This is a genomic window from Chitinimonas sp., from assembly GCF_036568685.1.
Lineage (GTDB): Bacteria > Pseudomonadota > Gammaproteobacteria > Burkholderiales > Chitinimonadaceae > Chitinimonas.
Genome location: NZ_DATCSC010000047.1, coordinates 55,640 through 98,343, shown reverse-complemented (window position 1 = coordinate 98,343; position 42,704 = coordinate 55,640). Strand labels below are relative to the sequence as shown.

General features: G+C 63.3%; 46 protein-coding genes and 1 riboswitch (1 of these 47 cut by a window edge). Of the genes, 25 read left to right on the top strand and 21 right to left on the bottom strand.

Annotation, left to right across the window (positions count from 1 at the left end):
- The 5 genes from VIM95_RS07900 to VIM95_RS07880 form a co-directional block, all read left to right on the top strand.
- The coding region (locus tag VIM95_RS07900; RefSeq protein ID WP_331984491.1) for a PEP-CTERM sorting domain-containing protein at nt 1-831 on the top strand (831 nt) is incomplete at its 5' end.
- Nucleotides 832-1,046: 215 nt separating this feature from the next.
- A complete protein-coding gene (locus tag VIM95_RS07895; RefSeq protein ID WP_331984490.1) occupies nt 1,047-1,358 on the top strand; it encodes a high-potential iron-sulfur protein in 312 nt (103 codons plus the stop codon).
- Between the two features lie 204 nt (nt 1,359-1,562).
- Nucleotides 1,563-3,572 (top strand): M13 family metallopeptidase, encoded by a 2,010-nt coding sequence (locus tag VIM95_RS07890; RefSeq protein WP_331984489.1) that lies wholly within the window; start codon nt 1,563-1,565, stop codon nt 3,570-3,572.
- A 236-nt stretch (nt 3,573-3,808) separates the two neighbouring features.
- Nucleotides 3,809-4,981, top strand: a complete 1,173-nt coding sequence (locus VIM95_RS07885; protein ID WP_331984488.1) for an MFS transporter — start codon at nt 3,809-3,811, stop codon at nt 4,979-4,981.
- A gap of 40 nt (nt 4,982-5,021) precedes the next feature.
- Nucleotides 5,022-5,348, top strand: a complete 327-nt coding sequence (locus VIM95_RS07880) for an antibiotic biosynthesis monooxygenase family protein (protein ID WP_331984487.1) — start codon at nt 5,022-5,024, stop codon at nt 5,346-5,348.
- Between the two features lie 302 nt (nt 5,349-5,650).
- Here the strand turns inward: VIM95_RS07880 and VIM95_RS07875 are convergent, their stop codons facing one another.
- Both VIM95_RS07875 and VIM95_RS07870 read right to left on the bottom strand, forming a co-directional pair.
- Nucleotides 5,651-6,433 (bottom strand): choice-of-anchor N protein, encoded by a 783-nt coding sequence (locus tag VIM95_RS07875; RefSeq protein ID WP_331984486.1) that lies wholly within the window; start codon nt 6,431-6,433, stop codon nt 5,651-5,653.
- A 199-nt stretch (nt 6,434-6,632) separates the two neighbouring features.
- Entirely contained in the window at nt 6,633-8,411 is a 1,779-nt protein-coding gene (locus VIM95_RS07870) for a S8 family serine peptidase (protein WP_331984485.1), read from the bottom strand.
- A 110-nt stretch (nt 8,412-8,521) separates the two neighbouring features.
- Nucleotides 8,522-8,608, bottom strand: a riboswitch (cyclic di-GMP riboswitch).
- 237 nt (nt 8,609-8,845) lie between these two features.
- Between VIM95_RS07870 and VIM95_RS07865 the strand changes: the two genes are divergently transcribed.
- Nucleotides 8,846-9,277 carry a hypothetical protein gene (locus tag VIM95_RS07865; RefSeq protein WP_331984484.1) on the top strand — a complete coding sequence of 144 codons (432 nt, stop codon included), beginning with the start codon at nt 8,846-8,848 and terminating at the stop codon, nt 9,275-9,277.
- Between the two features lie 128 nt (nt 9,278-9,405).
- On the opposite strand, the gene VIM95_RS07860 is transcribed toward VIM95_RS07865, so the two are convergent.
- The 5 genes from VIM95_RS07860 to gcvA (VIM95_RS07840) all read right to left on the bottom strand — a co-directional run bounded on the left by VIM95_RS07860 (nt 9,406) and on the right by gcvA (VIM95_RS07840) (nt 13,424).
- Nucleotides 9,406-9,852 carry a universal stress protein gene (locus tag VIM95_RS07860; RefSeq protein ID WP_331984483.1) on the bottom strand — a complete coding sequence of 149 codons (447 nt, stop codon included), beginning with the start codon at nt 9,850-9,852 and terminating at the stop codon, nt 9,406-9,408.
- Between the two features lie 24 nt (nt 9,853-9,876).
- Nucleotides 9,877-10,323, bottom strand: coding sequence for a universal stress protein (locus tag VIM95_RS07855; protein WP_331984482.1), 447 nt, complete (start codon nt 10,321-10,323; stop codon nt 9,877-9,879).
- A gap of 93 nt (nt 10,324-10,416) precedes the next feature.
- Nucleotides 10,417-11,364 (bottom strand): diguanylate cyclase domain-containing protein, encoded by a 948-nt coding sequence (locus VIM95_RS07850; protein ID WP_331984481.1) that lies wholly within the window; start codon nt 11,362-11,364, stop codon nt 10,417-10,419.
- Nucleotides 11,361-12,404 carry a nitronate monooxygenase gene (locus VIM95_RS07845; RefSeq protein ID WP_331984480.1) on the bottom strand — a complete coding sequence of 348 codons (1,044 nt, stop codon included), beginning with the start codon at nt 12,402-12,404 and terminating at the stop codon, nt 11,361-11,363. Before VIM95_RS07845 ends, VIM95_RS07850 begins: the two co-directional genes overlap by 4 nt.
- A gap of 54 nt (nt 12,405-12,458) precedes the next feature.
- Complete coding sequence (gcvA, locus tag VIM95_RS07840; protein WP_331984479.1) at nt 12,459-13,424, bottom strand: transcriptional regulator GcvA; 966 nt, start codon at nt 13,422-13,424, stop codon at nt 12,459-12,461.
- Between the two features lie 158 nt (nt 13,425-13,582).
- Here gcvA (VIM95_RS07840) and VIM95_RS07835 point away from each other — a divergent pair, with 158 nt between their 5' ends.
- Nucleotides 13,583-13,828, top strand: a complete 246-nt coding sequence (locus tag VIM95_RS07835) for a hypothetical protein (RefSeq protein ID WP_331984478.1) — start codon at nt 13,583-13,585, stop codon at nt 13,826-13,828.
- The gene (locus VIM95_RS07830) at nt 13,821-14,006 is read left to right on the top strand and encodes a DUF3563 family protein (protein ID WP_331984477.1); all 186 of its coding nucleotides are present in this window, start codon (nt 13,821-13,823) and stop codon (nt 14,004-14,006) included. Before VIM95_RS07835 ends, VIM95_RS07830 begins: the two co-directional genes overlap by 8 nt.
- 92 nt (nt 14,007-14,098) lie before the next feature.
- Here VIM95_RS07830 and VIM95_RS07825 read toward each other — a convergent pair whose 3' ends face one another.
- Both VIM95_RS07825 and VIM95_RS07820 read right to left on the bottom strand, forming a co-directional pair.
- Nucleotides 14,099-14,368: a hypothetical protein gene (locus VIM95_RS07825; RefSeq protein WP_331984476.1), complete on the bottom strand. Its 270-nt coding sequence runs from the start codon at nt 14,366-14,368 to the stop codon at nt 14,099-14,101.
- Nucleotides 14,369-14,477: 109 nt separating this feature from the next.
- Nucleotides 14,478-14,930: an excalibur calcium-binding domain-containing protein gene (locus tag VIM95_RS07820; RefSeq protein ID WP_331984475.1), complete on the bottom strand. Its 453-nt coding sequence runs from the start codon at nt 14,928-14,930 to the stop codon at nt 14,478-14,480.
- 304 nt (nt 14,931-15,234) lie between these two features.
- On the opposite strand from VIM95_RS07820, the gene VIM95_RS07815 reads away from it, so the two are divergent.
- Nucleotides 15,235-15,561: an ankyrin repeat domain-containing protein gene (locus VIM95_RS07815; protein WP_331984474.1), complete on the top strand. Its 327-nt coding sequence runs from the start codon at nt 15,235-15,237 to the stop codon at nt 15,559-15,561.
- A 336-nt stretch (nt 15,562-15,897) separates the two neighbouring features.
- Here the strand turns inward: VIM95_RS07815 and VIM95_RS07810 are convergent, their stop codons facing one another.
- Entirely contained in the window at nt 15,898-16,539 is a 642-nt protein-coding gene (locus tag VIM95_RS07810) for a response regulator transcription factor (RefSeq protein ID WP_331984473.1), read from the bottom strand.
- A 185-nt stretch (nt 16,540-16,724) separates the two neighbouring features.
- Nucleotides 16,725-17,174, bottom strand: a complete 450-nt coding sequence (locus tag VIM95_RS07805; RefSeq protein ID WP_331984472.1) for a hypothetical protein — start codon at nt 17,172-17,174, stop codon at nt 16,725-16,727.
- 771 nt (nt 17,175-17,945) lie between these two features.
- Between VIM95_RS07805 and VIM95_RS07800 the strand changes: the two genes are divergently transcribed.
- From VIM95_RS07800 to VIM95_RS07760, 9 genes are all read left to right on the top strand, one after another.
- Complete coding sequence (locus tag VIM95_RS07800) at nt 17,946-18,632, top strand: hydrolase (RefSeq protein ID WP_331984471.1); 687 nt, start codon at nt 17,946-17,948, stop codon at nt 18,630-18,632.
- A gap of 130 nt (nt 18,633-18,762) precedes the next feature.
- On the top strand, nt 18,763-20,736 hold the full coding sequence (locus VIM95_RS07795; RefSeq protein WP_331984470.1) for an amidohydrolase: 1,974 nt from the start codon (nt 18,763-18,765) through the stop codon (nt 20,734-20,736).
- Between the two features lie 11 nt (nt 20,737-20,747).
- Entirely contained in the window at nt 20,748-20,975 is a 228-nt protein-coding gene (locus VIM95_RS07790; protein WP_331984469.1) for a DUF1427 family protein, read from the top strand.
- Nucleotides 20,972-21,130, top strand: coding sequence for a DUF1427 family protein (locus VIM95_RS07785; protein WP_331984468.1), 159 nt, complete (start codon nt 20,972-20,974; stop codon nt 21,128-21,130). Before VIM95_RS07790 ends, VIM95_RS07785 begins: the two co-directional genes overlap by 4 nt.
- A gap of 51 nt (nt 21,131-21,181) precedes the next feature.
- The gene (locus VIM95_RS07780; protein ID WP_331984467.1) at nt 21,182-21,592 is read left to right on the top strand and encodes a DoxX family protein; all 411 of its coding nucleotides are present in this window, start codon (nt 21,182-21,184) and stop codon (nt 21,590-21,592) included.
- Between the two features lie 2 nt (nt 21,593-21,594).
- Nucleotides 21,595-22,266 carry a YoaK family protein gene (locus VIM95_RS07775; protein ID WP_331984466.1) on the top strand — a complete coding sequence of 224 codons (672 nt, stop codon included), beginning with the start codon at nt 21,595-21,597 and terminating at the stop codon, nt 22,264-22,266.
- 2 nt (nt 22,267-22,268) lie between these two features.
- The gene (locus VIM95_RS07770) at nt 22,269-23,363 is read left to right on the top strand and encodes a porin (RefSeq protein WP_331984465.1); all 1,095 of its coding nucleotides are present in this window, start codon (nt 22,269-22,271) and stop codon (nt 23,361-23,363) included.
- A 152-nt stretch (nt 23,364-23,515) separates the two neighbouring features.
- Nucleotides 23,516-24,475, top strand: a complete 960-nt coding sequence (locus VIM95_RS07765; protein ID WP_331984464.1) for an MBL fold metallo-hydrolase — start codon at nt 23,516-23,518, stop codon at nt 24,473-24,475.
- A gap of 593 nt (nt 24,476-25,068) precedes the next feature.
- Entirely contained in the window at nt 25,069-25,479 is a 411-nt protein-coding gene (locus VIM95_RS07760) for a DoxX family protein (protein ID WP_331984463.1), read from the top strand.
- 94 nt (nt 25,480-25,573) lie between these two features.
- On the opposite strand, the gene zigA is transcribed toward VIM95_RS07760, so the two are convergent.
- Nucleotides 25,574-26,797 (bottom strand): zinc metallochaperone GTPase ZigA, encoded by a 1,224-nt coding sequence (gene zigA, locus VIM95_RS07755; protein WP_331984462.1) that lies wholly within the window; start codon nt 26,795-26,797, stop codon nt 25,574-25,576.
- Between the two features lie 306 nt (nt 26,798-27,103).
- On the opposite strand from zigA, the gene VIM95_RS07750 reads away from it, so the two are divergent.
- On the top strand, nt 27,104-27,244 hold the full coding sequence (locus VIM95_RS07750; protein ID WP_331984461.1) for a hypothetical protein: 141 nt from the start codon (nt 27,104-27,106) through the stop codon (nt 27,242-27,244).
- 3 nt (nt 27,245-27,247) lie between these two features.
- Here VIM95_RS07750 and VIM95_RS07745 read toward each other — a convergent pair whose 3' ends face one another.
- The 7 genes from VIM95_RS07745 to VIM95_RS07715 form a co-directional block, all read right to left on the bottom strand.
- Nucleotides 27,248-28,441, bottom strand: a complete 1,194-nt coding sequence (locus VIM95_RS07745; RefSeq protein WP_331984460.1) for an MFS transporter — start codon at nt 28,439-28,441, stop codon at nt 27,248-27,250.
- A 180-nt stretch (nt 28,442-28,621) separates the two neighbouring features.
- Nucleotides 28,622-29,128 carry a hypothetical protein gene (locus tag VIM95_RS07740; protein WP_331984459.1) on the bottom strand — a complete coding sequence of 169 codons (507 nt, stop codon included), beginning with the start codon at nt 29,126-29,128 and terminating at the stop codon, nt 28,622-28,624.
- Between the two features lie 176 nt (nt 29,129-29,304).
- The gene (locus VIM95_RS07735; protein ID WP_331984458.1) at nt 29,305-29,613 is read right to left on the bottom strand and encodes a hypothetical protein; all 309 of its coding nucleotides are present in this window, start codon (nt 29,611-29,613) and stop codon (nt 29,305-29,307) included.
- 37 nt (nt 29,614-29,650) lie between these two features.
- On the bottom strand, nt 29,651-31,123 hold the full coding sequence (locus VIM95_RS07730) for a hypothetical protein (protein WP_331984457.1): 1,473 nt from the start codon (nt 31,121-31,123) through the stop codon (nt 29,651-29,653).
- Nucleotides 31,124-31,221: 98 nt separating this feature from the next.
- Nucleotides 31,222-32,487, bottom strand: a complete 1,266-nt coding sequence (locus VIM95_RS07725; RefSeq protein ID WP_331984456.1) for a glycosyltransferase family 39 protein — start codon at nt 32,485-32,487, stop codon at nt 31,222-31,224.
- A 1-nt stretch (nt 32,488) separates the two neighbouring features.
- Nucleotides 32,489-32,854: a hypothetical protein gene (locus tag VIM95_RS07720; RefSeq protein ID WP_331984455.1), complete on the bottom strand. Its 366-nt coding sequence runs from the start codon at nt 32,852-32,854 to the stop codon at nt 32,489-32,491.
- On the bottom strand, nt 32,851-34,356 hold the full coding sequence (locus VIM95_RS07715) for a UbiA family prenyltransferase (protein WP_331984454.1): 1,506 nt from the start codon (nt 34,354-34,356) through the stop codon (nt 32,851-32,853). The genes VIM95_RS07720 and VIM95_RS07715 overlap by 4 nt, the downstream gene beginning before the upstream one ends.
- Before the next feature lie 845 nt (nt 34,357-35,201).
- On the opposite strand from VIM95_RS07715, the gene VIM95_RS07710 reads away from it, so the two are divergent.
- From VIM95_RS07710 to VIM95_RS07700, 3 genes are all read left to right on the top strand, one after another.
- Nucleotides 35,202-35,753, top strand: coding sequence for an STAS domain-containing protein (locus tag VIM95_RS07710; RefSeq protein WP_331984453.1), 552 nt, complete (start codon nt 35,202-35,204; stop codon nt 35,751-35,753).
- Between the two features lie 97 nt (nt 35,754-35,850).
- The gene (locus VIM95_RS07705) at nt 35,851-37,011 is read left to right on the top strand and encodes an acyltransferase (RefSeq protein ID WP_331984452.1); all 1,161 of its coding nucleotides are present in this window, start codon (nt 35,851-35,853) and stop codon (nt 37,009-37,011) included.
- A 128-nt stretch (nt 37,012-37,139) separates the two neighbouring features.
- Nucleotides 37,140-37,946 carry a substrate-binding periplasmic protein gene (locus tag VIM95_RS07700; RefSeq protein WP_331984451.1) on the top strand — a complete coding sequence of 269 codons (807 nt, stop codon included), beginning with the start codon at nt 37,140-37,142 and terminating at the stop codon, nt 37,944-37,946.
- Nucleotides 37,947-37,952: 6 nt separating this feature from the next.
- On the opposite strand, the gene VIM95_RS07695 is transcribed toward VIM95_RS07700, so the two are convergent.
- Nucleotides 37,953-38,912, bottom strand: a complete 960-nt coding sequence (locus VIM95_RS07695; protein ID WP_331984450.1) for a LysR family transcriptional regulator — start codon at nt 38,910-38,912, stop codon at nt 37,953-37,955.
- Between the two features lie 114 nt (nt 38,913-39,026).
- Between VIM95_RS07695 and VIM95_RS07690 the strand changes: the two genes are divergently transcribed.
- Nucleotides 39,027-39,773: an SDR family oxidoreductase gene (locus VIM95_RS07690; protein ID WP_331984449.1), complete on the top strand. Its 747-nt coding sequence runs from the start codon at nt 39,027-39,029 to the stop codon at nt 39,771-39,773.
- Nucleotides 39,774-39,862: 89 nt separating this feature from the next.
- Here VIM95_RS07690 and VIM95_RS07685 read toward each other — a convergent pair whose 3' ends face one another.
- Entirely contained in the window at nt 39,863-41,149 is a 1,287-nt protein-coding gene (locus tag VIM95_RS07685; RefSeq protein WP_331984448.1) for an adenylosuccinate synthase, read from the bottom strand.
- A gap of 154 nt (nt 41,150-41,303) precedes the next feature.
- Here VIM95_RS07685 and gcvA (VIM95_RS07680) point away from each other — a divergent pair, with 154 nt between their 5' ends.
- Together gcvA (VIM95_RS07680) and VIM95_RS07675 are read left to right on the top strand one after the other, a co-directional pair.
- The gene (gene gcvA / locus VIM95_RS07680; protein WP_331984447.1) at nt 41,304-42,185 is read left to right on the top strand and encodes a transcriptional regulator GcvA; all 882 of its coding nucleotides are present in this window, start codon (nt 41,304-41,306) and stop codon (nt 42,183-42,185) included.
- Between the two features lie 236 nt (nt 42,186-42,421).
- Nucleotides 42,422-42,704, top strand: the beginning of a protein-coding gene (locus VIM95_RS07675; RefSeq protein WP_331984446.1) for a DUF1345 domain-containing protein. It continues 407 nt past the right edge of the window; the window shows 283 of its 690 coding nt (coding positions 1-283); the start codon lies at nt 42,422-42,424; its stop codon lies off the right edge, out of view.

The window sequence follows — 42,704 nt, the reverse complement described above, 5'->3', positions numbered from 1 at the left end:
GGCGTGTCGTACCGCAAGATCAACAACCAGGGACCTACAAATATGAAAAAGCTACTTGCCTCCGCCGCCCTGCTGGCAGCCTGTATTGCGCCGGCTTTCGCTGCACCGACCACCTACAACGATGCGCTGGGCGCTGGGCGTAACGCCTTCGACGCCACTATCATCGGTACCGGCCAGTCGGTTTCGACCGTTCAATTGAATACCGCCAACACCGTCTACAACTACATCGACAAGGATGGCAACCCCGCCACCGTGACGATCACCCGTACCGACGAGAGCGGCATCAGCTGGGATCCTGCCTACCAAAGCAACGGCATTGGCCTGAGTGGCGCCGCCGTGGTGATCAACCCGAACAACAACGGCACGGACGCTGTCCCCGGCTACAGCTCGGGCCTGACCTTCACCTTCAGCTCGCCGGTGAACGCCTTCGGCTTCGAGATTGGTGACTGGGCGACCTGCTGCCAGAACAACACCCGCCCCGCAGGCATCGTCTCCACCTACGGCGTGCCGGCCAACGGTACTGGCCTGTGGATCGGCTTTGACGGTGGTGCACTGCGCCTGATCGCCAATTCGGTCAATAGCGATGGTTCCGACAACCCGGGCGTTGCCAAGACCGGTAGCTTCACCAACTTCATCGGCTCCATCGACGACACTGGCTTCTTCAGCACCGTGACCTTCTTCGGTGATGGCTTCGGTGAATACCTGGTTGCCGGTGGTACCCTGCGCTTCGCTTCCGTGCCGCGCGGTTCGGTCTCGGTGCCGGAACCTGCCTCGGTGGCCCTGATCGGCCTGGGTCTGGTTGCTCTGGTGGCTCGCCGCCGCCGCGCCTGATCACAAAAGTGGGTTCACAATAACGGCGGCCTCAGGGCCGCCGTTTTTTGTTGTGGTGTAGCGACCTGCTTCCGCGCAACCGGGAACACAGCAGCTACAATCAGGGCAGCCCATCGGGTAGGAACCCTTGTCCTGCTTGCCGGTCGCAATCGGGGCTTACCGTGCCATTTTCTACCGTTCAAGCCAGGCCCTCGCTAGCCAGATCGGAACCCGCCATGCCATCCCGCCGTACCTTCATCCTGCGCCAACTCCCCGCCGCGGCCCTGGCTGGTCTTGTGCCGCTGGCCTTTGCCGCCGAGGAGGCTGGCATCAGCGAGCAGGATCCCGCCGCCAAGGCGCTCAACTACCGAGCTGACGCAAGCAAGCTCAAACCGGGTGAGCTACCCGGTTACCAGGAAGGACAGACCTGCGGCAATTGTCTCTATTTCAAGCCTCGCCAGGGTAGCAAGCTCGGGCCCTGTTCGGCCCTGGCCGAAAAGTTGGTGCATGAGGCCGGCTGGTGCTCGGCCTACGCCATGGCGATCTGAGCACCAATCCCGGTCTGTACGCTTACAGCAGCCTTTCTCCCAGTTCCGCCAGGCGGGATAGTGGACGCGGCTTATCGCCATTCAGCCACGCCGGCTGCATTTCGTCGCTTCGGCTTTGCACAGGCCTGCCAGCTCTGGCATAAGGCCTGCTCGTTTTCCTTATTTCGCTGCCGGCGATCCTGGCGGCTTCCCAGAGGACCTTCTATGCAATTCAAGCATCTTGCCCTGGCTGTGGCTCTGGCGCTGCCCTTTCCGGCGCTGGCGCTGACCTCCGGTATCGACAAGCAGCACTTCGATCCTGCCGTCCGTATTCAGGACAACCTCTATCTGGCCGTAAACGGCGGCTGGCAGAAGACGGCCGAGATCCCGGCCGACCGTACCTGGTCTGGCGCCTTTTCCGATCTGCGCGATCTCTCCGAGGCCCGCGTGCGCGAGATCGTCGAGCAGGCCGCCGGCCGTGCCGCCACCGACCCGGAAGCCAAGCGCATTGCCGACTTCTACCAGAGCTTCATGGACGAGGCTGCAGTCGAAAAGACGGGCCTTGCCCCCCTGCAGCCTTTGCTGGCCGAATTGGCAGGCATTAACGACAAGGCTGCCCTGACCAGCCAGTTCGGCAAGCTGCAGCGCCTGGGCGTGAGCCTGCCCTTCAATATCGGCGTGAACGTGGACGCCAAGGATTCCAGCCGCTATCTACTGGACGTTGGCCAGAATGGCCTGGGCCTGCCTGACCGCGACTACTACCTGCAAAAAGATGCCCGCATGGTCAAGGCGCGCGCCGCCTATGTGAGCTATCTGCAAACTCTGTTCACCCTGGCCGGTAACGACGCTGCCACTGCCAAGAAGAAGGCCGCTGCCGTCATGGCGCTGGAAACCAAGCTGGCGAAGGTGCAGTGGAGCACGGTCCAGAACCGTGACCCGGAAAAAACCTATAACAAGCTCGATCTGGCCGGCCTCACCAAGACCGCCCCGCAGTTCGACTGGCAGGCCTTCGTGGCCGCGACCGGCACGGGCGTGACCGAGGTCAATCTCAACCAGCCCAGCTACGCGCAAAACGCCGCCAAGCTGATCGCTGGCGAATCCGTTGCCGTCTGGCGTGACTACCTGGTCGCACGCACCCTTGACCGTTACTCGCCCGTGCTGACCAAGGCCTTCGTGGACGCCAACTTTGCCTTCCACCAGCAAGCCATCGCTGGCGCCAAGGAGATCAAGCCCCGTTGGAAACGTGGCGTGGCGCTGATCGAGAGCAACCTGGGCGAAGATGTGGGCAAGCAGTACGTGGCCCGCTACTTCCCGGCCGAGGCCAAGGCCAAGATGGACACCCTGGTCGGCAACCTGATCAAGGCCTACGCCCAGAGCATCGACAAGCTGGCGTGGATGAGCCCGGCCACCAAGGCCCAGGCGCAGGAAAAGCTGAGCAAGTACGCGGTCAAGATCGGTTATCCCAGCAAGTGGCGCGACTACAGCGGCCTGGAAGTGAAGGCTGGCGACCTGATCGGCAACTTCACCCGTGGCGCCGAGTTCGCCTACCGCTACGACATCGGCCACCTGGGCAAGCCGGTGGACCGCAGCGAGTGGGGCATGACACCGCAGACGGTGAATGCCTACTACAACCCCAACATGAACGAGATCGTATTCCCCGCGGCCATCCTGCAGCCCCCGTTCTTTGATGCCAATGCCGACGACGCGGTCAACTACGGCGGTATCGGCGCCGTGATCGGTCACGAGATCAGCCACGGCTTCGACGACCAGGGCAGCCGCTTTGACGGCAACGGCAATATGCGCGAATGGTGGCAAGACCCGGACCGCAAGGCCTTCAGCGGCCTGACCGCCCGGCTGGTTAGCCAGTACAACGGTTACTCTCCGCTGCAAGGGCGCTTTGTGAACGGCCAGCTCACCCTGGGCGAGAATATTGCCGACCTATCCGGTCTGCAGATCGCCTACAAGGCCTACCACCTCTCGTTGGAAGGCAAGGATGCCCCGGTGATGGATGGCTATAGCGGCGACCAGCGCTTCTTCATCGGCTTCGCCCAGGTCTGGCGCGAGAAGGTGCGCGAGCAGGCCCGCCTGCAGTGGCTGGTGATCGATCCGCACTCGCCTTCCAACTTCCGTGCCGTGGGTGCAGCGGTGAACAGCGATGCCTTCCACGCCGCCTTCGGCACCAAGCCGGGCGATGGCATGTTCAAGCCGGAAGCGGAACGTATCCGCATCTGGTAAGGCACGTAGGCCAGGCGTCACACGCCTGGCCCTATAAGCAAAACGGCGCACTCCCGCAGGGGGAGGGCGCCGTTTTTTTGTCCGTACTTTGGAGCTGTCGGTTCATCTTGCGCCAACATGTTCGACATTGTCGAATGTGTATGACGCTGCCGTGGTACGGCAAGGGCGACGCCACTCCTTAGCATGACCGTACAAGAAGCCCTGCTCATCCGAGCGGGCAGACCAGGAGTACGATCATGCCGCTCGCCCTGCTTGCCCTCGCCGTGGCTACCTTTGCCATCGGCACCACCGAATTCGTCATCGTCGGCCTGATCCCCGAGATCGGCCGCAGCCTCTCGGTCAGCGTACCGACCGCCGGCCTCCTGGTCAGCCTTTATGCGCTGGCTATCACCCTGGGCACCCCCATCTTCAGCGCGCTCACGGCCCGCCTGCCGCGCCGTGGTTTGATCCTCGGCCTGATGGCGGTGTTCACCCTCAGCAACCTGGCCGCCGCGCTCTCGCCCAACTACGGCTCCTTGCTGCTCTCACGTCTGGTCATGGGTGTGGCGCACGGCGTGTTCTTCGGTGCCGCTGCCACCGTCGCCACCCAGCTCGTGCCCAAACACAAGTCCGGTAGTGCGGTGGCTGTGGTCATGGGTGGGCTCACGCTGGCCATGGTGGTAGGCGTGCCCTTCGGTTCCTGGATCGGCCAACTCTACAGCTGGCGCATTCCCTTCCTGGCTGTGACCGCCATGGGCACCGTCGCGCTGCTGGCCCTCTTGTGGCAGCTACCGCGACAGATCGCCCACACTGCACCGGCCGGCTTTCTGGCACAGCTCTCGCTCCTCGGTAACCGTCGCCTGCTGGGTCTGTATGCCGTCACTGCGTTGGGCTTTGGCAGCAGCTTTGTGGTGTTCACCTTCCTCGCCCCCTTGCTCACCGATGTCACCGGCGTAAGTGAAGCCATGGTCAGCACCGCCTTGATGCTGTTCGGCGGCGCCACCGTTGCCGGCAATCTGCTGGGTGGCCGGTTGGCAGACCGCCTGGGTGCCCGTAACGCCATGCTGCTGGTACTGCTGGGCCTGATCGTGGCGCTGGGTGCCATACCCGCCACCGTCCACAGCGCTCATGCCATGTTGGTCAATGTGCTGGTATGGGGCGCGTTTGCCTTCGCCATCCCGCCCATCATGCTCTCCGCCGTGGTTGGCGTGGCTGAGGTCGAAGCGCCCGAAGCTGTCGGCACTGCCTCCGGCTTCGGCATCGCGGCCTTCAACCTCGGCATCTCCGGCGGCGCCTTCCTCGGTGCCCGCCTGTTGGCCGGCCCTGGGCTGCTGGTCACTCCCTATGCCGCGATCGCCCTTGCGCTGGCCGCGTTGCTGCTGGTCGGCACCGTCATGCATACCCGTCCGGCCGTACTGCGTGCGGCCTGAGCCTTTAACACCCAAGCCTCAACCATCCTGGAGCTACATCATGAACGACCTCACCTCCTTTATCGTCCACCTACCCGGCAAGCCGGAGCATCGTGAAGAGCTGGAAAGCCGCCTGCTCGAAGTGCTCGATGCCATGGCCAAGGAACCGGATTTCATCAATACCTATCTGCATCGCTCGGCCGACGATCCGGATACCTTGGTCCTCTACGAGACCTGGGCCTGCAGCAAGGAGTACTTCATGTCCCATCACCTGGCCAAGCCCTACCGCAAAGCCTACGAGGCGGTGCTGCCAAGGCTGCTCAAGGAGCGGCGCACACTATCGTTCCTGACGCCACCGCTGCGCAGCTACCACAAGACCACGGGCTGAGCCGCCAGTCTGCCGCCATGCTGAGCCCCGCCCGAGCCAGATGCCGAGCGGGGCTTCTATTTGGGTAATGACGATGCGCTGTCCAGAGGGAAGGTCTGCGGGCCCCTTCGCCTGTGTCTCCCTGCTTGGTCGTGCGGAGGAGCATGGTCCCGGCGCTGGGCTGGGCGCATACGCTAACGGAATTCGGCGGGCCGGTGGTATGGGCTGTCGTGTACGCTGTCTGTTTGGATATGGGGGAACCAGATTTTCCAAAGGAAAACGGGTGCCAAGGCACCCGTTCCATATTCTATGAGTTGGCAGGTTCAGTACCTGTGCCGCAATGCCCGCACGCTGACCAAACCGAGCAAGGCACTGGCCACCAAGAGGAGAGAGGCTGGCTCCGGCACGTTGCCGCCACCACCTCCGCCACCACCTCCGCCGCCGCCGTTGCTCCAGGTAACGTCATGCGAGCCGGGATTGCCGTCCAGCGTGGTGCGCAGGTTGGGGCCGTTCGAACTTACTTCCAGTGCCATCAGGTCGAAGTGCACCCAGTCCAGCGAGCCAAGGCCACCCAAGGTGACGGACATGATCGAACCATTGCCGGTATCGGAGGGGTTGGCAAAATTCTTGACCCCGCCGCTGATGTTGCTGAAAGCGCCCATGTTGAAATACATGAAGCCGGCGGCGCTGCCGAGCGGTGCATGGTTGTTGGGGAACAGGTTGGTGGTGCCCGAACCGAAGGCATTAAACCCATTGATGGTCAGCCCGGCCGCCTGCGCCAGGTTGGATACCGAGGCCATCAGGATGGTGTTGTAGCCGTCGAAGATCGAATAGCTGGAACCTGCTACCGCCGAATAGTTGGTGGCGGTCCCGAGCGAGACAGTATTGGGGCCGAAGGCACCAGCGAGGCAAAGTACGCTGCCATTGATCAGCGCCGTATCGCTCTCGACCGGATTGGTGGAGCTTGCCGTGTAAGCAACGTAGGGACCTGAGCTACAGTTTCCGCCCGTTGCAGGTGCGCCCACCTGTAGAACCGGGACTGCCCAGGCTGTCGCCGAAAGTCCCAGGGCTGCTGCTAGCAGCCCACCCCTGATGTGCTGTCGCATGATGTACTCCGCCGATCATTGTTCATCTATTTTTCATTAGATAAGCGAGAACCGCGCCAGCGCGCTGCAAGTCAGCCTGCAGGCTGCGCTACGACAAATGACTGCTTAAAAAATAGGCAACTCTGTAAGGTTTTCCGACAACAAGAGCAAAAAAACAGCCGGAGCACGCCCCGGCTGAATACCCGTCGTGGAGACAAATTCAGTGAGTGACGTTCACCGTGCTGGTGCTGGTGTTGCCAGCGGCATCGCGTGCTACGGCCTGGATGCTATGCGCGCCGCTGCTGGCCTTGCGGGCATTCCAGGTGTAGCTGGCGCTGCTGCCTGCGGCCGACGCCTTGAGCGCACCGTCGACATAGATATCTACCTGCACGACGCCGATGTTGTCGCTGCCGTTGGCGGTAATGGTGACGTTGTTGTTGACCAGGCTGCCATTGACCGGGTTGCTGATGGTCACGCTCGGGGCCACGGTGTCGACGGTGTTGCTGACCGTGACGTTCACACTGCTGCTGGCCACATTGCCGGCTGCGTCATAGGCCTTGGCTTGCAGATTGACGGCGCCATCGGGGCTCTTGCTGCTGTCCCAGGCAAAGCTGTAGGGGGTGCTGATATCGCTGGCCAGCAGTGCACCGCCGATATACAGGTCGACACGGCTTACGGCGGTGTTGTCGCTGGCATTGACATTCACCGTCACCATGCCCTTGACCGTGCCACCACCGGGCGAGGTGATGGCGACCGTGGGTGCCTGGGTATCGGTGATCACCGCGTTCTTGGCGGCAGTAACGGCAGCGGCGGCATTGACCCGGCCCCAGCCGAAGTAGACGTCCTTGCCGGCAGTACCCAGGTCCTGGGCGGTGCTGAACAGCAGGTTTTCCAGCTGCGCCGGCGAGATGCCGGGCTTGGCCGACATCATGGCGGCGACTACGCCGGCAGTAATGGGGCTGGCGATCGAAGTCCCCCACCATTGGCCGTAGGTGCCGCCACGCTGCGTGGTCCAGATATTGATACCAGGCGCGGCGATGTCCACGAAGCTGCCGTAGCTGGAAAAGCTGGTCTTGGCATCGTTGGCGTCGGTCGCAGCCACGCTGATCATGGTGTCGCTGGGGGCAATGCCTTCATCGATATTGTTGTTGCCGGCACAGACCACGGTCTCGCCACCCTTGTTGCGCAAATATTGCGCGGCGCTTTGCACCGCTGCACTGCCACTGACACCCACGTAGCTGATATTGGCCACCTTGGCGCCATGGTCGGCCGCCCAGGTCAGGCCATTGGCCACATCGCTCCAGTAGGCATAGGCGTTCGCGTCGGCAATCCGCACCGGCATGATCTTGGCACCATAGGCCACGCCTGCCACGCCGGCAGCATTGTTGGCAGTGGCGGCGGCCGCACCGGCTACGGCGGTGCCATGGCCGTTCACGTCGGCGGTATCGCTGTTGTTGTTGATCATGTTCCAGCCCGGAACCATCTGTGCTGCCAGGTCCGGGTGGGTGCCATCCACGCCGCTGTCGAGAATGGCGATGGTGACGCCATTACCGGTGGCCGTATCCCAGGCGCTTGAGGCACCGATCTTGGCCAAGTGCCAGGAGCTGGCGTAGTAGGTGTCGTTGGTGGCGCCGCCGTGCGGTACGCGAGCGTCGACTTCAGCGAACTTGATGTTGGGATTGTGTTTGAGCAGGGCGGCGGTCGATTTCTCGCTGCCGGTACGACCCAGGTCGATCACGTGCACATTGATGCCGGCAATGCTGCGCAGCTTGCGGCCACCGTTGTTCTTCAGGATCTTGTCCTGCTCGGCGCTGGCGAGGCCAGGCTTGAACTGAACCAGGATGCGTCCGGGTGCGTACTCAGTCGGTTCCCCTGCGAGGGCCTTGGGGGCCAGGACCGCGACCGCAACCAAGGCGCTGGCGGTAAAGCCGCCCTTGAGCAAGGTCTGCAGCTGCAGCTTTTGGCGGGTAACGACGGTATGGCGGACTGGCTGGTTCATTGGGTGCGGCTCCTCTGCTGATGCAGGTCCAGGGAGCGAAAACCCAGATGAAGACGAGACGCGAAAACGCGGTCCGGCCATATGCCGGGTGGTGGTCAACCAGCCGCTGTCTTGGCAGTCCCGCTGTCCTGGAGCACTCGCTCTGTAGACCGGAAACTTTGCGCCCCAGCCTTTCGACTGGTTTGCCCTTTCAAGTTGTCCACAGCTTACCGTTGATCTATTCGAAATTGCTAATGGACTGACGAACGGTAATATATTCGTATGTAATCAAATATTTACTATCAAGTCTTGGCTTGGTTTTGAGGCTTGGTGATGAAATCTTTTGACATTTTCTGTCCTGGATTACTGTTTAAAAAATGACAAATGAATTGTCGTCTAATGAGGTCGAGTAGGCTATAAGGGAAGTATCGGAACCAACCTGAGAAGGAATTGCGATGAAGCACGTCGTTCTGCTTGCCGGCCTGGCTTGCCTGGCGTTGCCGGCTCTGGGGGCTGACGTCGGCGTCTCGATCAGCGTGGGCGATCCCGGCTTCTACGGCCGGATCGATATCGGCCGCCTACCGGCACCCCGGCTGATCTATCCGCAGCCTGTGATCATCGAGCGGGTCTATGTCGACGAACCGCCGCTCTATCTGCATGTGCCACCCGGCCATGCCAAGGATTGGGGCAAGCACTGCCGTCATTACGACGCCTGCGGCCGGCGGGTCTATTTTGTTCGGGATGATTGGTACAACGACGTCTATGTGCCGCATTACCGGGACGAGTACCGCGGTCGCCGTGATGACGACGATGACCATGGCGATCATGGGCATGGCAAAGGCCATGGCAAGGGGCATGGCCATGGTAAGGGGCATGACAAGGACTAAGCACTGCTGACAAAGCCCTTCTGGCGTTGTTGGTGCTTCAGCACCTTGCAGCCATGGCCTCCTTCTTGCGGGGATGCCGGAACCCGTTTCGCCGGGCTTTGTTAGCGACGGCGCACTGTTTCCAGCGCTCAGCCCGGTCGACGTACCAGCAATACCGGCACCGGGCTGGCCCGCAGCACAGTCTCGGCCTCGCTCCCCATGACCAGGTGGCTCAGGCCTTTGCGGCCGTGGGTGCCCATCACGATCAGGTCGGCCGGCCAGTTGCCCACCTCGTGCAGGATGGCGTTGGCCACGGTGATGTTGACCGCTTCGCTCAATCGGCACTCTGCATTCACGCCGCAACGCGCCGCCAGTGCTGCTGCCTCGCTGAGGATGGCATCACCGCCCTCACGTAGGGTTTGCAGCACATCGGCCACGTTGCCAAAGCCCGAGAAGTCGGCCTGGAAGACCTTGTTATCGATCACATAGAGGATGCGGACCTGGGCACCGAGTGCCTGGGCGAGCTTGCAGGCCTCCGCGAGGCCCTGGCCGGCGGTCGAGCTACCATCGGTGGGGACGAGTATGCGTTTGTACATGGATGGCTCCGGGCGGGATGGGGATCAGGCGGGCTGCCTGACCAATAAGACGGGCGTACGGGCTTGCTTGACCACGCTCTGCGCATCGCTACCCATCACCACCTCGGCCATGCCGCGTCGGCCGTGGGTGCCCATCACGATCAGGTCGGCCGGCCAGGCTGCGGCCTCGGACAAGATGATGTCGGCCACCGTACTGGCGGGTGCCTCGACCGTCTTGCCCCAGGCTGTCACGCCCATTGCAGCGGCGGCAGACTTGGCTTCCTCCAGAATGGCGGCGCCGGCTTCATTGAGTGACTGGATCACATCGCTGCAAAATGCCGCACCGTTGAGATCGGCATAGACCAGCCGGGTGTCGACCACATAGATGAACTGGATCTCGGCGCCCAGCGCCTTGGCTAGCTGGCAAGCCTCCTGTACGCCTTTGCGGGCGGTGGCGCTGCCATCCGTGGGAACGAGTAAGCGGGCATACATGGCAAGGCTCCTTGCAAGCGGGCAACGAGCCCGATAGTGAGGAGTGTGCCGCCCATTTCCGCCCTGCATCTTGATCCAGGGCAAACCACGGCGTCAGCTGCTGCCCTGGTAGCGCACCGCGCAGCCTCGCCCGGCAGATTTGGCAGCGTACATGGCGAGATCTGCCCGCTGCAGCAGCAGTGCAACGTCGCTACCATCGTCCGGGTAGTAGGCAATACCAATGCTGGCGCCGACCAGAATCTGGTGGCCGGCCAGCATGAAGGGTTGGCTCAAGGTCTCGATCAACTGCTCTGCCAGTGTCTGCGCCTGTCCCAGTTGCTGCAATTCGCCGGCAATGATCAAGAATTCGTCCCCTCCCTGGCGCATCACGATATCGCTGGCACGTATCGCTGAGGTTAGGCGGTGGGCCACCGCCACCAGCAGCAGATCGCCGATGTGGTGGCCGAAGCTATCGTTCACCGCCTTGAAGCGATCCAGGTCCAGGAACATCAGCGCAAAGCGCAAGCCACTGGCCTCGTGGCGGGCGATGGCGGCGGCCAGCTGCTCGTCCACCTGGTTGCGGTTGGGCAACTGGGTAAGCGCGTCGTTGAAGGCCAGGTAGCGCTGCCGGTTGTGTTCCAATTGGCGTGGTGCCAGGTCTATCTGCAGCGCGACAAAGTACTGCATCCGACCATCTGGCCCTTGGAGCGGGGTGATGATCTCCTCGGCGGTGTAGAGGCTGCCGTCACGGCGGCGGTTGACCACCTCGCCGCGCCATGGGTCCCCAGCCAGGATGGTGGCCCACAGCTTGCTGTAGAAGAGCTTGTCCTGCTCACCCGAGCGCAGCAGGGAAGGAGTCCGACCTATCAGTTCCTCGGTCTCGTAACCCGTCAGGCTGCAGAAGGCGGAGTTCACCCAGAGGATACGGCCACCGCGGTCGACCAGAAAGATCGCGCAGGCAAGCTTGCTCAGCATCTGCGCAAACAGACTGTCGCGGTGCTGGGCCAATGCGTCTGCCAAGGCACTAGCCGACTGTGCCAGCTGCTCGGGTGCCTGACTCATGTCCAGCCTCGAGCCAATTCCACGGTGAGCTCCGCGGCCCGCATCGGCTTGCAGCCGCTGGCATTCTGCCCAGCCCACAGCGGTGAGAATTCGCCGCTGCCCAGGCTCTCGGCCTTGGCACGCAGTGGTGCGATGGCTCCGGTAGCCAGCGGGAAGGCCGGCGCCGCCGGGCTGAGTGGCCCCAATTCACGCATCAGCCGGTTGACCACACCGCGTGCGGGCCGCCCGGTGAAGAGGTTGGTCAGGGCGGTGTGGCGGGCGGCATCGCTTTGCAGAATGGCACGGTGGACCGGGCTGGTGGTGGTCTCGGGGCAGAGCAGGTAGGCGGTGCCGATCTGCACGCCGGCGGCACCCAAGGCCCGCATGGCGGCCACGCCTTGGGCCGTAGCAATGCCACCGGCGGCGATCACCGGGCAACGTACCGCTGCTACCAGCTGCGGCACCAGGGCCAGGGTACCCAGCTGAGCACTCAGGTCATCATTGAGAAAGTGCCCGCGGTGGCCGCCAGCCTCCAGCCCTTGGGCAATGATCGCATCCACCCCGCGCTGTTCCAGCCAGCGTGCCTCGTCCACCGTGGTGGCGGAGGCCAGGATCTTGCCGCCCCAGCTGCGTATCTGCGCCAATGACGCCTCATCGGGCAGGCCGAAGTGAAAGCTCACCACCCGCGGCCTGAACTCGCTGAGCACGGCCGCAGCCTCGGCACTGAAGGGTGCCCGGCCTGGGCCGGCGACGATATTGCGCGGATCCACACCCAGCTCACGGTAGTAGGGCAACAAGGTCTGCCGCCAGAGGGACTCGCGCTCGGCATCGGGCTCGGGTGGGGTATGGCAGAAGAAATTGACGTTGTAGGGACGGAGGGTCTGGCTGGTGATGGCCAGCAGCTCATTGCGCATGCCATCAAGACTCAGCGTGGCACAAGGCAGCGAGCCCAGGCCACCGGCATTGCTGACCGCAATGGCCAGGGCGCTGCCTTGCACGCCGGCCATGGGGGCCTGGATCAGCGGGAAATCGGTGCCCAGCAGTGTGGCGAGCGGGGACATGGCGGCTCCGGGGGCGAGGATGTCCCATTGTAGTGCCAGGGCGCCGTGTCCCGCTCAGTTAAGCGCTGGCACGGTGGTCTGCGCCACCTCGTCCAGCAGCCAGTCATAGAACGCTGCCACCGCCGGGCGTGCGGCGGTCTGCTCCGGGCTCACCAGGTAGTAGGCAAAGTGCAGCGGAATGGCGAGATCGAAGGGTAGGGCCAGCCTGCCGGCCGCCACGTCCTGCATGATCAGGGGTTTGAGGGCGAGCACCACGCCCAGTCCGTCCATGGCGGCCTGCAAGGCCAGCCCGCCATCGGCAAAGCGGGGCCCGCGGTTACCGTCCATACCTTGTACGCCGGCCTTCTCCAGCCAATCTGCCCAACTGGGTCGTTCGGCCGCATCCGGGATCGTGTCGTCATGGATCAGGCTGTAGTGGCGCAGGTCGGACGGGCTGCGCAGCGCCTTGGGGCCCTTGAGCAGGGCCGGCTGACAGGCCGGCAGGTAGGAAGGGGTGAAGACATGTGCCACCCGGCAGCCGGGGTAGCGTCCAAGGCCACAGCGGATCGCCACATCGGCACTGCTGCCGTCGGCATTGTCCAGCCAGTCGCTGCCATAGGCATTGCTCTCGCCGGTATCGATCAGGTTGAGGCCACTGGAGAGGCGCAGCTCGATCTGTGGGTACTGCTGGGTAAAGCGATGCAGCCGTGGCATCAGCCAGCGGGCGGCGAAGGAGGGAGGGGCGCTGACGCTCAACACGTGCGCCTGGGCCTGTGGCTGGGTCAGTGCCACGGCGGCCTCCAGCTGGCTGAAGGCCTCCTGCACCTTGGGCAGCATGGCCCGACCGGCTTCGGTCAGCGCCAGGGAGCGGGTCAGGCGCACGAATAGGGCCACCCCCAGCTGTTCTTCCAGTGCCTTGATCTGGTGGCTGATCGCGGCCGGCGTGACGCTGAGTTCGCTGGCCGCCTTCTTGAAGCTCAGATGGCGGGCCGCAGCCTCGAAGGCGCGGAAGGTTCCCAGGGCTGGCAGTCGGTAGCTCATAACACCACCTATTCTATACGAGTTAATTTAACTAATGCATTGCGCAAATAATCTCGTTTGTTGCACTGCAACATTAACCTTAAAGTGTGAACCGTGAAGTACGCCAGTGGTTTTTCAGGAAGCGGCTTCGCCCATCGTGACTTTTAGGGGGAATCAACATGGACATGATCTCTGCCGCCCTGGCTACTGGGCTGATCCGCGTGCACTACACCGGGGACGCCGTGGCACAACACGAAGCCGTCAAGACCGAATACGAAGTTGCGCTGGAGCAGGCTGCTGCCGCCCGTCCGCAGGAGCCGGTCTTTGGTCCGTTGAGCCGTGCCGCCCGTCGTTGGCTGGGCAAGCTGGAACCCAAGTCCGATAAGCCTTCTGACACCAACAGCTCCGGAGAACGACATGCTTAAACTGATCAACTGGGTACACAGCCTGTTGAGCGATTTCGACAGTTACGACCAGCGCCGCCGCGAGGCTTATCTGGCCGAGGCTACCGACCTTTACGACCTTGAGTTCCGTATGCGCAAGCTGGACGCCGCCCACCGTGGTTCGCCGTTCCAGTCGGGCTACACCGCCTACCAGGACTAAGCCGTCCGCGCTGCAAAAAAGGCCGCTACTTACCGTAGCGGCCTTTTTTATACACTGATTTTGTTGCGGTGCGGCAAATTTGATAGGGCAGGCTAGCCGGAAGCGGGCATGGACCGGCTCACGTGCCACATATAGCCCACTGCGGCGCCGCACAGCAGTATGCCCAACCAGATAAAGGGCCGGGCACGCAGCTGGGTCTTGCCGGTATTGAGCAGGAATAGGTCGATCAGCCCCACGGCCAGGCCAAGTACGGCCCAGAGCCACGGTTGTTCTGCGAAGCTCCGGTGCGGACCGAGCTGGCTACCGTAGACCGAGACCAGGCAGTAGACACCTAGAACAATGGAAACCAGGGCAGACAGCATGCTGCGCTCCCCGCCCGCCGATGAGCGGGCGCTATTGCCAGTGTAGGTCAGTCACGCGCCCAGGCAGCGAATGCGGCCACCGCAGTGCGCCGTTTTCCGCAAAACAGCTTCAATTACATTGGGTACGGGCAGGCACCTTGGTGCCATCGGCCTTGGTGTAGGCCTTGCTCGTGGTGCACTTGCTGGCGGGCTTGCTGGCCGATTCGTCCTCGAGTTCCTTGGCCTTGTCCGGCCATTCGCAAGGCCGGCCATCGCCATCGCGGTCGAGGTAGGTGTGGCCCTGGGCATAGAGGGCGCGGGCCTGCTGCAGGCTGATCTTGAAGCAGCTATAGCGGGTGGTCGGTGCTGCGGGCGCCTCGGCCTTGGCGGCTGGCGCGGCCTGGGCGGGGGAGGCCGCGGCGGGTGCCGGTTGGACTGGCGCTGGCGTCGCAGTGGCGGGTTTGGCCTCGGCCTTTGTGGCTACCGGTTTCTTGGCCGATGCGGGCGCGGGGCTGGGGTGCCCCATGCCGGCGCATGCTGCCAGGGTCAGGGTCAGAGAAATAGTAAAAAACAGCTTGTTCATGTAGCGCCTGTGGGCTCGGGTGCCGGAATTCGACGGGGCCTGGCTGCCGTTTGGCGGCCGGTCACGTCCGTTGGCCGGATTGTAGGGCCATGCTCAGCGCAGCCCAATAGCCCTTTCCAGGCCAATTCGTGCTGCAGCCTGTGCACAAGCGCCGCGATAAACGGCACTTGCAAATTCTCGACGTTGGCTATGCTTTGCTATAGCGGGCCAAAGCCGGGAACTGGATCTGCGCCATACAATCTACATGTCATATTGTACGGGCATCATGCCCCCTATAATTTTTGCAGTGCAAGGGTGGTGCAACATGCATCTCGACTTCGAAGACGACACCGCAGACATCCGTCTACCGCATCGCCGGGCTAGGCTTGATGGCATAGCAGGCGACCCGGACGGCAACGTGAGCCGCTTGCACCGGGCGGTGCTGGACGGTGAATATGCATTGTTGCCGGTGCTGCTGCGCGTCTGCAGCAATCTCGACGCGACCAATGCCGATGGTGACACTGCCCTGCACCTGGCAGCCCGGGTCGGCTCCAAGATCAGCTACCGGCTACTGCTGCAGGCCGGTGCCAATGCCGAGGCGCGCAATGCGCATGGCGAGACCCCTGACGACATCATGAACATAGAACATTGAGGCTGCCGTCAGACAGCCTCAGCCGGCCGCCGCAGTGCGACCTTGCTTCGGCGTGAACCGCGCCGCCTTGCTATCGTTCCCAACTAACCCGAAAGAGTGAATCCGATTGCTCCGGACGAGGGATGCTGCGCGTTTGCGGCGATGAGAGGCTTGTCCTGCCCGCCGGCGTGGTGCGATCCACCGGCGCTGCGGGCAACCCGATGGCGCAGCGCAACTGGACACTGCGCGGGGCCCAAACCTATGCCGTCGGGGGTCTTCTCCGACTGTCTGCACTGTCGCCGGATGGCGCGCTACGGTCCGCCGCCATCCGGCACTTTTTTTGCCGCCAAGGGGAAGTCAGACCTCGATGATGCCGCGCTTGAGCGCGATGGTGACGGCGTGGGTACGGTCATTGGCCACCAGCTTGGCCAAGATGCTCTTCATATGCGCCTTGACCGTCTCTTCCGAGATATTGAGCTGAGCGCCGATGCGCTTGTTGGAGCTGCCGGTGGCCGCGAGCCGCAGTACCTCGATCTCCCGCTCGCTCAGCGCGTCGTCAGCCACATGCTCGGCCAGTTCCACCGCAATCTCGGGTGGGATGCGCCGCCGTCCGGCGTGCACGACGCGTATGGTCTCAAGCAGCTCCTTGCGCAGCATGCTCTTGAGCAGGTAGCCGGCTGCACCGGCCTTGATGGCACGCAGTGCCTGCACATCGCCCTGGTAGGTGGTGAGTACCACGATGCGGGCGTTGGGGAATTCCTCGCGGATCGCGATCATGGCGTCGATGCCGTTCATCTGCGGCATCTGGATATCCATCAAGGTGACGTCTGGCTGGTGCTCGCGATAGCGGGCCACCGCTTCCAGGCCATTGGTGGCCTCGGCCACTAGCTGCATATCCGGCTGGCCCTCGATCACTCCGGCTATGCCTTCGCGCAGCAGCGGGTGGTCGTCCACGGCCAGGATGGTGATGGGTTTTCCGGTCGCGCCTGTTGCAATCACTGCTTTCTCCTTTGTACTGCCTATGTCGGCCTTGTTGGTCTATGCCAATATCATGAATCGCGCGTGCTAGCTTGCGCTACCCCGGCTGGCTGTGTCACTGGTTCTACACCAGACAGGCAGCCGCGGCTATGGCCGACCGGCGGCATGTAGGAGTCCGCAGAGCTGGCTCGGCGGCGCGCCTCTGGCTACATATCCTTGCTGACGTAGGCGCTGACGATGGCCTCGATGTTGCTGGTCTGGATGGGCTGGCCCAAAAGGCCTACCCGCCAGCCATTGCCCAGGTCGTTGCTGCGCACCAGCAAGCCGCCCCTTAGCGCGTTGCCACCATGGTTCTGGTAGTTGCTGGCGTAGCCGGCAAACACGCCAAAATTATCGTTGAACATATAGCGGTACACACCGTAGACCGATTGTTTGTAATAGCTGTTGCGGTAGGTCCCCAGGATAAGGCCATTGTCGAAGGCATAACCCACACCGGGGTTGACCTCGTTGTAGTGGCGCGTGGTCCACTGGTTGTCGCGGAATTCTTCGTAGTGGCGGCGGCCGTGGTAGGTCAGGCCATGCAGGAACAGTTCGTCGGCGAAGGTGAGAGGGGCGATCAGGACAGCCAAGGCGCTAGCGAGCCAGCGAGTATTCATGCTTCATATCCCTGTTTGTTGGTATGGTGAACCGCTTGGGTATTGCCTGGCACCGGCGAGGCCTGCTCCGGCTAGCCGAGCCCGAGCATAGAACATCGCTGTTGCCGTAGGTTGCAGATGGGTGCGCTCAGCCCGCCATCAAGCCGAAAAAACCACGGAATTCCCCTATTTGCGCCACGCCCCCTGGAACGCTGTGTTCTGCGGGTGGAACGATAGCTGGGTAGCGCGGCTTGACCTACCCCGCTTGGGCGCAATGGCGGCTCCCTCCAATGGGGGATGCGCCGCGCCATCATTTGCCTGCACTTGCTCATCCATGCTGCTGCCAGCGCAATGCTTGCTGCCACTCTGGGGTACGTCAGCCCCTGTCCTCCATCCTGATCGGCGGGGATGCGAGGCCCGTCCCTGAACTTGCGCCATGGCAGGGGCCAACCAGGCTTTGGCGGATCGGTTTGGTGGTGCCAGACCCCGCCTGTCGTGGAATCCGTGTGCTGCTCGAACGGCTGACTATGCTGGCTTGGCCAGCGCCGATGCCGGTGGTCGATGCCATCCCGCCCGCCTGACTGGCTAGGCCGGCGAGGACTGGTCGCTCCGACCGCTTCACTCAGACAGTTTGCCGACACACCCCCCTCTTTCGGGTAGGTGTCATTACCAACCTTCTGAGGATTTGCACCGGGCCGCTTCCCTTTATCGTTCGGTTCAAAGGCGGCCCTGCTTCCGCCTATGCCGTAGTGCTGGCCCGCCAGCCCCTCTTTCCCCTATCTGGAGAGCATCATGTCGAACCCCAAGCTTGAAGTCCTGACCCCGCAAAACAGCCAGCTGATCATCATCGACCATCAGCCGCAGATGGCTTTCGGTGTTCAGTCCATGGATCGCCAAGCGCTCAAGAACAACGTCGTGGGCCTTGCCAAGGCCGCCAAGATCTTCAACATCCCGACCACCATCACCACGGTCGAGAGCACCAGCTTCTCTGGTTACACCTATCCGGAATTGCTCGATGTCTTCCCCGACGCCCCCTTGCTGGAGCGGACCTCGATGAATTCCTGGGACGACCAGAAGGTCCGCGACTCGCTGGCCGCCGCTGGTCGTAAGAAGGTGATCGTGGCCGGCCTCTGGACCGAGGTCTGCAACAACACCTTCGCCCTCAGCGCCATGCTCGAAGGCGGCTACGAGATCTACATGGTAGCCGACGCCTCGGGCGGTACCTCCAAGGAGGCACATGACTATTCCATGCAGCGCATGATCCAGGCCGGCGTGGTACCGATGACCTGGCAGCAGGTGCTGCTGGAATGGCAGCGCGACTGGGCCCGCAAGGACAGCTACGACGCCGTGATGAAGCTGGTGAAGGAGCATTCCGGTGCCTACGGCATGGGTGTGGACTACGCTTACACCATGGTCCACAAGGCTCCGCAGCGCACCGGCAAGCCGCACGAGATCATCCCGGCCGTTCCGGCCCGCTGATCACCCAGGGCCGTGCATCGGCCCATGGAACGGATGGACAGGGGTTGGCGCAGCCGGGAGGCGCCCAGCCCCTGCCATTGCTCTATCCGTCGCGGGCCTGTGCCCGCGGCGTGCTTGCGGGGAAGCCACCATGAAGCGACGTACCTTTCTCCATTCCCTTGGCGGTGCGCTGGTTGGCGCAGCCGCCGAACCGGTGTTCGCCGCCGCGCGTAGCCGCACCGCCCAACGCAAAGGCAAAGCCATGTCCGCAGACCTGATCCTCTATAACGGCCGCTTTCACACCGTGGACCGCAACCAGCCTCAGGCGAGCGCTGTCGCCATCAAGGACGGCAAGTTCCTGGCCGTGGGCGAGTTCGCCGAGGTCATGAGCCATCGTAACGATGCGACCCAGGTGGTCGATCTTAAAGGCCGCACGGTGATCCCCGGCCTCAACGATTCGCACCTGCATTTGATCCGCGGTGGGCTCAACTACAACCTGGAACTGCGCTGGGAAGGCGTGCCTTCGCTCTCGGACGCACTACGTATGCTCAAGGAGCAGGCAGACCGCACGCCGAATCCGCAGTGGGTACGTGTGGTCGGCGGCTGGACCGAATTCCAGTTCGCCGAGAAACGCATGCCCACCCTCGACGAGATCAATGCCGCGGCGCCCGATACGCCGGTATTCATCCTGCACCTGTACGACCGCGCACTGCTCAACCGCGCCGCCTTGCGCGCCGTGGGTTACACCAAGGACACGCCCAACCCGCCAGGCGGCGAGATCCAGCGCGACAGCGCCGGTAACCCTACCGGCATGCTGATCGCCCGGCCCAACGCCATGATCCTGTACGCTACCTTGGCCAAGGGGCCCAAGCTGCCGCTGGAACAACAGATCAATTCCACCCGCCAGTTCATGCGTGAGCTGAACCGGCTGGGCGTGACCAGCGCCATCGACGCCGGTGGCGGCTTCCAGAACTATCCCGAGGACTACCAGATCATCCAGCAGCTGGCCAATGAGCAGCAGCTGACCATACGCATTGCCTACAACCTCTTTACCCAGCGCAAGGGCCAGGAGCTGGAAGACTTCCAGAGCTGGACCCAGGTGGTTAAGCCAGGGCAGGGTGACGACTACTTCCGCCATAACGGTGCCGGCGAGATGCTGGTGTTCTCGGCGGCCGACTTCGAGGACTTCCTCGAGCCGCGACCCGACCTGGCGCCCGACATGGAGGCCGAGCTGGAGCGGGTGGTGCGCCACCTGGTCAGCAACCGCTGGCCCTTCCGCCTGCATGCCACCTACGACGAATCGATCAGCCGCATGCTGGACGTGTTCGAGAAGGTGAACCGTGACATTCCCTTCGCCGGCCTGCACTGGCTGTTCGACCATGCAGAGACCATCACCCCGCGCAATATCGACCGGGTCAAGGCACTGGGCGGCGGTATCGCCATCCAGCACCGCATGGCCTTTCAGGGTGAGTATTTCGTCGAGCGCTACGGCATGGATGCGGCCAAGCACACCCCGCCGATCAAACGCATGCTGGAAGCCGGCGTGCCGGTTGGTGGCGGCACCGACGCCACGCGCGTGGCCAGCTACAACCCCTGGACCGCGTTGTACTGGCTGACTTCCGGCCGCACTGTCGGCGGCCTGCGGCTCTACGACGCCGGCAGCAAGCTCTCGCGTGAGACCGCACTGGAGCTGTGGACCCAAGGCAGTGCCTGGTTCTCCAGTGAGCAGGGCAAGAAGGGCCAGATCAAGGTTGGCCAACTGGCCGACGTGGTCGCACTCTCGGCCAACTACTTCAGCGTGGACGAAGAAGCGATCAAGTCCATCGAATCGGTACTGACCGTCGTGGGCGGCAAGATCGTCTACGCAACGGATGACTTCAGCAAGCTGGCACCACCACCGCTGCCGGTACTGCCGGATTGGTCACCCGTGGCCAAGGTGCCGGGCCATTACCGCAAGTCTGCTACCGCCCGCCAGCAGCAGGCCCATGCCGCCATTCCGCACCAGTGCAGCGGCCCCTGTGGCGTGCACGCCCACGCCCATGATCTGGCCCGCCGCTCCGACGTGCCGGTGTCGGACTTCAGCGGCTTCTGGGGTGCCTTGGGTTGCTCCTGCTTTGCCTTCTAAGGACCTGGACTATGTTCAATATCAAAGTGTTGGGCGGCCTGCTGCTGTCCTTTATTGTCGGCGTGGGCTGCCAGCTCGCGCATATCCCTGTCCCCTCGCCACCCGTGCTGAGCGGGGCCTTGCTGGTCTTCATGATGAGCCTGGGCTACTGGCTGGTGGACCGCTACCTGGCCAAGCGCCCGGCCGAGCAAAAGCGCAACTGTGGCGGCCATGACCTCGGTAAAGGGGTACAGCCATGATCTCGCTCTTGATCGGTGCAGTCCTTGGCACGGTGGTAGGGGCGCTGTGCCGCTGGCTGGACATCCCGTCCCCCGCGCCACCTTCACCGGTGGGTGCCCTGCTGGTGGTGGCGATGACCGCCGGCTTCGTGCTGGCCGGCCAGCTTTCCTCCTGACCCACCGCCTGACTAGACGATAACCCTAGGGATGATGAAAGGTACCACCTCGTGAAGAAACTCTATGCCCACCTTGTACCTGCACCGGACTGGGGGCTGCTGTACCTGCGGCTCACTGCAGCACTGCTGCTGTTCTATGTGCACGGCTTGCCCAAGCTGCAGCACTTCGATAACGAGCTGCAGCATATCGACGACCCGCTGGGCCTGGGCCGCGGGCTGACCCTGGGCCTCGCACTGTTCGCCGAGGTGGTCTGCCCCATCGGCATCGCCTTGGGCCTTCTGACCCGGCTGGCCACCCTGCCGGTACTGGTGCTGCTCATCGTCTCCATCCTGCTGGTACACCCTGATTGGACGGTAGCCGATGGCCAGTTTGCCTGGCTCTTGGTGATCATCTTTGGCACTCTGGCGCTGACCGGCCCCGGCCGCTACTCGCTGGACGCCCGTCTGGCGGCGAAAGTCTGAGCATGGCCTGGGATCGTAATACCACGCTGGGCTGCGTGTTGGGGTTCACCGCCGGCTATGTCGATACCGTGGGCTTTGTGGCACTGTTCGGCCTCTTTACCGCCCATGTCACCGGCAACTTCGTGCTGATCGGTGCCGAGCTGGCCCAGCCTGGCCATGGCGTGCTGATGAAACTGCTGGCCTTCCCTGCCTTTGTGCTGGCGGTGGCCATGACCCGGCTCCTGACGCTTTCGCTCAGCCAGCGCGGCAAACCCCTGCTGCGGCCGGTACTGCTGCTGCAGGCCGTGTTCCTGACCGGTTTCATGGTGGTGGGTCTCTTGGCCCTACCGGTGACCGATACGGCCGCGCCGCTGGCCCTGCTGGCCGGCGTGCTGGGTGCCACCGGCATGGGCGTGCAGAACGCCGGCAGCCGGTTGGTACTGAGCCAACTGGCGCCCACCACGGTCATGACCGGCAACGTCACCCAGTTGGTGATCGATCTGGTGGACATCCTGCGCGGTACGGCCGACGCCGCCACCCGTGCCCGCGCCGGCAAGTTCTTCTGGCCCATCCTGGCCTTCGGCCTGGGCGCCATCGGTGGTGCCTTTGGTTATGTCTACGGTGCCTTCTGGGCACTGTTGCTACCCATCGCCCTGCTGCTCTTGCAGGTCATCAACCCATCCGTCGAGGCCTGAGCATGCGCAAGCAATACATAGGGCCCCCCGCGTTTGTCCTCCTGGCCCTCCTGCCGCTCGCCGGCCGGGCGGACGATGGCGTGGTCATCTACGGCCGGCTCAACCTGGCTGAGGAAGCGGTCAAGGTTGAAAGCAGTCAGGGCAGCCTCACGCAAGTTCGCCTGAGCAACAACCGTTCGGTGGTGGGTTTCCGCGGAGAGGAGGGCTTGGGTGAGGGACTCAAGCTGATCTGGCAGATCGAGAACTCGGTGGCGCCGGACGATGCCAGCGCTTCGGGTTTTGCTACCCGCGATAGTCGCTTGGGCCTCGCTGGTCGCTACGGCACGGTGTTCGCCGGTAACTGGACCTTGCCCTACAACCTCGCCACGCAGGGTTTCGACCCCTTCTATCCGACCACCGCCGGCTATATGGCCCTGCTGGGCAACGGTGCCGCACCCACGGTCAACAACACCAGCAATATCGTGTCTTTCGACCGCCGCCAGCAGAATGTGGTGCAGTACTGGACGCCCAACTGGCAAGGCTGGTCCGGCAAGCTGGCCTGGGGTACGCCGGAAGAGAAGGGCAGCAAGCCCGGCTATAAGCCTCAGCTCTGGTCGGCCGCCGTGAGCTACGAGGCCGATGGCCTCATCGCCACCTTGGCGCACGAGATCCACGAGGATTACCAGTCTGCCGGTGGGCGTGACACCGGCAGCAAGCTGGGCCTCGCCTACCAGTGGGGGAGTACCCGCCTCGCAGCCATCTGGGAGCGTTTGCGCTACGAGACCGGCAGCGGCGTGCTGGCACGCAATGCCTGGTATCTCTCGGCCACCCAGCAGCTGGGTAAGCTCTCGCTGCGACTGGGCTACGGCCATGCAGCAGACGGCAGCGGTCCCGCCAGCCAGGCGGTGGGTGGCCTGCGCAGTGGCGACCGGACCGGCGCGGCGCAGCTGACGGTTGGTGCGGAGTATGGTCTTTCCAAGCGGACGTTCTTGCAGGCCTACGCCAGCCGGCTGCGCAACGAGGACAGGGCGAGTTACGACTTCGCCATCAACCGCCCCGGTGCTTCGCCCGGTTCGCGTGCCAACTTGCTGGCGGCCGGCCTGCGGCACAACTTCTAAGCTCCGCCGGGACTACCGACAGCGTTTTGGACAACTACACTGATGGGCATGCCGTGTGTGGCTTGGGGCTTGGTTTTGCCGCCGTCCGCCCGCATCTGCTGCCAGGCAGCAGCGCACCATCCAAACAGACCAAACCAGATCAGGAGAGCGTAATGGCTTTTGCACGACCACTGACCCGTACCCTCGCAACCGTCGCCCTCGGCCTTGCCATGGCAAGCGCCCAGGCTGCAGCTCCGCAAGCCAAGACCCAGGCCCCTGGCTACTACCGCATGCCGCTGGGCGACTTTGAAGTCACCGCCTTGTCCGACGGCACCGTGCAACTGCCGGTGGACAAGCTGCTGATCAACACCACGCAGAGCAAAATCCAGAAGGCGCTGGCCTACTACTATCTCAAAACCCCGCTGATGACCTCGGTCAACGGCTACCTGATCAATACCGGCAGCAAGCTGGTCCTGATCGACAGCGGTGCCGGCAGCCTGTTTGGGCCCACCCTGGGCAAGCTGGTGAGCAGTCTCAAAGCCTCGGGCTACAGCCCTGAACAGGTCGACGAGATCTACATCACCCACCTCCACCCGGATCATGTGGGTGGCCTCAGCGCCAACGGCCAGCGCGTCTTCCCCAATGCCGTGGTGCGCGCCGAGCAGGCCGATGCTGACTTCTGGCTGAGCCAGGCCAATCTCGACAAGGCTCCGGACGATGCCAAGGGCTTCTTCCAGGGCGCCATGGCTTCGCTCAAACCCTACCAGGACGCCGGCAAGTTCCAGCCCTTCAAGGGTGATGTGGAGCTGGCTCCCGGCATTCACTCCCTGGTAACCCGCGCCCACACCCCCGGCCACAGCACCTATGTGGTCGAAAGCAAGGGTGAGAAGCTGGTGTTGTGGGGCGATCTGATCCACGTCGCCTCGGTGCAGATGGCCCAGCCCAAGGTCGCCATCCAGTTCGATAGCGATCCCAAGAATGCCGTGGTCCAGCGTAAGAAGGCCTTCGATGCTGCCGCCAAGGATGGCTACTGGGCAGCAGGCGCCCACCTGTCCTTCCCGGGCATCGGCCACCTGCGTACCGAAGGGGCCGGCTACGACTGGCTGCCGGTCAACTACCAGAACGACCAATAAGCACCACCGGCTTGGGCTTATTCCACGTAGGCCCAAGCCAGCTTGAGGGAGGGAGCATGAAACTGCTGGGCGCACTGATCGTGCTTTTCTCCCTCGGTCTCGCGCTGGGCTTAACCCTGAGGCCCAGCCGCGCCCCGACCGTACCGGCTGTCATCCAGCCCGCCGACGTACCCCAGCCCAGTGCGGCGCCAGTGGCTTGCGATGGAGTACGGCAACCTTGTGCTGAGGGCCGTCACCAGGCCTAGGCAGGCCCAGCCCGACTGGCTGGCTCACACAGATCATCTTTATCACCGTCGCCATTCCTGGGCAGGCATGCGCTCGCTCAATGGCTGGCTGATGCACCGATTACGCCGCCATAGCGGCGACCGCCGATAACGTTTTGCTTTACCCCCGCCAGGCGCAAACCGCGCCAGTGCAGGCCCTTTACACAATTGATGTCAAAAATGGATCAATGAAATCTGATTTGTGTGACTAATAAAGGCAATTGGATCTGCGTAGACTGGTTTCCAAGGCAGCAAGCAATACCGGACGTGACAGACAGGCCATTGCCTGACGGCGTCAGAAGCAAATTCAACATCGCAAAGGAGCACATCATGTCGCAAGCTTTCGTTCTGAATGGTCCCAGCCGTTTCGCCCCCATCGTCGGCCGCATCCTGATCGCCGCCATCTTCCTGCTCAGTGGCATTACCAAGATCACCGCCGCAGCCGCCACCAAGGGCTATATCGCCTCGGTCGGCCTGCCTTTCCCTGATCTGGCTTACCTGGTTGCCGTGCTGGTTGAAATCGGTGGTGGCGTGCTGCTGCTGGTGGGTTATCAGACCCGCATCGTCGCGCTGGGCCTGGGCCTCTTCACCTTGGCTACCGCTTTCGGCTTCCATAACAACTTTGCCGACCAGAACCAGATGATCCACTTCCTCAAGAACCTGGCCATCACTGGCGGTCTGTTGCAAGTCGCTGCCTTCGGCGCCGGCCACTACGCGGTGGATACCCGTAAGAAGGCTTGAACTTTGCTCCTGCCAGCAACGCCCCGCTTAAGCGGGGCGTTTTGCTTTTGGCGCCTGCGGCTGAAGAAGAAGGCCGATGATCTATCGCGCCGGTTCAAGCTGCGGTTTGCCAGGTAGGGAAGGGGTCGTGCCACCGCTGTAAATGGGCCGCCAGGTCTTGCAGTTCCGCGTCGTTGACCAGACAGGCATCAAAGGCGGCGGTCAACTCGGTCTGGGCCATGTTCATGCCGATCAGCACAATCTCCTGCAGCCGGTCCCCGAACGCCGGATGCCAATCGGCGCGGATGGCGTCGAGCGAGCCATGGTCAGTTGGCCATTGCGCCTGGGGGACCGATGCCCACCAATGGCCGGCAGGCCCATGCCGGGAAACCGGCCCGGCCTGCGACCAGCTCGCTACGAACTGGGGTCGGGTGGCCAGCCAGAAGTAACCCTTGGAGCGAATCACCCCAGGCCACTCACGGTGGATCATCTGCCACCAGCGCTCGGGGTGGAAAGGTCGCCGCGCCCGGTAGACAAAACTACGGATGCCATAGGTATCGCTTTCCGAGACCGCATTACCACGCAGGGTCTGCAACCAGCCTGGTGCATTCGCTGCTGCTTCAAAGTCAAAGCGGCCCGTGTTCAGTACCGCCATCAACGGAACCGCACCAAAGCGGCTGTGAACGATGTCTGCACGTGGGTTCAGTGTCCGCAGGATCTTCTTCAGCCTGGTCAATTCCTCGGGGCTGACCAGATCGGTCTTGTTCAGTACCAGCACGTCGCAGAATTCCACCTGCTCAATCAAGAGATCGACCACGGTGTGTTCATCTTCCTCTCCGAGTGTCTCGCCCCGGTCGGCCAGCAGGTCTTCGGTGCCGTAGTCGCGCAGGAAGTTGTAGGCGTCCACCACCGTGACCATGGTATCCAGCCGGGCAATGTCGGCCAGGCTCTGGCCGGCTTCGTCGCGGAAGGTAAAGGTCTCGGCCACCGGCAGGGGTTCTGAGATGCCGGTCGATTCGATCAATAGATAGTCGAAGCGCCCGGCCTGTGCCAATTGGCGGATCTCGATCAAGAGGTCCTCGCGCAAGGTACAGCAGATGCAGCCATTGCTCATTTCCACTAGCCGTTCCTCGGCGCGTGACAGCTGCGCGCCGCCTTCGCGTACCAGGCGGGCATCGATATTGACCTCGGACATATCGTTCACGATCACCGCCACGCGTAAGCCATCGCGGTTATTCAAGATGTGGTTGAGCAAGGTGGTCTTGCCCGCACCAAGAAAGCCGGAGAGCACGGTGACCGGCAGGCGTTTGTCGGTAAGGGCGGGAAGGGATGTAGGCATGGCTGCTTGGACTTATGGTTAAATAGATACGTTATAACATAGCACAAGCAATGCGAAATTGTATCGAGGTCGATGCCGCTTTTACCGCCGAGGTGTTGGAAACTGGAGGGGCTGAGCTCGGGCGATGGCTGAAGATGGTGCACAACAAGGGGTGGTATGCTGCATGGTGGTGCACCATGTGGCACCCATGGTGCCGATAGCGGGCGTTTCAGCGCTCCGCTGCGGGTTTCCCGGGTAACTGGCCAAGCAGGCCCGGGACTTGCTAAGACTTTAGCCGTTACGCAGCAAGACGAAGTCGAGTCCCCCATGCAGGCCACCATGCCCAGCGGTTTCTACCTCAGCCGCCGCAATACCCCGCAACGCCCGCAGGCCGCCCTGGTCGGGCCCTTGCCCAGGCCGATCAGCAACCCATCGGTCCCGCCACGCGCCGTTCTGTTTGCCCGCTGAGGCTTAGGCCTGGCTGGTTTCGTCCCGCTGTGCCCGGCTGGCCAGCCGGGCGCTGAAGATCGCTGCCGAGGCGGCAGCCAGCGCCGCCATCAGGTAGATTGGGGCATAGCCGGCATGCTGCGCGACCAGACCCGCCAGCGGGCCGGTCAGGCCCAAGGCCAGATCCAGGCAGAGCGAGTATGCCCCCAGGGCCGAGCCCCGGTTGGCTACCGGCACACGCTTGACCGCCTCCATGCCCAGGGCTGGGAAAATCAGCGAGAAACCCAAACCGGTGATTGCCGCGCCGGCCAACGCCTGTGCCGCGGATACTGCAGTCCACAGCAGCCCCAGGCCCAACGCCTCGACGGCGAAGGAAGCCAGCGCCACCCTGTAGCCGCCAAAGCGGCCGATCGCGTTGGCGAACACCACCCGTACCACGATAAAGCAGCCGCCAAGCAGGGTAAGCGCCAATGCCGGGTTGGCCCAATGCCGGCTGGTGAAGTAGAGCGTCACAAAGGCGGTGATCGAACCAAAGCCGATGGAACCGAGGGCCAAGCACAGGCCAAAGGGCCAGACCCGGCTCATGACTTGGCCAAACGGCAGCCGCTTGCCGCGCTCCGGCATCACGGCCGGCTTGCGCCGCACCAGTAGCAGGCAGATCACGCTCATACCCAGGGTGAGTACCCCGAGCGAGACAAAGCCCCACTGTGCATTGAGCAGCACGCCCAGCGGTGCGCCCAGGGCGATGGCGCCGTAGCTGGTGATGCCATTCCAGGAAATGACCTTGCCGGTGTGCGCTGCCCCCACCCGGCCTATGCCCCAGGTAATGGTGCCGGTGGTCACCAGGCTCTCGCCAGCACCCAACAGCAGCCGGCTTGCCACCAGCAGCGCCAGGCTCAAGGGCGGCCATTGGCTACCGAGCGCCGCTACGATGCCCAGTGCGCCGCTGGCAGCACAAAAGCCCAAGCCCACGGTGACCGAGCGCTTGGGGCCATGCACATCGCACAGCCGTCCGGCGTGCGGCCGGCTCAAGAGGGTGGCGAGGTACTGCACGCTGATCGCCGCGCCGGCCAACACCGTGCCATAGCCCAACCCGTTGTGCACATAACCCGGTACCACGGCCAGCGGCAGGCCGACCGCCAGGTAGGCGATGAAATTGAAGAAGATGATGCCGATAATGGCCCAGGTCGGGGAGGTGGGGGCGGCGGACGTATTCAAGAACGTACGCCCCTGAGCTGCAGGCTGCCTGCGCGTTGGCGAAGGAGGGTGGTAGGAGACGGGCGAAGCATGGTGACGCAGATTCGTCAGGGTGGAACGTAGCCCCTATTGTAGGCCTTCCATATTGCAGCCAAACTTGGGGGAACCGCCCACTCGCCGGGTCAGCAGTCCACCGAGGGTTCAATCGTAGAACTTGTCCACCGGTACAGTCTTGATCACCGGCTTCTTGCCACCGCCCTTGATCACCAGCCGTGTCATCACCTGGCCCTTGGGGTCCTGGCAGCTACTCTCAAAGCTGCGCGCGGCCGATATCACCTTGGCACCCTGGCTGACCTTGCTCCAGGCGGTCATCCAGTCGCCACAGCGGGCCTTCTTGTCATAGTTGCCGGGCTCGGGGCCGACCACCACCTGGTAGAGCCCGTCGCTGAGCCGGCATTGTCGCTCCACGGTCTGCAGGTCGCCAATATGCGTGTCGTCCTTGGCCGTGACCAGGGTCCATGGGTCCCAGGCGGCTTCCGAGAAGCTGTCGCTATCACCCTTGGGCTTGTCTGGTGAGAGGTAGTAGCTCAGCACCAGCTCATCCTGCGCCCGGTCGCATTTATAGCCGACCAGCTTGTAGGGGGCCGCGGCCTGGGTGCTGGCACAGGCCAAGAGGAGGAGGGTGGCGACAACGTAGCGCAGCTGCATGTTTCCCTCGTTTCTCTGTGCGGGCATGGGGTACCCGTACATTGTCGTTGGTATTGCAGTGCAGCATACTGCCGATCAAGACAAGACTGTTAAGATATCAATGGCTTACGTTAGCGTGAGTCGCGGAAATACCTAAACCTTGTTGCGCCTGCTACACGCACCGGCGCCAGGCGCGCTCAGGAATTGGGTGCCTTGGTAAAGCCACTCGGTCGGCGCTTGGTACAGACCACCTGGTAGTTCTCCTTGCTACCGGCGCTGCTGATATTCACATCGCAATCGAAGTCCGCACCAGCATTGGTCGACTTGGCATCGCGCATGATCTGCATCACACGCGCTTGCGCCTTGTTGCGGGCGGCTTCTTTCTCGGCCGGGGTATGGCCATCCACCGTCCAGGTTTCGTTGACCACTACGTCGGCGTCGGCGGCCCAGGCCGGCAGACCCGGGATGATCAGGCTGGCCAGGGCCAGCATGGTGTAAAGACGCATGGAAGAATTCCGATCAGGCTAGGATTGCCCGCTATTGTCACTTGTTTTTTGCAATACCCGCCACTGTCGCCTCAAAGGCTGCAAAGCGGGCATCGAGTGCTTTGCGCTGCGCCGCTTTGTCGGCAGGGCTCAAAAAAGAGAGGCGGATACTATCGTATACCACCCGTTTGAGTTGGGCGTAGCCCGGCTTGTAGCGGCTGGCAAAGAGCAGGTATTCATTGCTGATGCTGCTACGTGCCACGCCGGCATCATCAGTGGCGATCACCACCGGTACATGCTGGCGCAGGTAGAGGTTCACCGGGTGGGCCTCGCCCAGAATGCCAAGAATGATGGCATTGCTGCTCAAGTTCACTTCCACCGCGATGTCCTTCTCGCGCAGCTGCTTCAGGATGGCGTAGGGCGCTTGCTCATGGGCAATGTCCACGCCGTGGCCGATGCGCTTGGCACCAGCGACCGCCACCGCGTTGCGGATATGGTCGCGCAGCCCCTCGGGCGGCACCATGCCCATGGCCAGTTCGCCGGCGTGCAGCGATAGCGGCGTAGCCGGATACTTTTGCTTCAGGTAGCGCAGCATGCGCATATGCAGGTCATAGTCGCGCATGGCCACCGGGCCGTTCTCAGGGCCCAGCAGGTTCACGCCAACGAAGAGCGGGTCGCGCTGTACCGACACAAAGGCGCTGTAGAGGCCGGAGAACACGGTGGCCGGTGGGTTGCTGCGGTTGGTATAGCTTTGCAGCCGCAGGGTGAAGTCGGCATCGTCAATGCCGGCCACATTGGCATGCTGCTCGGCCAGGTAGGTGTCGATCTTCTTTTGGAATGCCTCGCTATGGGCGAGGTAGTCGTGGTACTCGTCCAGCACGGTCTGCAAGGTCGCATCATCCACTGCCGGTGGCAGGGTGTTGAGCCGGTCTATGACCGCAGCCTTGTAGGATTTGTCGATCTTGGGCGCGCTCGCAAGCATGCTCTCGATGTACTGCAGGTTTTCTGCCTTGGCGCGCGCCTTGAGCTGCTGCAGGCCCGGCTGGTAGTGGTTCCCCACTGCGCCAAAGTACTCAAAGCTATTGAAGAACTGCATATCGGGCGGCGGCTGGTCGTGGCCGGGCTTGTCGTAGTCCTGGGTGGACCAGCGCATCAAGACCTGGCGGTAGAGGTTGCTATCCATCCGCACCGCGGCGATGGGTAGGCATTCCTTGCCGGCTGCGGTCTGGGCCGGTTTGGTCTCTATGGTTAGCTCGGTCCGGTAAAGGCAATAGCCCTGCTGTTCGGCCCAGTCGAGATAGGTCTCGGCATAGACTGCACCCACGTAGTGATGGTGCAGATCACCGCCCTTGGGCATGAGGGTCATCAAGAGGCTGAGCTCGGCCAACTGCGGCTGCGGGCCGGCCAGGAGGCGCTGGTAGTAGTCGGCGGTGGCTGCCTGGTTGCCGGCGGCACTGCCGCGTGCGGCGGTGGGCAGGGCCGCGGCCAGGAGGCAGCTCCCCAATAGGATGGTCCGGGCCCAAAGGCGCATGTGTGATCCCCTGTCTTTTTATTGGCGCGCTGAGTTAGCGGTGCTGCAGTGTAAGCATTTGCCGCGCGGCGGGGATGAATTTTGCGCGATGTTCGCAGTTAGGCCGATGCTATCTGGATCACCGGGCGCTCGCGCCGGCGCAGGACGAACTGCTCCAGCGCCACGGCAGCCAGCACGCATACGAGCGGCATGATGGGTTCGCGGTAACGGTAGATCACGTAGAACACCATATGCACCGCGGTGTAAGCCAAGAGGGCAAACCATAGCAGGGTGAGGTTGCGCCCGGCCGGGCCGGCTTGCCCCGCTCGCGGCCGGCGCAAGCCCAGCCAGGGCAGGCTGGCCAGGGCGGTCAGCACGATCACGAGGTACTGCACCAGCCAGACCTTGCGTACCAGCGCCTCTGCGCCACTGGGTTGGTCACGCCCCTGGTGCCAGGGTGGGGTCCAGAAGTGGGCCGCCTTGCGCAGTGCCAGCGTGGCAAAGTCGGTGGGATGGCTAGCTATCCAGTTCAGCGCATCTGCCCGCAGCGTGGCAGAGGCAGCCACCTCGCCGGTTTTGCGTAGCGCGGCCCAGTCTGCGCCGCGCGGGGTATCGCCGATCGACATATACATGCCGGTAGCGGCCGGGTTGTTACCCAGGTAGAGGTTGAAGCCGCCATTGGTATTGAGCACCGGCGAGCCCAGCACCTCGGCATTGCGCCACATCCAGGGGCCGGCCACCAAGAGCAGGGTGGCCAGTGCCAGCGCCAGCTGGCGCAGGGTCTGGCTCAGGCCGGCGGGGGTGAGCAGCAGTGCCAGGCCGGCGGCACCCAGCAGGGCCAGGCCGGCATTGCCGGTGAGCGCGATCAGGCCAAATACGGCGCCGCAGGCGGCTGCCAGCCTGTAGCTGGGACGCCTTGCCAGCAGCAGGGCCAGCCACAGGCCTGCCAGCAGCAGCGGGGTGAGCAGGTTCTCCTTTTGCAGGTAGACCACATACAGCGCCGCCGGCAGGTAGCTGGCCCACAGCGCCGCCGCCAAAAGCCGCCCCAGCCGGCCGGCGCCGGCCTCGCGCGCAATGGCATGGCAAAGCACGATGCTGACGCCGCCAAGTACAACCTGTAGCAGCCGCACCAGCAGCAGGTTTTCGCCAAAGACCTGAAATATTGGAGCCAGCAGGAATAGCGGGTAGCCGACGTTGTACATGGCGCGGTTGCCCATGAAGTCGACAATGCCCTGGCCGTGCACCAGATTGCTGGCCATGCTCAGATAGGCCTGCTCGTCTCCCTCGGGCACATGCGGGAAGGCCAATACGGCAGCAACCCGCAGCACCAGGCCGGCGACCACGATCAGCCACAGCCAGTGGCGCTCGCCCAGGTTCAGTCGCATCTCAGCTCCGCCCCACCAGCAGCACGCCCACGCAGATCAGCAGCACGCCTACGGTACGGGTCGGGTTCACGTCTTCGCCCATCAAGAGGCCTACCGCCACGGTCAGCACAAAGCCCAGGCCCACCAGGGGGTAGGCCTTGCTCACATCCCAGCGCGACAGCACCCCCAACCACACCACGGCCCCCACGCCGTAGAGCATGAAGCCACCGAGCACCAGGGGCTGCAGCATCACGGTCCAGAGGGTCTGTAGGTTGTAAGGGCCGGCCATGACCTCGCGTACCGACTGGCTGCTCATGCCGGCCTTGAGAGTGAATTGCGCTGCAACCGAGAGGCCGATGCTGAACAGCGCGACCAGGATGGTATTCATGTTGCGATCCCCACTTGGGCAAAGCGTGCGACCAGGGTGGTCAGGACGATGGCGGCCACCGTCAACCGGCTGCCACGGTCCTTGACCGCGAACAGCACCGGGTCGTCGTGCATCTCGCCGCGTGCGGTCTTGATCCAGAGCCGGCCCAGCCAATAGATCAGGCCAAAGGCCACCAGCCACAAAAGCTGCGGCGAAGCATAGCGGGCCTGCGTCTCAGGCGCACTCAGGAACAGACCGAACACCACAATGGAGCTGAGCGCCGCCCCCACGCCCAATGGCCACAGCACGGTCAGGTCGGTCACGCGGTAATCGCGCCCGCGTGCCGCCACGTTGCCGCGCTGCTCCAGCAGCAACAGCTCCGAGCAGCGTTTGACCAAGGCCAGGCTCAGAAAGATGAAGACCGAGAAGGCCAGCAGCCAGGAACTGGTCACCACCCCGATAGCGACCGAGCCGGCCACGATGCGCAGGGTGTAAAGCAGTGCCAGCATCAGCACATCGAGCAGCACATAGCCCTTGAGCGCCCAGCTATAGCTGCTGGTGAGCACCAGGTAGGCCAGCAACACCAGGGTAAAGCCCTGCGACACCGTGCTGGCCAGCAAAAAAGCCGAGGTCAGCGCCAGCGCGGCTACCGCCACGCCATGGTGCAGGGGCAGGGCACCGCTGGCGAAGGGACGATGGCGTTTGCGCGGGTGGGCCCGGTCGTTTTCCAGGTCCCAGAGATCATTGGCCACGTAGGTGGCCGATGCCACCAGCGAGAAAGCGAGGAAGGCACAGGCCATGGTCAAGAGCTTGGCCGGCTGCATAAAGGAAAAAGCCGTCAGCATGGGCACAAACAACAGCAGGTTCTTGAGCCACTGGTGCACCCGCAGTGCTCTCAGCCACAAGCTTAGCCCCTCTGGCGCACGGGGGAATTCCCGTTCGATCGGGGTGCGGTCTTCGCGTACCGTCCGCGCCACCTGGCGCGATACCCCTACCAGCACGGCGCCGTTGGCGGCCTTCCAGATCGGCAGGTCGGCCGCGCTGTCACCCACGTAGATAAAGTCGGGTCCCACCAGCTCGCGGATCGCCTCCAGCTTGGCAGCTCCCTTGAGATTGTGCTCCGGGTCGCTGCTCAGTACTGCGTCAAACAGCCCCAGGTGCTGCGCTGCCAGGTCGGCAATATCGTGATGTGCGGCGGTGGCCAGCACGATGCGTCGGCCACGCGCTTTCTCTGCCTGCAGGTATTCGATCAGCTCCGCGCGCCAGGGCAGGCCGGCCACCGGCAGCTGGGTACGGGCGGCTACCTGGTCCTTGAGCTGCGCCCGGCCATTGAGCAGCCAGCCGGGTAGGCGCAGCAGATCCTGCGGGCGTTGCTTGAGCAGCAGCACAATGGATTCGACCAGGGTATCGGTCGGGGTCAGGGTTCCATCCAGGTCCACCACCAAGGGGACCAGGTCGGGATAGGTGTCGGTAGACACTGGCTCCAGCACTGTGGCCGGCGAGGCGAACGAATCGAGCTGCATGGCTACGCTCCAGGGGCCGCATGGCGGTGCGGCACCGTGTTCCAGCACCTGCAGGGCAGGCGAGGGCGGGTCGAGACATCACGGGCGCCGTAGGCGGGAGCAAGCTCCGGCCAGCGACACATATAGCAGCGAGGATGCTGCCCCCTGGAACGAGCCGGGCGGGTGGTACCCGTCGGCTTCTGTTTTTGGCCCTGTGTAGCCGGCCCCGCGAGCGGATTCGTCGAGGGTCGGGTTGGCAGCCTTGCGAACAGGCTGCCTTATATATTTTGCTGCACGCCAGCATAACCGCTTGTGGTGCGGTTGCCATCCTCCATTTGGGGGAAAGGTCCTGCCGCCCGTCCTTGGGGCGTAAACCGGTTCTCGCCCATGGTGGCAGGGGATAGGGTCCGGCTTCCAGACACACCTCGGTTTGTGCGCTGCGCCATTCGGGTAATAGAATGGCAATCATTCTCATAAATAAATGAGCGGGACCCCAGGGGGTGTGCCGGATGAGACGTGAACTCGGTAGGCACTTGCTTCACTTGCTGGCGTATCTGGATGGGAAGGCTGCCGCTTCATCGCCACCACCGGTGTTGAAGGCAGGGCAGCTTGTAGTGTTGTTACGCGTCTGCAAGCCTTGTTAAGGAAATACTGCAGCCGCACAAAAGTGTGGTTTTCATGCATACAACATAATTACCAGTTGTCGATAGGTGATAATCATCAATTGGTTATGTTGTAGCATCCGGCAGCTTTGGAAATCGCCGGACCACCCTGTGCCGGCTAGGTCATCACCCGGCAGCCTTGGGGCGCTACCCGCCCTGTCTGCCGGTATTTTGTGCCTCAAGTACATGAAGGTGGAATATCCCATGGAAGCGAAGCTGCACATCGAAGGTACGCATGCGCTGATCAGCATCGTGGGCAATTTTGACTTTGCCCTGCATCGCGCATTTCGGGATGCTTCCTCTCAGATCACCGGCCACGCCAATATACGCAGTGCCGAGATCGACTTCAGCCAGGTCACCCGCATAGACAGTTCCGCGCTCGGCATGATGCTGCTGCTGCGCGAGCGGCTCGCCGCCCGGCGCGCCACGCTCACCCTGAGCAATATGTCGCAGCCCATCCGCTCGCTGCTGGTCGCCAGCCAGTTCCATCGTCTTTTCAATATGCCGCTGCCGGAAGTCGGCCCCTGGCAGGATAGCGATGCCCACACTGCCTTGGAACGTGCCATCCACGAACTGGAGCAGGCCCGCTCCAAAGGGCTGTCGCGCAGCGCGGCAGAATCGGTATTGCAGCATATCGCCCGCTCCTATGGTCCCAACGGTAATACCCCGGCCATACAGGAAGCAATCCAGACCCTGCTCAACGCCGCGCATGCGTTTGCACCGGTTGCCCAGCCCCAAGGCAGCTACGCGGTATAGCGTTACAGCAGTTGCAGTGCCGGCTCTGCCCAAGCCTGCCAGCGGCAGCTAAGCTGCGTGTCCCACGGCTAGCCCGGTCTTGCAGCAGGTTCCACCCTTGAGCACGTCCCCGATCCGTAATCCATTTGTTGACAGCCTGCGTGGCATTGCCATCCTGCTGGTCTTGCTGCTGCACTTCACCTTGGCCTTTGGCCTCAAGAACAGCCCGCTGGGCGATGTGGTCCCGGCCGAGTGGCTGCGTGCCGTGCTGCTCAATGGCAACTACGGGGTGACCATCTTCTTCGTCATCTCGGGCTTTTTGATCACCGGCAACACGCTGGACCGCTGGGGGCAGCTGTCGCAACTCTCGCTGCGCACCTTCTACGCCCAGCGCTTTGCCCGCCTCTTGCCCTGCCTCTTGCTGGCGCTGGCCATTATCGTGCCGCTGGGCTGCCTGGATATTCCCTTCTTCAACAATTCCGACGCGAACCCGCCCCTGCCTGCCAGCTACTTCGTGGTGGCTGTCGGCTCCATTCTGACCTTCTGGCACAACCTGCTCATGCAGTCGGCCGGCTACTTCAACTACTGCCTCAATGTGTACTGGTCGCTGTCGGTCGAGATGCTGTTCTATATCCTGTTTCCGCTGGCCTGCCTGCTGCTGCGCCGCCAGGCGCTGGTGGCGTTGCTGGGCCTGGGCTTGATCGCCTATGCGCCGTACTACCGCAGCCTGCATGCCGACAATGAAATCTTCTTCATGTACGGCTACCAGGCCTGCTTCGATGCAATTGCCCTGGGCTGCCTGGCGGCCATGCTGCTGCGGCACTGGCAGCCAGGTGTGCGCTTGGCGGCCTGGGTGCGACCTATCGCCGGCCTATTGCTGGCCGTGGTCTACCTGCGCGGCATAGGTGGGAACGAGGTCTGGGGCTTTAGCTTGATCGGCCTCTTGACTGCCACCTTGTTGGTGCATGCACCCCGCACGGTACCCGGCCGATGGCTGGATAGCCGACCTTTGCGCGGCTTGCGCTGGATGGGCCTGCATAGTTACGAGCTCTATCTCTTTCATGTCATCGTGCTGGCCGTCATGCGCAATGTGACCGACAGGGACCACCTCAGCTACGCCGCCCGGCTGCCTTGGCTGGTGCTGTTTATCAGCTGTGCCTGCGTGCTGGCCTGGTTGGTGGCGCGCTATGTGGGCGGGCCGGCACAGCGCACGCTGCTGCAATGGCTGAGGGCTGGCCGCCCCGTGCTGCCGGCGCAGCAGCAGACTGCAGGCACCTGAAGCGGCAATCCAAGGTCCTGGTCCGAGAATGAGGCATGCGGAGGCCGCATGTCGTGGTGGTAAAGGCCGCCCGCCGTTTTTTGCAATGCTGACTATGATCAGGGAAACCCTAACCGGTATTGCATGGCATGACGGCAAGTACGTGGCACCAAACCGCAAGGAGACGCTCCCCCTACCGGCTGCGGCCGTGGCTGGCCGTGCTGCTGGCCGCCTGGGCGTGCGCGAGCGAGCCGCTGGTGCTACGCACTGCTGGCCAGGTAAGCACTGCACCCAAGTACGTGCAGCAGGGCGGCAAGGTAGTGGGTGTTTGTCCGGCATTGCTTGCGGCCATCCAGGCCAAGGATGGCCATATACAGTTCACCGGCCTCGAGGTCCTGCTTTCCACCCCGCTGGTGGAGAAAGGCCTGCAGAGCGGTCAGCTGGACGTTTTCTGCGGCCTGGTCAAAAGTGCAAATCGCCAGCAGAGCATGCGCTTCCTCGAGCCGCCGCTGTACCACATCCAGATGCGGGTAATGAGCCGCCGCGATATCGGGGCCCCGCGCGACGTAGCCGACCTGCGCGAGCGTAGCCAGAAGGTGCCGGTGATCGCCACCGCGGGGCTATCCACCACCCGCTCGCTGATGGAGCAGGGCGTGAAGGTGGACGCCAGCAGCAGCGACAACCTCAGCAGCCTCCGGCGGCTGCAGGCGGGACGGGGCCAGTATTACTACAGCAGCGACGAGATTCTGCTGGGCTTGATGGCTAGCGAGCATCTTGGTGATTGGGCGGTGATCCAGCCCACCGTGTTCGGCGAAGAAGACATGTATATGGTGACCAGCCGGCAGTTACCGGCGGAGGCGCAGCAACGCTTGCATCGGGCGCTGGAGCAACTGGCTGCCAGCGGCGAGCTCAAGCAGGTCGTGGTGGAGATGAAAAAGCAGTACGGCGGTCTCTAGTACCGATCAGGCGATGCCGGACGACCCCATGTCAGGTATGGCCGCGATAGTCTGAACCAAGTGGTCGAACACCAGCCGTATGCGAGCCGGCACCGGGCTGCGCTGCGGCCGGAAGACATACAGCCCCCATGGGTCCGGCGCCAGGTGGTCCAGTACGCTCACCAACTGGCCGGATTGCAGATAGGGCGACACCATGGGCGTGGCCAACTGGCCGTAGGCCAGCCCGCTCAGTACCGCCGCCAGCTCGGCATCGGTATCGCCGGTGCTGAAGACCGGGTCGCGCGGCGCCCATTGCTGGCCATCCTTGAAGTACCAGGCCCAGGGGCGGCCGCTCTTGCGGTCGATCAGGCCGGTCACCGGTAGCGTGTCCAGATCCTGTAGCCGCTTGGGGCCGCCGGTCAATGCCACCAACGAAGGGGCGGCGGCGACGTGAAAGCGGATCTGCCCGGCCCGCCTCGCCACAAAGCGGCTATCGCGAAAAAAGCCCACCCGCACCCCAATGTCGATCTGTTCGTCCACCACGTCGGCAATCTGGTCGCTCAGCCGTACATCCAGCCGCAAGCCGGGGTAACGCAGGCCCAGCGTGGCCAACGCCGGGGTGAGGAAGGTCCGGCCCAGGCTGCTGGGGGTGGTGATGCGCACCGTGCCTTGCAGCTCCTCGTCCACCGGCCGGCGGTTGGACTGGAACAGCGCATCCATCTCGCCCACCGCCCGCCGGCCGCGCTCGGCCAGCTGCTCGCCAAACTCGGTGATGTGGTTGCGGCGGGTGTTGCGGTGGAACAGTAGTTCGCCAGTCAGCTCTTCCAGCTCGCGCACCGCACGGGTCACCGCCTGAGGCGAAATGCCCAGCCGGATGGCGGCCTCCTTGAAGCTCGCCGCCTCGGCAGCGGTACAGAAGATGCGCAGCATTTCCAAGCGGTTGAGCACGGCTTTACCCCCGGTCGAATGGATGGTTTTCAATTCCAAAATTTGGAATTCTCAAATCATATCATTTCCATTTTCTGCTGGTTTGCGCAGGTCGATACTGCGCTCCAAGACAGGTGACCACCTGACCGTTAACCAGTTAGAAGGGATGTAGCCATGAGCAAGAACATCGCAGGTAAAGTCGTTGTCATCACCGGCGCCAGCAGCGGCTTGGGTGAATCCACCGCCCGCCACCTGGTCGCCCTGGGCGCCAAGGTGGTGCTGGGTGCCCGCCGCAAGGACAGGCTCGAAACCCTGGTGGGTGAGCTGCGCAATGCCGGCGGCGAGGCCGAATTCGTGGTGACCGACGTCACCCGCAAGGCCGATGTCGAGGCCCTGGTGCAAAAAGCCGTCAGCCGTTTTGGCCGCGTGGACGTCATTGTCAACAATGCCGGCCTGATGGCCATCTCGCCCATCGCCGCCGGCCGCACCGACGAGTGGGACGCCATGATCGATATCAACATCAAGGGCGTGCTGTACGGCATCGCCGCCGCCCTGCCGGAATTCCAGAAGCAGGGTAGTGGCCACATCATCAACATCTCTTCGGTGGCCGGTATCAAGGTCTTTGCCCCCGGTGGTTCGGTCTACAGCGGTACCAAGTTCGCCGTCCGTGCCATCAGCGAGGGTCTGCGTCAGGAAATCGGCGGTGCCATCCGCACCACCACCATCCTGCCCGGCGCGGTGGATTCCGAACTCAAGTTCGGCAGCCAGCACGCCGAGAGTGCCGCCTTCGTGCAGGGCTTCTACGAGCAGATGGCCATCCCGGCCGATTCGGTTGCCCGTGCCATCGCCTACGCCATCGAGCAGCCGGCCGATGTAGATATCAACGAGATCGTGCTGCGCCCCACGGTGCAGGAGTTCTGATCGCGGCCCTGGGCTGGCGTCAGGTAGCAAAGCAAAAAGGCCGGCATATGCCGGCCTTTTTGTTTGGAGACTGTTTGGAAATGGGACGCTTAGTCCTGGTACGGATCGCGCAGCACGATGGTATCGCTCCGCTCCGGCCCCGTGGTCACCACTGCAACCGGGATGCCGGCCAATGCCTCTATGCGCTGCACCAGGGCCGCCGCTTCTACCGGCAGCTCTGCCAACGTACGGGCGCCGCGGGTGGTGCCCTGCCAACCTGGCAACACCTCGAACACCGGTTGCAGACGGGCCTGTACGGCCTGGCTGGCCGGCAGGTGGTCGATGCGTTCGCCGTCCAGCGTGTAGCCGATGCACAGCTTGACCTCGTCCATGCCGTCGAGCACGTCCAGCTTGGTCAGCGCCAGCGCGCTGATGCCGGCCACGGTAATGCTCTGGCGCAGCTGCACCAGGTCCAGCCAGCCGCAGCGCCGTGGCCGGCCGGTGTTCACGCCGAATTCACCACCCTTGCTGCGCAGCGCCTCGCCCAGCGCGCAGTGCAGCTCGGAAGGGAAGGGGCCTTCACCCACGCGGGTTGCGTAGACCTTGCTCACGCCCAGTACGGTGCCCAGCAGGGCAGGTGCTACGCCGGTGCCGGCAGCGGCGTTGGCCGCGATGGTGCCGGACGAGGTCACATAGGGGTAGGTACCCCAGTCGATATCCAGCATGACCGCCTGCGCACCCTCGAACAGGATGCGCTCACCACGCTCGCCCGCCTGGGCGAGGCGACGCCAGGCCGGGCCGGTGTAGGCCAGCACCTGCGGCGCCAGGGCCAGCAGCTTGGCCAGCTCGGTCGCAGTATCGAAGGTCGGTTCGCCCACGGCTTGCAGCCAGACATTGTGGTGGGCCAGCAGGGCACCGAGCTTGGCTTCCAGTGCGATAGGGTCGGCCAGGTCGCAAACGCGCAGCGCGCGGCGGCCGGCCTTGTCTTCATAAGCGGGGCCGATGCCGCGCAGAGTGGTACCGATGGGCGTGCCGCGGCGGGCCTCCTGCGCCTTGTCCAGCGCGCGGTGCACGGGCAGTACCAGGATGGCGGTCTCGGCAATCATCAGCTGATCAGGGGTGATGGTCACGCCCTGCGCCTGCAGCTTGGCAATCTCGCCCAGCAGATGCTCCGGGTCCACGGCCACGCCGTTGCCGATCACGCCAAACTTGCCGCGCACCAGGCCCGAGGGCAGCAGCGCCAGCTTGTAGACCTGCTCGCCCACCACCAGGGTGTGGCCGGCGTTGTGGCCGCCGTTGTAGCGGGCCACGATATCGGCACGCTCGCTCAGCCAATCCACCAGCCGGCCCTTGCCCTCGTCACCCCACTGCGCGCCCACCACCACGATATTGCCCATAGCCTGCTGCCTTTCAGTCCAGTAATTCTGACGTGAAGGCGTGCCAGCCACGACCTTCGGCGAGACTGTAGTGACTGGTATCAATGCTGACAAACCATTAAAACTGGTATTGAATGTTAAATAAACTCACACGAAGCATTGTTCATAGCCCGCCGTGCGCCGCCGCCTGCCCCCACTCAACTCCCTGCGTGCCTTCGAGGCCGCCGCCCGACTGGGCAGCTTCAGCCTGGCGGCGGAAGAGCTGTCCGTTACCCACGGTGCCGTCAGCCGCCATGTGCAGCAGCTGGAGGGTTGGCTGGGGCTGGCCTTGTTCGAGCGGCTCAACCGCCGCGTGGTACTGACCGACGCCGGCCGCGACTATATGGATGAAGTGGGCGCGGCCCTGGACCGCATTGCGCTGGCTACCGCCCTGCAGCTGGAGCGTGGCCGCCAGCGTGTGCTGCGGGTGAATGCCCCTGCCACCTTTACCCTGCGCTGGCTGCTGCCGCGTTTGTCGGACTTCCAACGCCTGCACCCGACCCTGGAGGTACGCATCAGCACCTCCAACGAGGTGGTGGAAGCCCTGACCACCCCGCACGACCTAGTCATACGCGGTGGCCCTCAGCAGATTGCCGGCTATGTGGGCGAGGAGTTCCTCTGCGAGCAACGCCTGCCGGTGTGCTCGCCGGCTATCCTCAAGAATGCGCCGCTCAAGAAACCCGCCGACCTGGCTCGCCACACCCTGCTGCACGCCGCCACCTACCCCAGCATGTGGGACGAATGGTTGAGCGCGGCCGGCGTGCCCGGCCTGCAACCCAAGCAGTCGCTCACGCTGGAGCACTTCTATCTCACCCTGCAGGCCGCGCTGGATGGCCTGGGTGTGGCCATGGGCCCGCAGGCCCTGGTGGCACAGGACGTGGCCGAGGGCCGGCTGGTACACCCCTTTGCCATTACCGCCCCCACCCCCTGGCGCTACTGGGGCTATATCCCCGAACGCAGGGCAGGGGATGCCGGCGTACAAGCCTTCCTGAGCTGGTTGCGGGCCGCGTCCATATGAAATTATATGGGCGTGGTAGGCAAGTTCGGTGCAGGCGCCCGGGGAACCCGTGCGCTCGCCGTTCGCTTGGTCGGAACCAGCGGCCCTCTCTTGATTTAATCCCACCCCTCCGCCCCGCCCGCCGGCGGGGAACCTCGCTGGCGCTCGCCTAGGCACGGAATAGATGTTGATTCCTAGCCCCCTAAATTCAGCACAGGCTCTAAGATGGGCGTACATCGTCAAGTCTGTGAATGCGCATGTCCCAACCTGCACCAATCCCCTCCCGCCACCCCTACCTGGTCCGCCTGGCCGTGGGCCGGCCGCGTTTGTTCCTCTCGCTCGGCGTGGGTGTGCTTACCGCGGTGCTCATGGGCGTGTTCGGCTCCCCTGAACTCATCACCCGGCTGATCGTGGGCTGGAACGTGGGAGCCTGGCTCTATCTCATACTGGCCACGCAGCTCATGCTCTCGTCCAGCCATGACAACATGCGCAAGCGTGCCCAGGCAGAGGACGAAGGCAGCGCCATCGTGCTTACCCTGG

Excerpts from the sequence above, each read along its gene's own strand:
- VIM95_RS07720 (WP_331984455.1), bottom strand. The coding sequence starts at position 32,854 with ATGAATACCATCCTGGTCGCGCTGTTCAGCATCGGCCTCTCGGTTGCA.
- VIM95_RS07865 (WP_331984484.1), top strand. The coding sequence starts at position 8,846 with ATGAAGCACGTCGTTCTGCTTGCCGGCCTGGCTTGCCTGGCGTTGCCG.
- VIM95_RS07870 (WP_331984485.1), bottom strand. The coding sequence starts at position 8,411 with ATGAACCAGCCAGTCCGCCATACCGTCGTTACCCGCCAAAAGCTGCAG.
- VIM95_RS07795 (WP_331984470.1), top strand. The coding sequence starts at position 18,763 with ATGAAGCGACGTACCTTTCTCCATTCCCTTGGCGGTGCGCTGGTTGGC.
- VIM95_RS07690 (WP_331984449.1), top strand. The coding sequence starts at position 39,027 with ATGAGCAAGAACATCGCAGGTAAAGTCGTTGTCATCACCGGCGCCAGC.
- VIM95_RS07700 (WP_331984451.1), top strand. The coding sequence starts at position 37,140 with ATGACGGCAAGTACGTGGCACCAAACCGCAAGGAGACGCTCCCCCTAC.
- VIM95_RS07750 (WP_331984461.1), top strand. The coding sequence starts at position 27,104 with ATGCAGGCCACCATGCCCAGCGGTTTCTACCTCAGCCGCCGCAATACC.
- VIM95_RS07725 (WP_331984456.1), bottom strand. The coding sequence starts at position 32,487 with ATGCGACTGAACCTGGGCGAGCGCCACTGGCTGTGGCTGATCGTGGTC.
- VIM95_RS07855 (WP_331984482.1), bottom strand. The coding sequence starts at position 10,323 with ATGTATGCCCGCTTACTCGTTCCCACGGATGGCAGCGCCACCGCCCGC.
- VIM95_RS07730 (WP_331984457.1), bottom strand. The coding sequence starts at position 31,123 with ATGCGCCTTTGGGCCCGGACCATCCTATTGGGGAGCTGCCTCCTGGCC.
- VIM95_RS07790 (WP_331984469.1), top strand. The coding sequence starts at position 20,748 with ATGTTCAATATCAAAGTGTTGGGCGGCCTGCTGCTGTCCTTTATTGTC.
- VIM95_RS07830 (WP_331984477.1), top strand. The coding sequence starts at position 13,821 with ATGCTTAAACTGATCAACTGGGTACACAGCCTGTTGAGCGATTTCGAC.
- VIM95_RS07715 (WP_331984454.1), bottom strand. The coding sequence starts at position 34,356 with ATGCAGCTCGATTCGTTCGCCTCGCCGGCCACAGTGCTGGAGCCAGTG.
- VIM95_RS07845 (WP_331984480.1), bottom strand. The coding sequence starts at position 12,404 with ATGTCCCCGCTCGCCACACTGCTGGGCACCGATTTCCCGCTGATCCAG.
- VIM95_RS07760 (WP_331984463.1), top strand. The coding sequence starts at position 25,069 with ATGTCGCAAGCTTTCGTTCTGAATGGTCCCAGCCGTTTCGCCCCCATC.
- VIM95_RS07885 (WP_331984488.1), top strand. The coding sequence starts at position 3,809 with ATGCCGCTCGCCCTGCTTGCCCTCGCCGTGGCTACCTTTGCCATCGGC.
- VIM95_RS07805 (WP_331984472.1), bottom strand. The coding sequence starts at position 17,174 with ATGAATACTCGCTGGCTCGCTAGCGCCTTGGCTGTCCTGATCGCCCCT.
- VIM95_RS07875 (WP_331984486.1), bottom strand. The coding sequence starts at position 6,433 with ATGCGACAGCACATCAGGGGTGGGCTGCTAGCAGCAGCCCTGGGACTT.
- VIM95_RS07770 (WP_331984465.1), top strand. The coding sequence starts at position 22,269 with ATGCGCAAGCAATACATAGGGCCCCCCGCGTTTGTCCTCCTGGCCCTC.
- VIM95_RS07740 (WP_331984459.1), bottom strand. The coding sequence starts at position 29,128 with ATGCAGCTGCGCTACGTTGTCGCCACCCTCCTCCTCTTGGCCTGTGCC.
- gcvA (WP_331984479.1), bottom strand. The coding sequence starts at position 13,424 with ATGAGCTACCGACTGCCAGCCCTGGGAACCTTCCGCGCCTTCGAGGCT.
- VIM95_RS07710 (WP_331984453.1), top strand. The coding sequence starts at position 35,202 with ATGGAAGCGAAGCTGCACATCGAAGGTACGCATGCGCTGATCAGCATC.
- zigA (WP_331984462.1), bottom strand. The coding sequence starts at position 26,797 with ATGCCTACATCCCTTCCCGCCCTTACCGACAAACGCCTGCCGGTCACC.
- VIM95_RS07815 (WP_331984474.1), top strand. The coding sequence starts at position 15,235 with ATGCATCTCGACTTCGAAGACGACACCGCAGACATCCGTCTACCGCAT.
- VIM95_RS07775 (WP_331984466.1), top strand. The coding sequence starts at position 21,595 with ATGGCCTGGGATCGTAATACCACGCTGGGCTGCGTGTTGGGGTTCACC.
- VIM95_RS07860 (WP_331984483.1), bottom strand. The coding sequence starts at position 9,852 with ATGTACAAACGCATACTCGTCCCCACCGATGGTAGCTCGACCGCCGGC.
- VIM95_RS07825 (WP_331984476.1), bottom strand. The coding sequence starts at position 14,368 with ATGCTGTCTGCCCTGGTTTCCATTGTTCTAGGTGTCTACTGCCTGGTC.
- VIM95_RS07800 (WP_331984471.1), top strand. The coding sequence starts at position 17,946 with ATGTCGAACCCCAAGCTTGAAGTCCTGACCCCGCAAAACAGCCAGCTG.
- VIM95_RS07785 (WP_331984468.1), top strand. The coding sequence starts at position 20,972 with ATGATCTCGCTCTTGATCGGTGCAGTCCTTGGCACGGTGGTAGGGGCG.
- VIM95_RS07890 (WP_331984489.1), top strand. The coding sequence starts at position 1,563 with ATGCAATTCAAGCATCTTGCCCTGGCTGTGGCTCTGGCGCTGCCCTTT.
- VIM95_RS07850 (WP_331984481.1), bottom strand. The coding sequence starts at position 11,364 with ATGAGTCAGGCACCCGAGCAGCTGGCACAGTCGGCTAGTGCCTTGGCA.
- VIM95_RS07735 (WP_331984458.1), bottom strand. The coding sequence starts at position 29,613 with ATGCGTCTTTACACCATGCTGGCCCTGGCCAGCCTGATCATCCCGGGT.
- VIM95_RS07880 (WP_331984487.1), top strand. The coding sequence starts at position 5,022 with ATGAACGACCTCACCTCCTTTATCGTCCACCTACCCGGCAAGCCGGAG.
- VIM95_RS07895 (WP_331984490.1), top strand. The coding sequence starts at position 1,047 with ATGCCATCCCGCCGTACCTTCATCCTGCGCCAACTCCCCGCCGCGGCC.
- VIM95_RS07820 (WP_331984475.1), bottom strand. The coding sequence starts at position 14,930 with ATGAACAAGCTGTTTTTTACTATTTCTCTGACCCTGACCCTGGCAGCA.
- VIM95_RS07765 (WP_331984464.1), top strand. The coding sequence starts at position 23,516 with ATGGCTTTTGCACGACCACTGACCCGTACCCTCGCAACCGTCGCCCTC.
- VIM95_RS07835 (WP_331984478.1), top strand. The coding sequence starts at position 13,583 with ATGGACATGATCTCTGCCGCCCTGGCTACTGGGCTGATCCGCGTGCAC.
- VIM95_RS07685 (WP_331984448.1), bottom strand. The coding sequence starts at position 41,149 with ATGGGCAATATCGTGGTGGTGGGCGCGCAGTGGGGTGACGAGGGCAAG.